Genomic DNA, 47,683 nt, shown 5'->3' on the forward strand with positions numbered 1-47,683 from the left:
CGACAAGCCCGTCCCGGGCCCCGGCCAGGTGCTGATCCGCACCGAGGCCGTCGGTGTCAACTTCGCCGAGTGCCAGCGCCGGCAGGGCATCCCGGTCGGCGGCCCCGCCACCCTTCCCGGCTCGCCGGGCGGCGACGTCGCCGGCATCGTGGAGCAGCTCGGTGAAGGCGTCGACGGGGTGAGCGTCGGCGACCGGGTGGTCACCGGCGTGGCCGCCGACGGGTACGCCGAGTACGTGGTCACCCACGCCGACTGGCTGTTCGCCGTCCCCGAGGGAATCGACGCCGGTCAGGCCACCTCGCTGCCCATCCCCGGCCAGACCGCCTACCACGTGGTCGTCACGGCGGCGAAGCTCCAGCCCGGTGAGTCCGTGCTGATCACCGCAGCGGCGGGCGGCATCGGCCATCTGCTGGTCCAGATGGCCAAGGCGCTCGGGGCGGGGCAGATCATCGCGGCCGCCCGCGGCGAGGAGAAGCTGGCCTTCGCCGCCTCGCTCGGCGCGGACGTCACCGTCGACTACAGCGTGGCCGGCTGGGAGGAGAAGGTCCGGGCCGCGACCGACGGCAAGGGCGTGAACGTCGCTCTGGAGACCGTGGGCGGCGATGTCCTCACCAAGTGCGTGAACCTCACCGCCCAGTTCGGGCGGACGGTCGTGTACGGCGCGGCGGGCGGCGAACTGCCCGCCATCGAGGTCGGCGACATCTTCGACAACCGCATCGTCATGGGCTTCAGCATGTGGGGCGTGATGGGCAACCGGCCGGACGTCATGGCCGAGGGCGCGCGGGAGCTGCTGGACATGGTCTCGTCCGGCAGGGTCCGTCCCGTCGTGCACGCCGAGCTGCCGCTCAAGGACGCCGCGGCCGCGCACGAGCTGATGGAGGCGCGCTCCCAGCTCGGCCGTGTGGTGCTCGTTCCCTGATCCGGCCCTGATGCGGGCCTCACCTGGCCCTCATCTGGCCGGAATCTGCACCCAGTCATCGATATGCACATTGACAAGCACGTGCATTTAAGCATGTAATTGTCCTCGGCAACACGATCAACCCGTAACCCGGATCCCTGGGCGGAGCCGCAGCGACCATCGCGGCTCGAACACACCTCCTAGTTGGGAGAACACCATGCGAATCGTCCGCCACTACGAGCACGGGGCCCCCTCGGTGCTGCGTGTCGAAGAGGCGGAGAAGCCGCAGCCCGGACCGGGCGAAGTGCTGATCCGCTCCGAGGCCGTCGGCGTCACGTTCGCCGAGGTCCAACGCCGCCAGGGCATCCCGATCGGCGGCCACGCCACCCTGCCCGGCGCCCCCGGCGGTGACGTCGCCGGCATCGTCGAGGCACTCGGCGAAGGCGTCACCAACCTCCGCGTCGGCGACCGCGTCGTCGTCGACGTCGACCACAGCGCCTACGCCGACTACGTGACCGCCGACGCCTCCTGGGCCATCGCCATCCCGGACACCATGGACGCCGCCGAGGCGACCCTGCTGCCCAGCCCGGCCCAGACCGCGTACCACGCCATCAAGGAGGCCGGCCAGCTCAAGCCCGGCGAGTCGATCCTGATCGACGCCGCCTCCGGAGGCGTCGGCCACCTCGCCGTGCAGATCGCCAAGGCGATGGGCGCCGGCAAGGTGATCGCCACCGCCAGTACGCAGGCCAAGCTGGACTTCGTCCGCGAACTCGGCGCCGACGTCACCGTCAACTACACCGACGACGACTGGGACGAGCAGGTCAAGGCCGCAACCGACGGCCGGGGCGCGGACGTCGTCCTGGAGACCGTCGGCGGGGACATCCTCACCAAGAGCGTCGCCCTCACCGCCCAGTTCGGCCGGCTGGTCTTCTACGGCTCGGCCAGCGGCGACATCCAGCCCATCCACCCGCTGATGCTCAGCCGGATGAAGACCGTGGCCGGATTCGCCCTGTACGCCATGCTCTACAACCGGCCCGAGGCCATCGCGGCCGGTCAGCGAGACCTGCTCGACATGATCGCCACCGGCAAGGTGCGTCCGGTCGTGCACGAGCGGCTGCGGCTCGAGGACGCCGTCAAGGCACACGAACTGATGGAGGCACGGGCCCAGCTCGGCAAGGTCGTGCTCGTCCCCTGACCGGGGGACCGCGAGCGGCCGCCTCCTGACCGAACGTGGCCGGTCACGATCATCCCCCGCTCGTGACCGGCCACCCGCCGTACGGCACGGGGCACTCGTGCCGTACGGCGCACTCCACACCAGTCCCTGAAGCAATCCCCTGACGGATCCCACACCGCAGACGACGCCGGCCACACCCTGGCCGGCGGGACGGGGATGGCACCCACTCCAGCCCGAAAGGCGAATTCCCGTGCCCTCCCGGACCACAGGGGCAGGCGGCCCGCTCACCGTCGCCGCTCCCGCAGCCCAGACCCGGATCCGACCCGTCATCACCGCCTGCCTGCTGGCCGTCTTCCTGGCCATGCTGGACTCACAGGTCGTGGCCACCGCGCTGCCCCGCATCGTCGGGGACCTCGGCGGTCTCGACGTGTTCGCGTGGGTGACGACCTCGTACATCATCGCCGCCAGTGTCACCACGCCCGTCTACGGCAAGCTCGGCGACCTGTTCGGCCGGAAGAAGATCTTCCTGATCGCCGTCGCGGTGTTCCTCGCCGGCTCCGCGCTGAGCGGCGCGGCCCAGTCCATGGACCAGCTCATCCTGTTCCGCACGCTGCAGGGCGTCGGCGCCGGCGGCCTCTTCGTCTCCGTACTCGCCATCATCGGGGAGCTGTTCAACCCGCGCGAAGCCGCCAAGTACTTCAACCTCTTCGGCATCGTCTTCGCCCTCGCCGCGCTCTCCGGTCCCGCCGTCGGCGGTGCGCTCACCGACCTGCTGAGCTGGCACTGGGTCTTCCTGATCAACCTGCCCGTGGGCGTCGTGATCCTGGTGCTGGTCTCCACCTGTCTGCACCTGCCCCGGACCGACCGGCCCGCGCACATCGACTACACCGGCTTCGTCCTGCTCAGCGCCGCGATCGTCGCGCTCACCCTGGCCGCCAGCTGGGGCGGGGTGAAGTACGAGTGGCTGGACTGGCGGATCCTCGGCCTCGGCGCGGGAGCGGTGCTGCTCGCCGTGCTGTTCGTCGCCGCCGAGCGCCGGGCCGCCGAACCCGTCATCCCGCTGCACCTCTTCCGCGACTCCACCTTCAGCGTCAGTGTGCTGGTGAGCGTCGCGGCGGGCATCGTCTTCCTCGGCTCCGTCAACTTCCTGGCGATCTACATCCAGGTGGTGACCGGCGCCAGCCCGACCATGTCCGGAGTCGTGCTGCTGCCCATGATGTTCGGCCTCGTCGCCGCCTCCGTCGTCAGCGGCGCGGCGATCGGCCGGACCGGCCGCTACAAGTGGTACCCGGTGCTCAGCATGGCCATCGGCATCGCCGGGGCGCTGCTGCTGGCCACCATGGACACCGGGACGTCCCGGCCCGTGGTCATCGCCTACATGCTGCTCTTCGGCATCGCGGCGGGCCTGAACATGCAGGTCCTCACGATGGCGGCGCAGAACACCGCACCCCGCGACGACATCGGCGCCGTGCACGCCACCGTGGCCTTCGCCCGGCAGCTCGGCACCACCGTGGGCATCTCCCTGTTCGCCTCGATCTTCTACAACCGGCTCACCGAGGAGATCGCCGACCGGACGTCCGCGGACGCGCTGCGCGGCATCGACCCCGACGCGCTGTCCTCGACCGAGACCCTGGACCGGCTCACCGAGCCCGTGCGCAACGCCGTCGAGCAGTCGTACGCCGCCGCGCTCACCCCCGTGTTCCTCACCGCCGTACCGGTCCTCGTCCTCGGCCTGCTGGCCGCGCTGGCGATGAAGAACCTGCCGCTGCGCAGCGAGGACCACCAGGGCCACGAAGCCGCCGAGGAGAGCTGACCACACCCCTTCTCGTCTCGCCCCAGAGCCGCCCTCCCCGCACGGGGAGGGCGGCTTGCGTACGTCCCCCAGCGCGCCCCGTCCCGCTTCAGCGCCCTTCGAGCCCGAATCGACGCCTCGCGGACATCGTCGGCACTGCACAGCCGTACGACGCAGGACGCAGGCCGAACAACAGGCAGAGGCAGACCAGGAGGCTCGTGTGACAACGACCGAAGACCCGCAGACGGCTCCGGCGGTCGATCCCGGACCGCTGATCCGGCTGACCATTGCCGACTGCGCCGCCAAGGTGCTGCACAGCGCCGTGACCCTCGGCGTGTTCGGTGCGCTCGCCGACGGCCGCCCCGCCGACTCGGCCGAGCTGGCCCGGCGTACCGGGACGCACCACCGGATGCTTCCGGACTTCCTGGACGCGCTGGTCGGTCTCGGGATGCTGGAGCGCACGGAGGACCGCTACCGCAACTCCCTGCTGGCGCAGACGTATCTGGTGCCGGACTCCTCCTCGTACCTCGGTGGCTTCGTCGAACTCACCAACGAGACGCTCTACGGCACCTGGGGCCGGCTCACCGAGGCGCTGCGCTCCGGTGAGCCCCAGCATCTCGACCCGGACAAGGGCGGATTCGTCGGGGACCGGCACAAGGACCCCGCGAAGATGAAGCGGTTCCTCGCCGGACTCGACGCCTACAGCGACCGGATGGGCGCGGAACTGGCCCGGCGCCTCGACTGGGGCCGCCACTCCTCGTTCCTCGACCTCGGCGGTGCGCGCGGCAACCTCGCGGCCGTGCTGGTGGAGGCGCATCCGCACCTGAAGGCGACCTGCTTCGACCTGGAGCGGACGCGGCCGCTGTTCACCGAGCACATCGGCGGTCTGGGCCTGGCCGACCGGGTCGCCTTCGCCGGCGGCGACTTCTTCGACGACCCGATCCCGCCGGCCGATGTCGTCGTCCTCGGCCACATCCTGCACGGCTTCCACACCGGGCGGCGGCGCGAGCTGCTCGGCCGGGTCTTCGAGGCCGTACGGCCCGGTGGCACGGTCCTCGTCTACGACCGGATGATCGACGACGACCGCAGCGACCCGGAACGGCTGCTCAGCAGCCTGCACATGCGGCTGGTCAGCCCCGACGGCTCCGAGTACCGGGTGGCGGACTGCCGGGCCTGGCTGCGCGAGGCGGGCTTCACCGACGGGACCGCGCAGCCCCTGCTCGGCACCCACACCCTGGTCACCGCCCACAAGGAGGCAGCATGAAGCCGGACCAGACCCCCGTCCTCGTCGTCGGCGGCGGGCTCACCGGACTGTCCGCGGTCGTCTTCCTCGCCCACCACGGCGTCCGCGCCACCCTGGTGGAACGCCACCCCGACACCTCCACCCATCCCAAGGCCCGTGCCATCAACCCCCGGACGATGGAGCTGTACCGCGTGGTCGGCATGGAGGAGCGGGTGCGGGCCGGGCGGTCCCCCATCTCCGGCAACACCGACCTGGTGCACGTGGAGAGCCTCGCGGGCAAGGAACGCGTGCGGATGCCCCACGCGTCCCCCGAGGACATCGGCCGGATCAGCCCCACCCAGTGGACGCTGATCGACCAGAACCAGCTGGAGCCGATCCTGCGGCAGCGGGCGGTGGAGGCCGGCGCCGACGTCCGTTTCTCGACCCGGGTCGACGCCCTGGAAGAGACGGCGGACGGGGTACTGGTCAGCACCACCGACCTGTCCACCGGCGTGAGTTCGCAGATCCGCGCCCAGTACGTGATCGCGGCGGACGGCAGCCGCAGCCCGCTGCGCGAGATGCTCGGCATCGGGGCACACGGCCGGGGCACCATCACCAACCTCGTCAGCTTCTTCTTCGAGGCCGACCTGACCGAGGCGCTGCGCGGCCGCCGGATCATCGCGGCGTACGTCAACAACCCCGAGGTGCGCGGCACGATCATCCCCCTCGACAACGACCGCCGCTGGGTCATCAACGTCTCCTTCTCCCCCGATCAGGGCGAGCGCGCCGAGGACTTCACCGAGGAGCGCTGCACCGCGCTGGTGCGGGCCGCGGTCGGGGTGCCCGAACTGCCGCTGAAGATCGAGTCGGTGGACATGCCGGCGTGGGACATCTCCGCGCGCGTGGCGGACACCTTCGCGACCCGTCGGGTGTTCGTCGCCGGGGACGCCGCCCATGTGATGCCGCCCACCGGGGCGTTCGGCGCCAGCACCGGCATCCAGGACGCGTACAACCTGGCCTGGAAGCTGGCCCTGGTGCTGTCCGGCACGGCCGGTCCCGGGCTGCTGGAGAGCTACGACGCCGAGCGGCGCCCGGTGGCCGAGGAGACCGTCCGCCAGGCGATGCTGCGGTTCGCGGTGCGGGAGGGCAAGCAGTACCAGGAGGTCGCCGCGGAGCTGCTGGACGAGACGACCATGACCTTCGGCTACTGCTACCGCTCGGGAGCGTTCGCCGCGGAGGAGGGCGCCCCCGACGCGATCGTCGAGGATCCCGAGCACCCCGGTGCCCGGCCCGGAGCACGGGCCCCGCATCTCGAACTCGACGGTCCCGAGGGCCCGGTGTCCGTCATCGACCTGTACGGCGACGGGTTCACCCTGCTCGTCGACGAGGTGGCGGGCCGCTGGAGCGGGGCGGTGGAACAGGAGGCCACGCGGCTGGGCATCGACCTGAAGGTGGTCCGCATCGGCCGCGGAACCAGGCTGTGGGACGCCGACGGCTCCTTCCGCCGCCGCTACGGCCTCCTGGCCGGCGGCGCCGTGCTGGTACGCCCCGACGGCTTCGTCGCCTGGCGCACGACCGCGGGCCGCACCGGTCCGGTGGACCGCGCCGCCATCACCGCCCTGCACACGCTCCTGGCCCGCACGTAGCGCTCCCGCGCGGGGGGAACGGAGACGGCCGCGGTGCCTCTGCCTGTTCGGGGGCGCCGCGGCCGTCGACGTGTGCGGCGGACCGGGGGTGAGGTGGGTGGCCCCCGGCGGGATCCAAACCGGACCGGCGCGCCGCGTCACCGTGTGCCGTGGTGCGCCGGGGCCGGTGCAGTGCCGTCCAGGTCCTGTCCGGCGGATCATGCCGCAGACGCGGGGCCTGGCACGCCATCTGCGGCGTTGTCGTCGGTTGCCGACTCCCCCACTCTCGACTTCGCTCGAGCGGGGGGACCCCCATCGCGTCGACGCCCTCCTCCGCCTTGCAGCTCGACGCACCAGGCCCCGCTCACCTGCGTCGACGAGGCGCCGCGGATGTCCTGCGACCTGATCCGCCGGCCAGGCCCTAGGCCGGGCTGCGTCGCAGCAGCGTGTCGAGTACTGCCCTCAGTGACTCGGTGGGGTCGGCCACCTCGCCGGGGGTGCGCCAGGCGATGAAGCCGTCGGGGCGCAGGAGTACGGCGCCGGTGGGTCCGATGCCGTAGCGGGTGAGGAAGTGGTCGACGACGGCGGGGGGTTCCTCCTTGCCCACGCGGTGGAAGGAGAGGCCCCGGGCTGCGGCGGCCGCCTGCCAGGCGTGGCCGTCGGGGCCGGTCAGGAGCCAGAAGTCGCGGTCCAGGAGGTCGTGCAGGGGGACTTCCTTGCCCTGGCGGACCAGGGGGATGTGCGGGGCGCGGGTGCCGGGGCGGCCGGTGGGGGCCGTCGGGTCCTCGACCACCGCGTCGTCCGCGTCGCCGGCCTCGCGCAGGACCGCGTCCGAGCGGTACACGTGCCCGAACAGCACCGTGGTCTCGGGCCGGTGCCGCGCCGCGGCCGCCTCGTCGAGGCCGCTGCGCTGGAGGTAGCGGATGACGCCCTGGTCGACGGTGAACTCGGCGACCGGTGCCCGCTCCTGCTCGTAGCTGTCCAGGAGTTCGGAGCCGGCCGCCCCGCGCAGCACCAGCGCCAGTTTCCACGCCAGGTTGTGCGCGTCCTGGATGCCCATGTTCCCGCCGAACCCCCCGGTGGGCGGCATGACGTGCGCGCAGTCGCCGGCCAGCAGCACCCGCCCGGACCGGAACCGGTCCGCCACCCACGCGGCGATCTCCCAGCTGGTCGAGGACTCCACCTCGACCGGCAGGTCGGGCACGCCCACGGCGGCCCGCACCAGCTCCACGCAGTCCTCCCTTCCGTACGCCCGGTGGTCGGCCCCCGGCGGCAGGCTCGGCGCGAGGACCCAGCGGTCGGAGTCCGCGCCGCCCAGCTTGCCGAGTACGCCCTTGACCTGGGGATTGCTGACGAAGCACAGGAAGAAGGTGCGCCCTGCCACGTACGGGTCGAGGTCGGCGTGGAAGATGATGTTCATCTGCCCGCCGAACACGCCCTGACCGTGATGGCCGATGCCCAGCGAGGTGCGGACCGGTGCCCGGGAGCCGTCGGCCGCGACCAGGTACCGGGCCCGTACGGTCCGCTCGGAGCCGTCGCCCGCATCGCGCAGTACGGCCGTGACGCCCTCCGCGTCCTGGCTGAACTCCGCCATCTCGGTGGCGAACCGGATGTCCGCGCCGAGCTCCTCGGCCCGCTCCCGCAGCACCGGCTCCAGCCGGTCCTGCCCGATCAGCGTCCAGCCGGTGGTGCCCACGTCGTTCGGGTCGTGGCGGAACGGGCCGTCGAAGCGCCCGAGTTCGGCCCCGGTGAGGGACTCCGCCTGGAGGATGTCGCCGTACTGGGCGTGCGGGTTCTCCCGGGCCCGTACCGCGTCCTCCAGGCCGAGCGCGCGCAGCAGCTCCATGGTGCGCGGACTCGCGGCCTGCGCCCGGGGGTGCGCCGAGATCTCCGCGTGCCGTTCCACCAGCAGTGACCGGATGCCCTGCCGGGCGAGGAACAGGGCCTGGGCCAGGCCCACCATGCTGCCGCCCACGATGAGTACCTCGGTCGTCTCGTCCGCCATACCGGCTCCTGAAGGTGTGGGAATGCGTTCGGATTTCGGCGGACCGATGCAACACCCGGGTGCTCGAACGGGGCTCGTGGCGCGGGCGAGCCGAGGCCGTGCGGAGCCGCGCGCTCCCAGAGGGATTCGAGTGCCGTCCCAGGGGCGGCTGACAGGTTCGAGCTGTTCCAGGCCCCAAGTGCGGCGCAAGGTTCGAAGGAGGGCGGAAGCGGTGGTGGAGGCTTTGAGTGTGCTGGTGCTGACGGGCACCGGCCTGGTGGCGGGGGTGCTCTTCGCGGTCGCGGTGAGCGTGATGCCCGCGCTGATCGCGATGACGCCGGAACGGTACGTGACCACGCACATCCTGCTCGGCAGGCGCTACGACCGGATCATGCCGTTCATCGTCACCGGCTCCACGGCTGTCGACGTGGGGCTCGCGGTCCAGGCCTCGGGCGGTCCCCGGGTGCTGTTCGCGGCCGCCGCCGTCTGCATGGCGGGGGTGGCTGTGGTCTCGCAGACCAGGAACGTGCCGATCAACCGGACGGTCAAGCGGACCCGGCCCGAGGACCTGGGCCCCGGCTGGCGGGATCCCCGTCCGGCCTGGCGCGGCTGGCATCTGGTGCGCACCTGCTTCGCGATCGCGGGCTGTGCGCTGACGGCCGCCGGGGTGGTGCTGTCATGAGCCCTCAGGTCGTACGCGATCTGCCGGAGGGGGAGGACCGCGCGGCGGCCGACGCCCGGATGCGGGAGCTGCTGGCCCGCCCGGAGCCCGGCCCGGTGGCCGAGCGGCTCGCGCTGCTGCACTTCACGGGGCGGCGCAGCGGACGGCCGTACACCGTGCCCGCCGGGGTGCACACCCTCGGCGACGCGCTGGTGGTCGCGACCGGCAGCGGCTGGCGGCACAACTTCGCGGGCGGCACGGAGGGCGGACTGACCTGGCGCGGGCAGCGGCGGCCGGTGCGGTTCGCCCTGGTCGACGACGCGGAGCGCACAGCGCGCGGCTATCTGGAGCTCTACCGCAGGTACGGGGAGGCGGCCCCGCGCCGGCTGGGCATCGCGGTGCGCGGCGAAGGGCCGCCGGGACTCGGCGAGTTCCGGGAGGCCGTCGCCCGCCACGGGCTCTGTCTGGTGGAGGTCGTCCACCTGCAGGAAGCGGACGGCGCCCGCACATCGGCCCCGGCCACATCGGCCCCGGCCACATCGGCCCCGGCCACATCGGCCCCGGCCACATCGGACGCAGTCACATCAGACACAGCCAACGAGAGGACACCACGATGAGCGGAATCGCCGGCTGGGTGGACTTCGAGCGGGATCTGACGCCCGAGGCCCCCACCGTACGGGCGATGGCGGCGGCACTGGCGCACCGCGGCCCCGACGGTTCGGGCGAGTGGATCGAGGGGCATGCGGCGCTGGCCCACCGGCGGCTCGCGCTGCTCGACCCGGAGCACGGCGCGCAGCCGGCCCTCGTGGAGTCCGAGTCCGGGTCGCCGGTGGCCGTGCTGACCCTGGACGGGGCCGTCACCAACCACCGGGAGCTGCGCCGTGAACTGGCTGCCAAGGGGCACCGGTTCACCGGACACGGCGACGCGGAGGTGGCGCTGCACGCCTATCTGGAGTGGGGCGGCGCGTTCCCGGAGCGGCTGGAGGGCCTGTTCGCCCTGGCCGTGTGGGACGTACGGCGGCAGGAACTGCTGCTGGTCCGCGACCGGTTGGGGGTGAAGCCGCTGTGCTACTTCCTGACCCCGTCCGGGGTCGTCTTCGGCTCCGAGCCCAAGGCGCTGCTGGCCCATCCGGCGGTGGCGCCGGTGGTCGACGCCGACGGGCTGCGGGAGCTGTTCGCGCACAGCCGCAAGCCGGGGACCGCGGTGTTCCGCGGGACGCGCGAGGTGTTGCCGGGCCACACGATGACCGTGCGGGCGCCGGGCACCGGGCACCGCCGGTACTGGTCGCTGCCCGCCCGGCCGCACACCGACAGCCTGGAGACCACCGTCGCCACCGTGCGCGGGCTGCTGTCCGAGGCGGTGGCCTCGCATCTGCGCGCGGACGTTCCGGTCGGCGCGATGCTCTCCGGGGGGATCGACTCCAGCGCGCTGACCGCGCTCGCGGCCGGCGAGGCACGGGCGGCGGGCGGCAGGCTGCGGTCGTTCTCGGTGAACTTCTCCGGATACGCGGAGAACTTCGAGCCGCACCCGACCATGCGCGCCACCCCCGACGCCCCCTACGCGGCCCTCGCGGCCGAGCACATCGGCACCGAGCACACCGAGATCCTGCTGGACACGGCGGCGCTCGCCGACCCGCGGACCCACGCCGCCGCGCTGCGCAGCCAGGACGCGCCCTCCCCGCTCGGCGACATGGACACCTCGCTGCTGCTGTTCTTCGAGGCCCTGCGCGGCGCCGGCATCACGGCCGTGCTCTCCGGAGAGACCGCCGACGAGGTGTTCAACGGCTACTTCTGGGCGTACGACGCGGGCCACAGCAACTCCACGACGTTCCCGTGGGTCTCCTTCGAGCGCGGGCACGACGCCGCCGCGGGCGGTCTCGGCTGCTCGCTGGTGGACCGTACCCTCCGCAAGGAGCTGGACTTCATGGAGTACGCCGACCAGCACTACCGCGACGCCCTCACCGAGGTACCGCACCTGGCGGGGGAGGGGGCCGCCGAGCGCAGGGCGCGCGAGGTCACCTATCTGGCGCTGACCCGCTGGGCACCGACGCACCTGGACCGGGCCGACCGGATGAGCATGGCGCACGGGGTGCAGCTGCGGCCGCCGTTCTGCGACCGGGCGCTGGTGGAGTACGTGTACAACGTGCCGGCCGAGCTGAAGCGGGTGAACGGCCAGGAGAAGAGCCTGCTGCGGGCCGCCGTCGCCGATCTGCTGCCGGAGCGGGTGCTCAACCGGCCCAAGAGCGCCTACCCGACCGTGCAGGAGGCCGCCTACGGGGAGTTCGTGCGGTACCGCTTCGGGGACGTGGCCGAGGACCGGACGGCTCCGGTCGCGCCGCTGCTGGACGCCGAGGCGACCCGGGCGGCGCTGGGCGCGGCGGCGGCTCCCAGGGGCGCCTTCGCCTGGGTGGAGCGGGCGAGCATGGAGATGGTGCTCCAGCTGAACACCTGGCTGGCGGACTACCGGGTCGAGCTGCGGCTGTAGGAAGTAGCGCATGCCACAGCCCGGCGAGAAATGTGCATCTTGTCATCCATGTGCGTGAAGAAATATGATGCGCCAGGGCGGGCCATGTAAATGCGATATTCGGTGCGGAGTCCTCTCTCCTGCCCCGGATGTGCGCAGGGTTTTGTTGAATTCCGCTCTTTTTTCGGCGAAACCGTTTTCCCAGGTAAAGGGAGGGCAATTTTTCCCGGCCGACCGCTCGAGGGATGTTTCGCCAAAAAGCGAGTGACGCAGGAAGGTGAATACCGACAGGCTTGTTGAATACCAGGCCCATCGATGGCCGCCACCCCACAATGGGCGGCGCACTCAGGGGGAATGCAGTGATAGAGATCGGTCTGCTGGGCTCCATGCGAGTACGCAGGAACGGGGAGGACGTCACGCCGTCCGCACCCAAACTGCGTCAGGTGCTTGCACTGCTGGTGCTCAATGCCAACTCACTGGTCAGCGTGGACCAGCTGTGCGAGGAGCTGTGGGAGGACCGCCTTCCGCTCAGCGCGCTGACCACCTTGCAAACCTACATTTATCAACTGCGCCGCAGGCTTCTGCTGGCCACCGGACTGCAAGGCGCGCCTTTTGGGTCCCGTCCGCCGCGCGGCTGCCCCGCACTCCTGACCAGGGTGGGTGGGTACGAACTGCGCCTGGACGACAAGCAGGCGGTGGATGCCTACAGGTTCGAGCAGCTCACCGAGCAGGGAATGGCACAGCACCGCGCCGGAGCCGGCGAGGAAGCCGCCCGCACGCTGAAGGAAGCCCTTTCCCTGTGGCACGGCGGAGCCCTGGTCGACGTCATCACCGGACGACGGCTGTCGGCCTGGTCGACACAGCTCGAGGAGCGCCGCAAGAGCGTTCAGGAGCAACGTTTCTCCTTGGAGCTCGAACTCGGCCGTCACCACGCCGTGCTGGACGAGCTGGCGGAGGCCTTCCGCGCCCATCCCACCCACGAGGCGTTCGCCGGACAGCTCATGCGGGCCCTGCAGCGCTGTGGCCGCCGCCCGGACGCCCTCAACACCTTCCGCACCCTGCGCAGCCATCTCGTCGAGGAACTCGGCCTGGAACCCTCGGCCCAGCTCCAGCGCGTCCACCAGGAGGTGCTCGCGGACCGCGGCCATCTCAGGGGAGTGGCCACGGCCAAGGCCGAGACCGCGCCCACCGGACGCCGGTCCGTGCCCGGACCGGCCCAACTTCCCGCCGACACAGGTGACTTCATCGGACGGGACCGGGAACTGGACCAGCTCGAGACCTTTCTCGGCTCGGAACGGTCCAGCACCGGCATGCGGGTGGTGGAGGTGCACGGCCCGCCCGGCGTCGGCAAGAGCGCCTTCGCCGTGCGCGCCGCGCACCGGCTGCGCCCGCGCTTCCCCGACGGACAGCTCTTCATCGACCTGTCCGCCGTGGGCGAAGGCTCCCAGCAGCTCGCCGAGGTACTGTCGGCCTGCCTCGGAGCCTGCGGCATCCAGCGTGAGAAACAGCCCACCGGGCTCGACGAGCTCAGCCGGCTCTTCCGCACCTGGACCGCCGACCGCAAGGTGCTGGTCGTGGTCGACGACGTGCTCACCGCCTCCCAGATCCGCGCCGTCCTGCCGGGCGGCTCCGGCTGCGCGGTGATCACCACCAACCGCTACCGGGCGCACAGCCTCTCCACCGGGCGCAAGATCGTGCTGCCCGCCCTGTCGGCCCAGGAGTCGCTCCAGCTGTACGACCGGGTCGCCGGCGAGCGGTCCCGGCAGGAGGACCCCGCCGCCGTGCACGAGCTGATGGGCCTGTGCGAGGGGCTGCCCCTGGCGGTCAGGGCGGTGGCCGGCCGGCTCGCCGCCCGGCCCGGCTGGTCGGCGGCCCGGCTGGCGGTGCGGCTGCGCGGCAACCACCGGATGCTGCTCGAACTCCCCGCCGGGACACAGTCGTTGATGACCACGGTGGCCGCAAGTCAGCGGCACCTTCCCGCCCCCTCCCAGGAGCTGCTGCGCCTGCTGCTGCAGCGCGAACGCCCCCGCTGGAGCCTCGACGAGGTGATCACACGGCTGCCCCCGGGCACCGGCGACGCCGAGACGCTCCTGGAGTACCTCGTCGACGTCCATCTCGTACGGGAACACCTGGCACCCGGCGCCGAGCCCCTGTACTCCGTGCCCCGGCTCACCCGCCAGGCCCTGATCCTCCTGCTGCGCGGCACGTCCCTGGGCGACGTACCGAACGGCCGGACGGCCAAGGCCGGCGTCGTCGGCCGCGCCGGTTCCCGCATCACCCTGATGAAGGCAGGGACCCACCGGTAGAAGTCCCTTTCGACGGCCCGTCGCACCCACTGGTGCGGCGGGCCGTCGTGCTGTGCCCGTCCGCCGCGACGGACGGCTGGATCCGAGCCGGGTGGCGCTCTCCCGCTGTGTCCGCACCTGTGTCCGCGCCTGTGTGCGGGCGGGCGATGCGCCGGGGGACGGGACGCCCCCTCTCACACGCCCGGGCCGTCGGCCGGAGGACCGCCGCACCGGGGCCGTCAGCGGATTTCCAGGAGCCTTCGAGAGCGCCTCGACCCCCGCCGACCAGGGTGAACACACGACCGACAAGCCGGGAGGACATCGTGCACCGAACGCTGATCGTGGCGAGGATGGACCTCGCCGACGCCGAGGGCGTCGCGCAGGTCTTCGCCGATTCGGACAGCACCGAGCTGCCACACCTGGTGGGTGTGTCGAGGCGGACGCTGTTCGCGTTCCACAACCTGTACTTCCACCTGGTGGAGGCCGACCAGGACATCGCGCCCAACCTGTACAAGGCGCGCAGTCACCCGCTCTACGAAGAGATCAACACCCGGCTGGGCCGGTTCATCTCGCCCTTCGACCCCGACTGGCGCGAGCCCAAGGACGCGATGGCCGTCCCGTTCTACTCCTGGACGCCTCAGCAGGGCCCCCAGGTCAGCACCCCGCGGTCCGCGAACCTCGGCGGTGCCCGATGAGCGCCCCCGCCACCACCAGGGTCTCCGCGGCCGAGGTCGCCGCCAACACCAAGCGCGGCGGCGACATCCGCGTCACCCTCAGCCCCAAGACCGTGGGCTGCACCTCGGGCTTCGGCGGGGTGCTGCGACTGGCCCCCGGCCACCACGTCACCGAGCACCTCCACCCGTACTCCGAGGAGTTCCTGCACGTCGTCCAGGGGCGGCTGGAGATGACGCTGGACGGCGGCGCCCCGGTCGAACTGGGCCCCGGCGACTCGCTGCTGGTGCCCATCGGGGTACGCCACCGCCTCGTCAACACCGGGTCCGTGCCGGCCGAGGCGGTCTTCCACCTCTCCCCGCTCGCCCCGCGCCCCGAGCTGGGCCACGTCGACACCGAGCAGCCGCTCGACGAGAGCGCGGGCAACCCCGACGTCGGAGCGGCCCGATGACACCACCCGACCGGCGCGCGGTGATCACCGGAGTGGGCGCCGTCGCTCCCGGCGGGCCAGGGCGGGACGCCTACTGGGACCTGCTCACCGCCGGCCGCACCGCCACCCGCCGCATCAGCCTGTTCGACCCGGCCGGGTTCCGCTCCCAGGTCGCCGCCGAGTGCGACTTCGACCCGCTCGCCGCCGGCCTCACCCCGCAGGAGGCCCGCCGTATGGACCGGGCCGGCCAGTTCGCGGTCGTCGCCGCCCGCGAGGCCATCGCCGACAGCGGCATCGAACTGCCCGGCGCCGACCCGGAGCGGCTCGCCGTCAGCATCGGCAGCGCCGTCGGCTGCACCACGGGTCTGGAGGAGGAGTACGCGGTCCTCTCCGACGGCGGCCGGAACTGGCTGGTCGACCACAGCTACGGCGTCCCCCACCTCTACGGCTACATGGTGCCCAGCACCCTCGCCGTCGAGGTGGCCCGGCAGGCCGGAGCCGAGGGGCCGGTGGCGCTGATCTCCACCGGCTGCACCTCGGGCCTGGACGCCATCGGACACGGCGTCCAGCTCATCGAGGAGGGCACCGCCGACATCGTGCTCGCCGGCGCGACCGACGCCCCGCTGTCACCGATCACCTCGGCCTGCTTCGACGCCATCAAGGCCACCACCGCCAACAACGACGACCCCGAACACGCCTCCCGGCCCTTCGACGGACGGCGTGACGGCTTCGTCCTGGGCGAGGGCTCCGCCGTCATGGTGATCGAGGAGCTGGAGTCCGCCAGGCGCCGCGGCGCCACCGTGTACGCCGAGATCCTCGGCTTCGCCGGCCGCAGCAACGCCTTCCACATGACCGGACTCAAGCCGGACGGCCGGGAGATGGCCGAGGCCATCAGGGTCGCCATGGACCGGGCCCGGCTCGACCCCGGCGACATCGACTACATCAACGCGCACGGCTCGGGCACCAAGCAGAACGACCGGCACGAGACCGCCGCGTTCAAGCGCAGCCTCGGCCGGCGGGCCCACGAGGTGCCCGTCAGCTCCATCAAGTCGATGATCGGGCACTCGCTCGGCGCCATCGGCTCCCTGGAGATCGCCGCCTGCGCCCTCGCCCTGCGCCACCAGGTCGTCCCGCCGACCGCCAACCTGTCCACCCCGGACCCCGAGTGCGATCTCGACTACGTACCGGTGACGGCCCGCGAGCACCGGATGGACCGGGTGCTCAGCGTGGGCAGCGGCTTCGGCGGCTTCCAGACGGCGATGGTGCTGGGCCGGCCCACGGCCGCGCACGGCACCCGGACTCCGGCGCGGCGAGGGGAGGCGGCATGAGCGCCTCCGGCATACGTCCCGGCCGCCGCGGCCGGTCCGTGGTCACCGGCCTCGGCGTGGTCGCGCCGACCGGGCTCGGCGCCGCCCGGCACTGGGAGTCGGTGCTCGCGGGCAAGAGCGGCCTCGGCCGGATCACCCGGTTCGACCCGACCGGCTACCCCGTCCGGGTCGCCGGAGAGGTCCCCGGCTTCCAGGCCGGCGAACAGGTACCGGGACGGCTCGTCCCGCAGACCGACCGCTTCACGCACTTCGCCCTGGCCGCCGCCGAGGACGCCCTCGCGGACGCGGCCGCCGATCCGGCGACCCTGCCGGAGTACGAGATGGCGGTGGTCACGGCCGCCTCCTCGGGCGGCACCGAGTTCGGCCAGCACGAGATGGAGAACCTCTACCAGAAGGGCTCCTCCTGGGTCGGCGCCTACCAGTCGATCGCCTGGTTCTACGCGGCCACCACCGGCCAGGTCTCCATCCGGCACGGCATGCGCGGCCCCTGCGGGGTCATCTGCGGCGAGCAGGCCGGCGGCCTGGACGCCCTCGGCCAGTCCCGCCGGCTGCTGGACACCGGCTCCCGGCTCGTCCTCAGCGGCGGCACCGACGCCTCCCTGTGCCCGTACGGGCTGGTGGCCCAGCTGTCCACCGGCGGGCTGTCCACCGAGGACGACCCCGCCCGCGCCTACCTGCCCTTCGACGCGGCCGCCTCCGGCTTCGTCCCGGGCGAGGGCGGTGCCATCCTCGTCGTCGAGAACGCCGAAGCGGCCCAGGCCCGCGACGTCCCGTCGTACGGCGAACTCCTCGGCTACGCGGCCGGGTTCGACCCCACCGCGGACCGCGTCGCCGGACGGCACTCCGTGCTGGTGTCCGTCGTGCGGCGCGCGCTCACCGACGCCGGGCTCACCCCGCAGGACATCGGCATGGTCTTCGCCGACGCCTCCGGCATCCCCGCCGAGGACCTGGCCGAGGCCCGTGCGATCACCGAGGTCTTCGGGCCCGGCGGGGTGCCGGTGACCGCGCCCAAGACGCTCACCGGGCGCCTGTACGCGGGCGGTGCCGCGCTGGACGTGGCGACCGCGCTGCTCGCCCTGAACGCCGGTGTCGTCCCGCACACCGCGGGGCTCGGCCGGCCCGCCCCCGGCTGCGAGATCGACCTCGTCCTCGACCGCCCGCGGCAGACCGACCCGCGCACGGCCCTGGTGCTGGCCCGCGGGCACGGCGGGTTCACCTCCGCGCTGGTGGTCGGCGCGGGCGACCGAGACACCCCCAAGAGGTGACCGCCCCACGCCAACCGACCACCCCCTGCGGACGCAGCCCCGGCTCCGCCGCGTGACCGCGCCCGGCCCCAACCCACCCGCGCCGACCGACACTCGCGGGCGCAGCCCGCTCAGGGGTGCGGGGAACTGCGCGCCCAGTCCCCACCCACCCGCAGCCGACCGACAACCGGCCTCATGGCCCACGACCGCCCCACCCGCAGCCGACCCACGACCGACCCTCAACCCAAGAAAGGCGGCTCCCATGGCGGAGTTCACCCTCGACGACCTCCGGCGGATCCTGCGTGCCAGTGCCGGAGTCGACGAGCAGACCGACCTGGACGGCGAGCACTTCGCCGGCACCACGTTCTCCGACCTCGGCTACGACTCCCTCGCGCTGCTGGAGCTCGTCAACCGCATCGAGCGCGAGTACGGCATCCAGATCCCCGATGGCGACCTGGCGCACACCCAGACCCCGCGCGAGGCCCTCGCCTACGTGCACGCCCGGCTCACGGAGGCCCGCGTCTGATGGCAGGACACACCGACAACGCGATCGTCGTCGAGGCACCGATGGACCTGGTGTGGACGATGACCAACGACGTGGCCTCCTGGCCGCGGCTGTTCAGCGAGTACTCCTCGGCCGAGATCCTCGGCCAGGACGGCGACACCGTCACCTTCCGGCTCGCCCTGCACCCCGACGAGACCGGCACGGTCTGGAGCTGGGTCTCCGAGCGCACCCCCGACCCGGTCACCCGCACCGTCGTCGCCCGCCGGGTGGAGACGGGCCCCTTCGCGTACATGAACATCCGCTGGGAGTACGAGGAGGTGCCCGGCGGCGTACGGATGCGCTGGATCCAGGACTTCGAGATGAAGCCCGAGGCCCCGATCGACGACGCCGGGATGACCGCCCGGCTCAACCGCAACACGGCCGTACAAATGCGGCTGATCAAGGCCAAGGTGGAGACCGCGGCCCGGGCCGGCCGGCAACTGGAGGGCACACGCATCCTGGTGACCGGTGGCAGCCGCGGCATCGGCCGGGGCATCGTGCTCGCCGCGGCCCGCGCCGGCGCCGACGTCGTCACCTGCTACCGCACCCCCGGCGAGGCCGTCGCCACCCTCGAGGAGGAACTCGCCGGCACCCCGGGCAAGCACCAGGTGCTGCGGGCCGACGCGGCCGACGAGGCCGACGTGGACCGGCTGGCCGCCGAGTGCGAGGCGAGCCTCGGCGGGCTGGACGCCGTCGTCAACAACGCCGGTACGTTCCGCCCCCAGCCGTACGCCGACCTCGGCTCCGCCGAGTGGGCCGCCACCCTCCAGGGCAACCTGACCGCCACCCACCTGGTCACCCGGCGCACCCTGCCCCTGCTCGGCACCGGCTCCTCGATCGTCAACCTCGGCTCCACGGTCGCCTTCATCGGCATGGCCGGCGGCGTCCACTACACCGCCGTGAAGGCCGCTCTGGTCGGCATGACCCGCTCCCTGGCCCGGGAACTCGGGCCGCGAGGCATCCGCGTCAACACGGTCTCACCGGGCCGTATCGCCACCGAGGCGCTCGACGAACTGCCCGCCGCGGAAGCCGAACAGCAGCGCGCCATGTTCGCCTCCTTCACCGCGCTCGGCCGGCTCGGCACCGTCGACGACATCGCCCGGGCCGTGCTGTTCCTCGTCAGCGACCACGCCACCTACGTCACCGGCCAGAACATCCACGTCGACGGCTGCGTGTGAGCCGCCGCCCAGCCATGGAGGGAATCCCAGTGGAACTCGCACTGCACGGCAGGAAACTGCTCATCACCGGCGGCACCCGGGGCATAGGGCGGGGCCTCGTCCTCGCCGCGGCCCGGTCCGGCGCCGACGTCGTCACCTGCTACCGGCAGGAGAGCGAGGCCGTCGACACCCTAACCGCCGCGCTGAAGGAGACCGCCGGCGACCACCACGTCCTGCGCGCGGACGTCGGCGACACCGCCGAGGTCGACCGGCTCGTCGGCGAGACCAAGGACCGCTTCGGGCGGCTCGACGGCATCGTCAACAACGCGGGTCTGATCAGCCACATCCCGTTCGCCGAGCTGCCCGCCGAGGAGTGGTCGCGGATCCTCGACACCAACCTGACGGCCGCCTACCGGATCATCCAGCAGGCGCTGCCCCTGCTCGGCGCCGGCTCCTCGGTCGTCAACATCGGCTCGCGCGGCGCCGCGGCGGGCATCCCGCTGCGCGCCCACTACACCGCGGCCAAGGCCGCCATGATCGGGCTGACCCGCTCGCTCGCCAAGGAACTCGGCCCGCAGGGCATCCGGGTCAACGTCGTCGCCCCCGGCGTGATCGAGACCGAGGCCTTCGCCACCATGCCCGCCGAGCGCGCCGACGCACTGCGGGCCACCTACTCCCGCAAGACGGCCCTCGCCCGCCTCGGCACCGTAGAGGAACTGGCCGGACCGGTGCTGTTCCTGCTCAGCGACGCCTCCGCCTACATCACCGGCGAGACCATCAACGTCGACGGGGGCATCTGACATGGCCGAGCTGTCCGACCAGGTGTTCCGGGTCATGCTGCGGATGCAGATCAAGCCGGAGATGGGACACGAGTTCGAGAAGGTGTGGCTGGAGGTGGGCGACTCGGTCACCACGCACCCCGCCAACCTGGGCCAGTGGCTGTCGCGCAGTGCCGAGGAGAACGGCATCTACTACATCGTCAGCGACTGGGTGAACGAGCCGCTGTTCCGCGAGTTCGAGACCAGCGACCGGCATCTGGAACACCGGCAGAAACTGCACCCGTACCGCAGCGGCGGCTCCATGACGACCATGCACGTCGTCGCCGCCCTCCCCGGCGCCGCGGGTGGCACCCCGTGACCTCCGAAGCGGTCTCCGGCGCGGTCGAGGTGGTGCTCCACCACCTGAGCGACGACCCGGACCGGGTGCTGGACGCGTACCACGAGGCCAGCCGCCGGATGGCGGGCACCGCCGGGCTGCTCGGCAACAAGCTGCTGCACGCCCTCGGTGACCCGCACGCCTACGTCGTGGTGAGCCGGTGGTCGGACTGGGAGGCGTTCACCGCCTGGGAGGGCGGCCCCGCCCACAAGGACCAGACCGCCCCGCTCAGGCCGTTCCGCGACACCGGCCGGGACCGCCCCTTCGAGATCTACCGGGAGCTCGCCCACTACGGGAGAGACCGCGCCGTGACCGGTGCGGCCGACGTCATGGAAGGAGCCTGAGAATGGCCGGCACCAACGCCCCGCCGACCGACCTGTTCACCCCCGCCTTCCACCAGAACCCGCACGAGGCACTGGCCGCACTGCGGCACACCGCGCCCGCGGTGCCCGTGATGACGCCGAACGGACTGCGCACCTGGCTGGTCACCGGGTACGAGCACGCCAGGGCGCTGCTCGCCGACCCCCGGCTGAGCAAGGACATGCGGGTCGGCAGGGACCTCATCCCGCGCAACTTCGCCGACCCCGACAAACAAAAGGAGTTCCTCGCGGAGTCGGGGGAGCGCAGCCAGTTCCCGCACGTCCTCAGCGTGCACATGCTCGACAGCGACCCGCCGGACCACACCCGGCTGCGCCGGCTCGTCGGCCGGGCCTTCACCGCCCGCCGGGTCGAGTCCCTGAGGCCGCGCATCACCGACCTCACCGACGAACTCCTGGACGCCGTGGCCCGGCACGGCAAGGTGGACCTGATGGAGGCCCTGGCCTTCCCGGTGCCGTTCACGGTCATCTGCTGGCTGCTCGGCGTCCCCGCGGACGACCGGGCCGTCTTCCGCCGCTGGTCCAACCTGCTCGTCTCCGGCGCGGGCACCGACGAGGTCCGCGAGGCCGGCGCGTCGATGATCGCCTACCTGACGGCGCTGATCGACTCCAAGCGGGCGAAACCGGCCGACGACATGCTCACCGACCTGGTCCACGCCCGGGACGCCGGCGACGAGCTGTCGTCCGACGAACTGATCTCCATGGCGTTCCTGCTGCTGGTGGCCGGCCACGAGACCACGGTGAACCTCATCGGCAACGGCGCCCTCGCCCTGCTCACCCACCCCGAGGTGCGCGAGCAGCTCGCGGCGGACGCCTCGCTGTGGCCCGCGGCCGTCGAGGAGTTCCTCCGGTACGACGGTCCGGTCACCAACGCCACCTGGCGGTTCACCACCGAACCCGTCGAGGTCGGTTCCGTGGTCATCCCCGAGGGCGAGTTCGTGACCATCTCGATCGGCGCCGCGGGCCGGGACCCGGCACGCTACGCCGAACCGGACCGGCTGGACATCACCCGGGCCCACAGCGCCTCGGTCGCCTTCGGCCACGGCATCCACCACTGCCTGGGCGCCCCGCTCGCCCGGCTCGAGGGACACGTCGTCATCAGCCGCCTCTTCGCGCGCTTCCCCGGACTGCGGCTCGCCGTGGACGCGGGCGAACTGCGCTGGCGCAGCAGCCTGATGATGCGCGGCCTCGAGGAACTTCCGGTGTTCACGGCCTGACAGCCCAGCCCCGCCCCGCATCGACTGGAGGAGACACGACGTGGAACGTCACGGCACCGAGCGCCCCGCCTGGGCACCGCCGGAAGTCGACATCGACACCCCGAGCATCGCCCGGGTGTACGACTACTGGATCGGCGGCACCCACAACTTCCCGGCGGACCGCGCACTCGCGCGCAAGGTCGCGGTCGGCAACCCGGACCTGCCCGCCACCCTGAAGGCCAACCGCGCCTTCCTGCGCCGAGCGGTACGGCAGCTGTCGGACCTCGGCATACGGCAGTTCCTGGACATCGGCTCCGGCATCCCGGCGGAGGGCAACGTGCACGACGTGGCCCTCGCCGCCCACCCGGACAGCAAGGTCGTCTACGTCGACATCGACCCGGTGGCCGTCGCACACGGCCGGGCACTGCTGGCCGGCCAACCCCGGGCGGCCGTCTTCCAGGGCGACCTGTACAAGTCCCGGGAGATCCTGGACGCCGTCGACACCCGTCGGCTGATCGACTTCGGGCAGCCGGTCGCGCTGATCCTCGCTGCCGTACTGCACTTCGTGCCGGACGGAGACGAACCGCTCGCGCTGGTGAGGCAGTACACCGAAGGACTCGTGCCCGGCAGCGCCCTGGTGATCTCGCACGCCGGCGCGGAGGAGGTCCCGCGGGCCGCGCCGGAGGCCGCCGAGCAGTACCGGGGCGCGGTGAGCGAGGTCATCTGGCGCGACAACCGGGAACTCGCCGCCCTGTTCGAGGACTTCGAGCTGCTGGACCCCGGAGTGGTCCGCGCCCCCCTGTGGCGCCCTGAACCGACGGACACCCCCGACCCGGACCTCGCGATGCTGTCCGGAGTGGCACTCAAACCGGCCCGGTGAGGGGAGGTGGACGCCTCCCTCACCACGCCGGAGTCCTCACCGGCCGCACCGGCAGGGGCAGCGGACGGCCGTAGGCCCGGGTTCGGCACTCTGCTCGCGGTCGACCTGTGGGAGCGGTTCAGCTTCTTCGGCATGGCGGCGATCCTGGTGCTCTACCTGACCGCCTCCGAGGCCCGCGGCGGCCTGGGCATGGCCCCACAGACGGCCACCGCGGTCTTCGCGGCGTACATGTCGCTCAGCTTCATGGCCGGGCTGCCCGGCGGCTGGCTCGCCGACCGGGTGCTGGGCGCCCGCCGGGCCGTCCTGCTCGGCGGGGTGCTCATCACCTGCGGCCACGTGGTCCTCGCGGTGCCGGTGCCGGGCACGCTCTACGCCGGGCTGCTGCTGGTCGTGGCGGGCACCGGCCTCGTCAAGCCGGCCATGGCGGCGATGGTCGCGGGGGTCAGCGGAGACGGGGAGGGCCGCCGCGAGGCGGCCTTCTCGCTCTTCTACATGTGCATCCAGGTCAGCGCGCTCGTCGCTCCCGTCGTCACCGGGCTGCTGGCGGAGCGCGTGGCCTGGCACCTGGGCTTCGCCGCGGCCGCCGTCGGCATGACGGCGGGGCTGGTCCAGTTCGCCCTCGGCCGGCGCCGGTACGGGGAGGTGGGCGCGCGTCCGTCCCGCCCGGTGCCGCCCGCCGAGGCCGCCGCGATGCTCAGACGTGCCGCGGTGGCCGCGGCGGCGGTGGGCGCGCTGCTGGTGGCACCGGCCTCCCTCGGCCTGCTGCCGCTGCCCGCGGTGCTCGCCGTCCTCGGCCTGACCACGGTCACCCTGCCGTTCTGGTACCTGCGCTCACTGCGCCGGACCAGCGCGCCGGGGCCGGGGCCGGGTGAGGGACGGGGGCAGCGCCGTCGGCTGGCCGGGTTCACCGCTCTGATGGCGGCCTCGGCCGCGTTCTGGATGATCTTCGCGCAGAGCGGTTCGGTGCTCAGTCTCTTCGCCGAGCGCCACACCGACCGGGACCTGCTCGGCTTCGAGATTCCCGCCAGCTGGTTCCAGTCCGTGCACCCGCTGTTCGTCCTGCTGGCCGCCCCGTTCGTCGCCCGGCTGTGGCTGCGCGCGGGGCCGCGTGTCGACGTGCCCGTCAAGTTCGCGGGGGCGCTGATCGCGGCCGGGCTGAGCTTCGTGCTGATGGCGGTCGCGGCCCGGCTCGCCGAACACGGCCCGGTCGGCCCGTACTGGCTGCTGCTGGTCTACCTGCTCTACTCCTGCGGCGAGATCGCGCTCGCACCGGCCGGCCTGGCGCTGGCCGCCGCGGTCGCCCCGCCGGGCAGTACCAGCCGACTGCTCGCGGTGAACGGGCTGTTCGGCGCCGTGGGTGTGGTGGTGGGAGGCCAGTTGTTCCGACTGACAGCGGTGCTGCCCCTCGCTGCGTACTTCCTGCTGCTCGGGTGCTTCGTCCTCGCAGTCGGTACGGCTGTCGCGCTCGGTACCGTGCGGTTGCGCCGACTGCTCGGCGCAATGCGGTGAAGTACCCCCAACGGGATTCGAACCCGTGCTACCGCCTTGAAAGGGCGGCGTCCTAGGCCGCTAGACGATGAGGGCTATCGGGCCGCCTGTGCGCCTCGCGGCGCGTCGGGGACGTGAGAAGCATATGGGATGGCGGGAGGGATCGCCAAAACGGATTACGGGGCGGTGGGCGTCGGGGCGGAGGAGGCGGGTGATGGGGACGGCGAGGGGGAAGGGGTCGCCCCCGGCTGGTTCTCCTCCACCAGATGGCGGCTGACCTCGGCCGTCGTCAGACCCAGGCCGCCCAGTTTGATCTCGTCCCAGGCCTGGAGGCGGCGGGTGTCGCGGTCCATGTAGAGGATCGACGCCTCGATGGGGTCGGGGTACTTGCCCTCGATCGCGCGCAGGCCGCTGCCGCCCGTCGAGCCTTCGATCCGCAGGCGGGTGCCGTTCTTCAGGACCTCCATCTCGTTGTGGTGGACGTGACCGGCCAGCACCAGCGGGACCGTGCCGTCCACCTCGCGGGCCGCCGACGGTTCATGGGCGACGGCGACGTCGACGGGCGTGCCGGCGGCGGTCTGGGCGCGCAGGGCGGCGGCCAGGCGGGCGCCCGCCTGCTCCTGGGACTCCTCGGCGCCGGGCTTCTCCGAGCGGTCGGGGGTGAACTGGGGGTCGCCGATGCCCGCGAAGCGCAGGCCGTCGATCGTCACGGCCCGGCCGTCGTCCAGGACGTGCACGTTCTTCAGGCCTTCCAGGTAGCGCTGGGTGGTCCGGGAGTCGTGGTTGCCGCGCACCCAGACGTACGGGGCGCCGAGGTCCTCGATCGGGTCCAGGAAGCCGTTCTCGGCGGCCGAGCCGTGGTCCATCGTGTCGCCGGAGTCGACGATCACGTCGACCTTGTACTGCTCCACCAGCGAGGAGATGATCGGCCAGCTCGCCGGGTTCAGGTGGATGTCCGAGACGTGCAGGACCCGGAGCGTGGTCGGGTCGGGCGCGTAGGCGGGGAGCGTGGAGGTGGCGTCGTACAGCTTGGTCACGTTCGTCACCAGGCGTGCCAGCTCCTTCTGGTAGACGTCGAACTCGGTGACGATGTTGCGCGCGTTGCCGACCAGGGACGGGGCCGAGGAGAGCAGTCCGGAGAACTTCGGTTCCAGGACGGATTCCGGGTTCCAGGTGGCGTAGGCGGTTCCTCCGGACGCGGCCAGGAGGGTGAGGGCGAGGCCGCCTGCCGCGAGGGCCCGGCGGGGGCGGCGGTAGACCGCGAGGCCGAGGGCGGTGGCGCCCGACACGACGGCCACGCAGGAGCGCAGGGCCAGGTCGCGGGTGCCGAGTTCGACGTCCTTGGTGACCTCGTCCTGGAGGCCGGAGAGACGTTCGGGGTGGTCGACCAGGGCCTGGGAGCGGACCGGGTCCAGCTGGTCGACGTTGACGTCCAGCCGGACGGGCGCGTGATGGCTGTCCAGTTCCAGGGCGCCGAGCGGCGAGACGTTGATCTTCGTGCCGCCGGTGAGCGACGGGCGCAGGGTCATCGTCGTGTTCATGGGCCCGACCGGGGTCCGTACGTTGCCGACGATCAGCAGCCCGAGCCAGGCGCCGAGGACCACCACGGCGACGAGGCCGAGGGCGCGGACCCAGGGGTGCGGCTGGCGGACGAGTTCGAAGGACGGGTGGGGACGGCGGGTGCGGTAGTGGCGGGCGAGGGCACGCGGGGTCCTGCGTAGAGGGTTCACGATGTTCCGGACGGCGACGGGGACGCGGGCCATTGGTCCCGTATGCCCACCTGATCACGTGGATATGCGATGTGCCCACGACTCTCATACGGCTGCCGCGTACCGGACAATGGGCCTGTGCTGGAGATGACGCGCGAGGAGTTCGAGGAACTGGTCGCCGAGGCGCTGGACCGGATTCCGCCGGAGTTGACGCGGCTGATGGACAACGTCGCGGTGTTCGTCGAGGACGAGCCGCCGAAGGACGATCCCGAACTGCTCGGGCTGTACGAGGGGACTCCGCTGACCGACCGGGGCGAGTGGTACGCGGGGGTGCTGCCGGACCGGATCACCATCTACCGGGGGCCGACGCTGCGGATGTGCGGGTCGCGGGAGGAGGTCGTCGAGGAGACCGAGGTGACCGTGGTGCATGAGATCGCTCACCACTTCGGGATCGACGACGCCCGGCTGCACGCGCTCGGGTACGGGTGAGGGCCGCCGACGCGGGTCGCGTGTCCTCTTGTGGGCGGCGGGAGTTGGGCAGGTTGACTCCTTCACCCTCCCCCGGAGGTGGCTGCCCGTGCGCCCCTTGTACGTACCCGTCCGTCTGGCCGCCACGGTCATGGCCGTCGCCGCTGCCGCCGGCTGCATGAGCGTCGGCGACGACGGCGGCGGGGGGAGCGCCAAGCCCTCGCACTCCGCCGGTCAGCGGGGTGGTGAGGAACCCGACGGCGGGGCGGCGGTGTCGGGCGGCGCCGCCGGGATCGGCGCGGCGGCCGAGGACGGCAAGCACGGGCGCGGCAAGGGGAAGAAGGGCAAGGGGGAGTCGGCTTCGCCGTCCGCGTCGGCGTCGGCGGAGGCGAGCGCCAAGGCCTCGGCGGGCGCCAAGCCGGGGAAGGGCAAGCCGGACAAGCCCGGCGCGCCGGAGCCGACTGTGGCCGAGCCGACACCCACGCGCACGGTCGAGCCGCAGCCGTCGCCGTCTCCGCCGCCCCCGTCTCCGCCGCCCGCCTCGCCGACGGTCGCCGAGCCGTCGTCCTCGGCGCACGAGCCCCCGGGACCGCAGCTGGGCGATCGGGAGCCGGCACCGGAAGCGGGTACTCCGGCTTAGGCCCGTCTGACCTGCGGTGATGGGCTCGGTTTGCCTTCAAGGGGGGTCGGTGCGTATGGTAATAGATCGTTTGACCCCATTGCCCGGCGCCGACGCAGAGCGCGCCGTGTGGCGCGTACTCTCTCCCTTGCCGTGGCGGACCGCATAGAGGCGGTCGTATAGCGAAACACGGAGTTGACGGGCGCGTGCCGACGAGACTCCGGAAGGTTTCGCATACGCATGTCCATTTCCAGTACTGATCACGTCGTCGTGCCCGAGAACGAGGGCACCGTCGTGCCCGAGACCGCGGTCACCGAGGACGCACCCGAGGTCACCTTCGCGAGCCTCGGTCTCCCCGAGGGCGTCGTGCGCAAGCTCGCCCAGAACGGCGTGACCTCCCCCTTCCCGATCCAGGCCGCGACCATCCCGGACGCCCTGGCCGGCAAGGACATCCTCGGCCGTGGCCGCACCGGCTCCGGCAAGACCCTCTCCTTCGGTCTGCCGATGCTCGCGACGCTGTCCGGCGGGCACACCGAGAAGAAGAAGCCCCGCGGCATCATCCTCACGCCGACCCGCGAGCTCGCGATGCAGGTCGCGGACGCGCTCCAGCCGTACGGCGACGTCCTCGGCCTGAAGATGAAGGTCGTCTGCGGCGGTACGTCGATGAGCAACCAGATCTACGCCCTGGAGCGCGGCGTCGACGTCCTCGTCGCCACCCCGGGCCGTCTGCGCGACATCATCAGCCGCGGCGCCTGCTCGCTGGAGAACGTCCAGGTCGCCGTCCTCGACGAGGCCGACCAGATGTCCGACCTGGGCTTCCTGCCCGAGGTCACCGAGCTGCTCGACCAGATCCCGGGCGGCGGCCAGCGCATGCTGTTCTCGGCCACGATGGAGAACGAGATCTCCACGCTGGTCAAGCGCTACCTGACCAACCCGGTGACGCACGAGGTCGACAGCGCCCAGGGCAACGTCACGACCATGTCGCACCACATCCTCATCGTGAAGCCCAAGGACAAGGCGCCGGTCACCGCCGCGATCGCCTCCCGCAAGGGCCGCACGATCATCTTCGTCCGCACCCAGCTGGGCGCCGACCGCATCGCCGAGCAGCTCTGCGACTCCGGCGTGAAGGCCGACGCGCTGCACGGCGGTATGACGCAGGGCGCCCGTACCCGGGTGCTCGAGGACTTCAAGAAGGGCTACGTCAACGCCCTCGTCGCCACCGACGTCGCCGCCCGCGGCATCCACGTCGACGGCATCGACCTGGTCCTGAACGTGGACCCGGCCGGCGACCACAAGGACTACCTGCACCGTGCCGGCCGCACGGCCCGCGCCGGCCGCACCGGCACCGTGGTCTCGCTGTCCCTGCCGCACCAGCGCCGCCAGATCTTCCGGCTGATGGAGGACGCGGGCGTCGACGCCGGACGTCACATCATCAACTCCGGTACGGCCTTCGAGCCCGAGGTCGCCGAGATCACCGGCGCCCGTTCGATGACCGAGGTCCAGGCCGAGTCGGCGGGCAACGCCGCGCAGCAGGCCGAGCGTGAGGTCGCACAGCTCACCAAGGAGCTGGAGCGGGCGCAGCGCCGCGCGACCGAGCTGCGCGAGGAGGCCGACCGCCTGGTGGCCCGGGTCGCCCGCGAGCAGGGCGAGGACCCCGAGGCGGCGGTTGCCCAGGCGCAGGCCGCGGCGGCCGAGGTCTCCGTTCCCGAGCAGCCCGCGGCGCAGGACGTCGACAAGGCGGACCGGGACGACCGTGGCGGCCGCTCGTACGAGCGCCGCGACAACGACCGTGGCGGGTTCCGTCGCGATGACAACCGTGGTGGCGGTCGTTCCTTCGAGCGTCGTGACGACAACCGTGGTGGTGGCCGTTCCTTCGAGCGTCGTGACGACAACCGTGGTGGCGGTCGTTCCTTCGAGCGTCGTGACGACAACCGTGGTGGCGGTCGTTCCTTCGAGCGTCGTGACGACAACCGTGGTGGTGGCCGTTCCTTCGAGCGTCGTGACGACAACCGTGGTGGTGGCCGTTCCTTCGAGCGTCGCGATGACAACCGTGGTGGTGGCCGTTCCTTCGAGCGTCGCGATGACAACCGTGGTGGCGGCGGTTCCTTCGAGCGCCGTGACAACGACCGTGGCGGCTTCCGCCGCGACGACCGTCCGGCCCGTCCCTTCGAGCGTCGGGACGAGCGCGGTGGGCACCGGGGCAGCGACCGTCCGTTCAACCGTGACCGCCAGGGTGACCGCCCCGGCTTTCGCTCCTCCGGCCACGACCGCCCCTCCGGCCGTCGTGACGACCACCGCGGCAGCGGACCCGGCACCACCGGCACCGGCACGGGAACCGGCACCTTCGGTCGCCGTGACGACAAGCCGCGCTGGAAGCGCAACGGCTGACAGCGCAGCGGCTGACGCCGGCTGAGTACCTGAGAAGGGCCCGTACGACTTGGTCGTGCGGGCCCTTCCGGCATTCCCAGGGGCCATGGTGGCGGCCGTAGAAAAGGCTTTCCCCCGTGACGCCAATTCACTACCGGAACCTGTGTGGCGGTTGTTAACATCCCCTGGTTTGCATGACGAGCCGTGGCCATGGGGGATCTTCGACGCGGCCGGCCGTCGTGCCTTTCACTTTTTCCCTGGGGAGGGACCTTGACCCGGCGCGCCCGGATCACTCTCACTTCGCCGAGCCAGGACGCCCTTGGCGCTGGCTCGCTGACCACCGCAGGCCTCGCGGCCGCGGACACCGCACCGAGAGGCCACTACTTCGTCCTCAACCGCCTCGTTCGCCGCGCGCGTGGAGATCGCGACCGGCCGACAGGGCTACAAGGGGGGCTTCTGATGGGGAACGTTCCGGTGAGAGGGCGGCGTACGGCTGCCGCCCTGGCCGTCCTGGCCCTGGCTGTCGGGCTCGCCCCCGTCGTCACCGCACCGGCCGCTGCCGCGGAGGGCGCGGCGGCCGTCCCGCTGGACATCACGCCCAACTGGCGTGGCGTACCCCGGGAGGAGTCGCTGGGTTCCTTCGGCGCGAGCGGGTTCGTGCACTCGGCCGAGGACGCGGTCGAGGGGTTCGGGGAGGAGTTCGCGTGGACCCGGCTCGACACGGGGGAGACCACGAACCTCGGTTACGGCAACAACGAGGACGCCGCCTTCGCCGAGTTCGGCGCCGAGTCGGACTACGTGGCCCACCACCACCTGGGCTGGATCGACATCCGGAACATGGCGGACGGCTCCTCGCGCCGCTTCTCCGTGCCGTCCGGTGACCTCTTCCAGGGGCTGGTCGGCTCCACGGCCCTGGTGAAGGACTACACGGACGACGACCTGCAGACCGTCGACAGCTGGTACCTGCTGCCCGCCGAAAACCCGGTGGCCGACGCCAAGGTGACCGTCACCGGCTGGCCCGAGGGCACGGACCTGATGGGCGTACGGCTGATCGCGGGTGACAGGGACGAGGCGGTCGTACGGTTCTCCACCGACCCGGAGACGCCCGAGGCCCGCCGCTGGCTCGGCCTGGTCGACCTGAAGACCGGGCAGGTACGTTCCTTCACCGCGAGCGCCGGGAGCGTCGCCGTCGCCGGCGACGACCTGCTCTGGATCGACGGCGACCGCACCGCACACGTCCGCTCGCGCACCGATCTGGACGCACCCGAGCGGGTCTTCCCGGTCCCGGCCGACCTCGACCTCGGCAAGGTCGGTCTGCTCGAGGGCTGGCTGCTCGCCTTCACCCAGGCCGACGGCACGGACGCGGCGCTGAAGCGGAACCTGGTCGCCGTGTCGTTCGGACAGCAGCGGCGGACGCTGCTGGACAAGGCCGACAAGGAGGCCGTGCAGATCGCGGGCGGCGGGGTCGCGGTGATCGGCGGGACCTCCTCGGCGGACTGGTACCTGCAGAAGGCGACGGTGGGCGCGGACGGCCTGCCCCAGCTGCAGAAGCTGCGGCGCGTGGCCCCGGTCGCGACCGGCATCGACGCGATCGCGCTGAGCGCGGGCACGCTGTCGACGGTGGAGAAGGACGGCCCGCAGGGCGCCGGCTTCTACAACCGCACCCTCAGCCCCGCCCAGGCGCCCACCTCCGCGTCCGGCCCGGCATGGGTGGGACGCGAGAGCGGAAGGTCGTACGACTACACGGTCTGCGGGCAGAACCCCTGCACCCAGCTCTTCAACAGCGGTGACGGGCGCAGTGTCTACCAGGTCCGCAACTACCAGAGCGGCCCGCAGGTCGAGATCGTCGGCCGGCGTGGGCCCGAGCAGGCGGACCGGGCGCTGACCGGCGACTTCGACGGGCGGCTCACCGACTCCTTCGGACGGTACGCCGTCTACCAGAGCGGCCGTCCGACCGTGCCCGGGGCGCCCGTCACGGACGGGAAGACCATCGTCGTCGACCTCGACACCGGAACGGTGGTCGACCAGCGGGCGCAGACGGGCGCGACCGTGTGGGGCGGCACGCTCTACGCGGCCACGGCGACGGCGGGGACCGTCGCCCGCAAGGACCTCGCGACCGGCAAGGACGCCGGGACCCTCGACACCGGTGCGCCCTGTGTGCCGGTGGAGCTGCAGAGCGCCGGGCCGTGGCTGTACTGGACGTGCGAGCAGTTCCGCCAGCACGGGGTCGTCAACGTGAAGACCGGCGCGAAGGTCGCGCTGCCCGCCGGGCGGGGCGGCCTGCTCGGCGACGGTTACTTCGTCAACCAGCGCTACACGAGCTCCGACCTGCGCCTGACGGAGTTCCAGAGCGGCTCCGCCGTCACCCGGGACCTCGGCATCCCCATGTCCGGCGACGGCAGCGACAGCCGGCGCCGTACCTGGGCGGTGGACCGTTTCGGCGGGGGCATCGCCTACGTCGACCAGGAGAAGGTGGTCCACGTCGTGGCGAGCGGGGTGCCCGCCTCGCCGCTGACGGCGGTAACGGCGAGCACGACCGGCACCCTCAAGGCGCCTGCCACCTGGAAGCCGTCCTGGAGGCTGTCCAAGCCGGCCGCCTCCTGGAAGCTGACGGTGAGGTCGGCGACCGGCGCGACGGTCCGCACGCTGAGCGGCGGCGAGACCCGCGGGGCCGTCGACGCGGCGTGGGACGGGAAGACGGCGGCGGGCGCGTACGCGCCGAACGGGTCGTACACCTGGACCCTCACCGCCCCGCCCGCCGACGGTGTCGGCGCTCCGCTGGAGGTGAAGGGCTCGCTCGCGCTGCGCGGCGCCGGCGCGGTGCGGCACGACCACCTCGGCGGCGACGGGGTGGGCGACCTGCTCACTCTCAACTCCTCCGGCGGACTGACCTTTCAGCAGGGCACCGGCGCGGGCACGTTCTCCGGAAAGGTGACCGGGACGGGCTGGGCCACCTCGGTCCGGGCGGTCCCTTTCGGGGACCTGAGCGGGGACCGCTGCAACGACGTGCTCGTACGGCTGAGCAGTGGCGCCCTGCGGCTGTACAAGCCGGGCTGCGGTGCCGCGCTGACGCCGTCGACGTCGTACACGACTCTCTCGGCCGGCGGCTGGAACCAGTACGACCTGCTCACCGCGCCCGGTGACGTGAGCGGCGACGGCCGTCCGGACCTGGTCGCGCGCAACGCGTCGACCGGCACGGTGTACCTGTACAAGGGCACGAGCGCGGGCAAGCTGTCGGCGCGGGTGAAGCTCTACGACAACTGGAAGACGTACAAGAAGGTCGTCGGGGCGGGTGACCTGAACGGTGACGGGGTGGGTGACCTGCTCGCCCAGGACACGTCGAACAACCTGTACCGCTACTACGGCAAGGGCAACGGCGCCTTCGGCGCCCGCGTGAAGGTGTTCTCCAACTGGGGTGGCACCTACAACGCGATCGTCGGCGTCGGGGACATCACCGGGGACGGCAGGAGCGACCTGGTGGTGCGGGACTCGGCGGGCAACCTGTACCGCAACCCGGGTGACGGCAAGGGGTCGTTCGGGGCCCGGGTGAAGATCACGAGCGGCTGGCAGGGCTACAAGGGCCTTTTCTAGCCAAGTTGTGACGTGTGTCACGCCCCTGGCAGGGGAATTGCTGGGGGCATGACAGATGACGCCAGAGCGAGCGGGCATACGGATCTCACGGACGAGGAACGGCTGGCCCAGCTCGGTTACACGCAGGTTCTCGCCCGCCGCATGTCGGCGTTCTCCAACTACGCGGTCTCCTTCACCATCATCTCGGTCCTCTCGGGCTGCCTGACGCTGTATCTGTTCGGCATGAACACGGGCGGCCCGGCCGTGATCATGTGGGGCTGGGTGGCAGTAGGCCTGATGACCCTCTTCGTCGGCCTGTCGATGGCCGAGATCTGTTCGGCGTACCCCACGTCGGCGGGCCTCTACTTCTGGGCGCACCGCCTGGCCCCGTCCCGCACCGCGGCCGCGTGGGCCTGGTTCACGGGCTGGTTCAACGTGCTCGGCCAGGTCGCGGTCACCGCGGGCATCGACTTCGGGGCGGCGTCCTTCCTCGGCGCCTACCTGAACCTCCAGTTCGACTTCGAGGTGACACCGGGCCGCACGGTCCTGCTCTTCGCGGGCATCCTGGTGCTGCACGGCCTGCTGAACACCTTCGGCGTCCGGATCGTCGGTCTGCTGAACAGCGTCAGCGTCTGGTGGCACGTGCTGGGCGTGGCGGTGATCGTCGGCGCGCTGACCTTCGTGCCCGACCAGCACCAGTCCGCGTCCTTCGTGTTCGGCGAGTTCGTCAACAACACGGGCTGGGGCAGCGGGGTGTACGTCGTCCTCCTGGGCCTGCTGATGGCCCAGTACACCTTCACCGGCTACGACGCCTCGGCCCACATGACGGAGGAGACCCGGGACGCGTCGACGGCGGGCCCCAAGGGGATCGTCCGCTCGATCTGGACGTCGTGGATAGCGGGTTTCGTCCTGCTGCTCGGCTTCACCTTCGCGATCCAGTCGTACGACGCTGCCCTCGGGTCCGCGACGGGCGCGCCGCCGGCCCAGATCCTGCTGGACGCGCTGGGCGCGACGGCGGGCAAGATGCTCCTGCTGGTCGTGATCGGGGCGCAGTTGTTCTGCGGGATGGCGTCGGTCACGGCCAACAGCCGCATGATCTACGCCTTTTCGCGCGACGGCGCCCTGCCTTACTCGCGCGTGTGGCACACGGTCAACCCGCGCACACGCACGCCCGTGGCGGCGGTCTGGCTGGCGGCGGGCAGCGCGCTGGTCCTGGGCCTTCCGTACCTGATCAACGTGACCGCGTACGCGGCGGTGACGTCGATCGCCGTGATCGGCCTGTACATCGCGTACGTCATCCCGACCCTGCTGCGGCTGCGGAAGGGGGAGGCCTTCGAACGCGGGCCGTGGCACCTGGGCCGCTGGTCGCGGATCGTGGGCGTCGTGTCGGTGGTGTGGGTCGGCGTGATCACGGTCCTGTTCATGCTGCCCCAGGTCTCCCCCGTCACCTGGGAGACCTTCAACTACGCCCCCCTCGCCGTCCTGGCCGTCCTCGGCTTCGCCTCGACGTGGTGGCTGGCCTCGGCCCGGCACTGGTTCCTCAACCCCGACCACGAGCGGACCCGCGCCCGGGAGGCGGCTCGCGCGAACGCCCCCGAACCGGTCGATCCCTAACACTTTGGACCCGCCCCGGACCCACACCGGCCCATCCTTTTCATCCGGCACGGCCGTGTCCCCGATACCCGATCGGCGACACGGCCTGCTCCGGCTATGCTCGGGGTGGCAACATCGCCTGGGCCCTTAGCTCAATTGGCAGAGCAGTGGACTTTTAATCCATTGGTTGTGGGTTCGAGTCCCACAGGGCCTACGGCTTGCGGGTGGGCTACGTGCCCTCTGACCCGTAGTGCAGCGCTCGGGCTGGCTTCGGCCGGCTCGGGCGCTGTCTCGTTGAGACCTCAGCTGACTTGAACATGCCTCGCGATGTCGAGCAGCCGCTTGTGCCCGACATCGGTCCGGACCGGACGAACGGCAAAGACTAGGATGCCGTCAGACCGAGCAGGGTGTGGGGCGGCTGTCGGTGCCAGGGCGCCTTGCTTATGGCCGCAGGAGCACCACGTCGTCGTGTCCGAGTGCGGCTTGCATCGGTTCCTGACTGCCCACGTCAACACCCGATCGCACCAGGAGGCCCTCGGTGACGCCAACTGCGCGGCAGCCCGTTCCGAAGCCCGGGCCTCCTCCGGCCCGTGAGCGTTGGTTCCAGCCGCGGCGCTCCGGTTACGCGTGGGAGCAGGAGGGGCTTGATCACGTACGGCAGCTGATGCCGCAGGCCGAGCCGTACCGAGCGTGGGCCACCTTCCAGTTCACCGGGTCCTCCGGCCGCGTCAACGAGTGCGATCTGCTGATCGCCGTGCCCGGTGGGGTGTACCTGCTGGAGCTGAAGGGCCACCCCGGCAGGCTGGTGAACCACGGCGACACCTGGCAGTTCCACGCCGAGCGGGTGCGCACGCTGAAGAACCCGCTGCACCTGACCGACCTCAAGGCCAAGGAGCTCAAGGACCAGCTGACGCGGGCCGCGCGCGCCCTGGGTGAGGACCCGAGGCGGATCCCCTTCATCAAGCCTGCTGTCTTCCTGCACAACCCTGACCTGCGGAGCGAGCTCGACGAATTCCAGCAGGCCGCGGTGTACGGCCGCAACGGGGGCGGCAGCGACCTGCCGGGCGTCTGGGACGGCCTGTTGAGCATGCCGCCCGAGCGCGAGAGCTGGCGTATCACCCCGCAGACCGGCCAGCTCCTCGAACGTCTGATGAAGCACATCGGGGTCAGTCACTCCACGGCGCACCTTCGCTTCGGGGACGACTGGCGGCTGGAGCCGCGCGCGCTGGACGCGGGCCCTGGCTGGGAGGACCGGCTCGCAGTGCGCGACGACGGTCTGGTCCAAGAGAGTGGCCGGGTGCGGATATACCTGGCCGGGCAGGCGTCGTCGCCGCAGCAGCGCCAGGCGGTGGATCGGGCGGCCCTCCGCGAGTACCAGGTGCTGCAGGGCATCAACCACCGCGGCATCGTGCAGGCCGTGCAGATCCGCGAGCACGTCGGCGGCCCGGCGATCCTGTTCCGGCACCGTGCCTCGGACCTGCGGCTGGACGCCTACCTTGACGCATACGGCGGTCGGCTCACCCCTGAGGTCCGCCTGGATCTGGTGCGTCAGCTCGCCGAGGCGGTGCGCTACGCCCACAACCGGTCCCTCTACCATCGTGCCCTGTCCGCGCGCTCGGTCTACGTGTCGGCCCAGGACGACGGCGGTGATCCGGTCTTGAGGATCGCGGACTGGCAGACCGCCGCGCGCGACTTCGAGACGACCCTGCACCGGACGTTGGGGGACACCCCACTGGACGCCGGTCTGATCGCGGACGTCGCACAGGTGTATCTCGCGCCCGAGACCGACCAGGAGTTCGCCGACCCCGTCGACCTCGACGTGTTCGGGCTGGGCAGCCTTGCCTATCTGCTGCTTACCGGCCGCCCGCCGGCCGACCGGCGCAGCGCCCTGGTGGACCGGCTGGCGGCCGAGGGCGGTCTGCATCCGTACGCGGTCGCCGACGGCATCTCCGCCGCCCTTGACTCCCTGGTGTTCCAGGCCACCGCGGCCGACGTACGCGACCGGCCGGCGTCGGCGGACGAGTTCCTGAGGTTGCTGGACGCGGCGGAGGCCGATGCCGCGGTGCCCGAGCCATCGGGTGCGGCGGCCGTGGACCCGCTGACCGTCCAGCCGGGCCAGACGCTGGACGACACCTGGACGGTCACCCGCATCCTCGGCACGGGCGCCACCGCCCGCGCCCTGCTCGTGCGTCCCACGGCCGACGACCCGGACGACGCCGGAGCGGACTCGCCGCGTGTCTTCAAGGTCGCCCTGGACCACGAGAAGGACGCCCGCCTGTACGCGGAGGCCGAGGCGTTGAAGGAGGTCGGCGGCGGCCACATCGTGAAACTGCTCTCCGAGCCTCGCCAGCTCGGTGGGCGCACGGTGCTGGAGATCGAATACGCGGGCGGTTTCCGCTCGCCGGCCGACCGGGATCCGGTCAGCCTCGGTTCCCGATTGCGGGGCGAGGGGGCGCTCGGCTACGACCAGCTGGAGCGGTTCGGCAACGACCTCTTCGGATCTCTCGACAGCCTGGCTGCCCGCGGGGTACGTCACCGCGACATCAAGCCCGACAACCTGGGCCTGTTCAAGCGCAGCGACGGCTCCTGGCAGCTGATGCTGTTCGACTTCTCCCTGGCCGACGTACCGGACCAGGACCTGCACGCGGGGACCCGCGGTTATCTGGACCCGTTCCTCGGCGGCAGCCGCCGGGCGCGCTACGACGACCACGCCGAGCGGTACGCCGCCGCGGTCACCCTGCACGAGATGGCCTCCGGTGAGCGCCCGGTGTGGGGCGACGGCCAGACCAATCCGCTGGCCGTCCCGGACGCCAAGCTTTATGTGGCCGAAGAACTGTTCGACCAGGCGCTGAGCGCGGGTCTGACCGAGTTCTTCGAACGTGCCTTGCACCGCGATGTCGAGCAGCGCTACGACAGTCTGCGCGACATGCAGGAGGCATGGCGCCGGATCTTCCGCCGAGCCGACTCGTCACCCCCCGCGACCACTCCCGCCACGGTCGGCATGACCGCCGACGACATCGAGGACGCCCGCGAGCAGGCCGCGGCGGCGGCCGGCCTGAAGACCCCGCTGGAGGCGGCGGGACTGTCCCCGCGTGCGGTGTCCGTGGCGGCTGCTCTGGGCGCGTCGAGCGTCGGGGCCCTGCTCGACGTCCCTCCGCACGCGATCTCCCGCGCGCGGGGCGCGGGCAACGTGATCCGCAAGGAGCTCAACCGCCGCCACCGCCAGTGGACGCACGCCCTGCGCAAGCGCCCCGCCGCGCGAGGCCCCGTGGCCGTCCCGGCGGACGCCCAGCCGGAGGCGCTGGAGTCGGTGGAGACGCTGGCGGCCAGGCTCACGCCCCCGGAGGGCAAGCGCCGGACCAAGCCGCGCCCGGACGTCGTACGGACCACGCTCCAGCTGCCCGGTGGCGAGCCCCTGGAGCCGTGGCCCGCTCAGCCGGCCATCGCCAAGGCCCTCGGCATCAGCCAGCCCACGGTCTCCCAGCATCAGCAGGCGGCGGTCGAGCAGTGGGCCGCACTGCCGTGGCTGCGCGGGATCCGCGACGAGCTGGTCGTCATCCTGGCCGAACAGGGCCGGGTGCTGACGGCGGAGGAGCTGGCCGGTGAACTGCGCGCCCGGCACGGGGCGGCGGGCGACGGCGACCCCGCCGACACGCTCGCGATGGCTCTCGCCGTGGTCCGCGCGGCCGCGGACACGGAGGCCCGTAAGCGGATCGAGGGGGGGGAGACGGGGCCCGACGCCGAACCGTCGCCCCGGCTCGCGATGCTGCGGCGCGGCGGACGCGTGCTGCTGGCGCTGGAGGACCAGCCGGGAGCCGACGATCCGACCCCAGCCGAACTCGCCGACTACGCGGCGGAACTCGGCGTGGCCGCCGCCAGGGTGGCCCACCGCGACCCGCTGCCCGGCCGGGCGACGGTGCTGCGCGAACTGCGCGCGGTCGGCGCCCCCGAGGGCATGGCGTCCCTGGCCGACACCCGGCTCGTCGAGCTGGCTGCGGCCATGGCGGGCAGGGTCGGCGTCAGTCCGCGCCTGGAGCTCTTCCCGCTGGACCTGGACCTCGTCCGCGCCCTGCGCATCTCGCAGTCAGCCGCGGGCGTACGGGCGGACACCGGCATCGCCACAGATGACCTGCTGGCCCGGGTCCGCTCCCGCTTCCCAGGCCTGGCGGTGCTGGCCGACACCACGTACGTGGAGCTGGAGGAGGCCCTCCAAGAGGCCGACTTCCCGCTCGTCTACGACCACCAGCGCAGACGTTTCATGCCGCGCACCCCGGAGGTGACGGGCAGCCGTATCGAGCCGTCGGTGTCGATCCTGACCAGCACGGGTTCCCTGATCGACGCTGCTCAGAGCGATCTGGCGCTGGGCCGCGACCCGCGCCGCGTCCTGGCCGCCCGGCTGGAGACGGCACGCCGGCGGGGTGGTTTCGTCGCGCTCACTCTCAAGGGAACCGCACTGCCCTGTGTGGCGGAGCGGTTGGCAGACCGCTTCGGCGTCGTGCCCGTCGCCCTCGACGAGTTGTTCCTGACCACACTGCGGGAACTGGCCGAGGAGCAGGGGGTCTCGTGGCAGGCGCTGCTGAAGGCGGACGCGAAGTTCTCCGTCTCGGGCACGATCGGTGCGGGTCTCGCCTCCTACACGCGACTGGCGTGTGAGCGGCTCGCGGCGCGGGTGGTCGCGCTGGCGGAGCGTTCGGGGCCGCGTACGGTCCTTCTCCTCCACCAGGCCGGCCTGGTGGCCCGCTACTGGTCGGCCGGGGGGCGCGAGCTGCTGGTGGTGTTGCAGGAGGCGGCTCGGCGGCCGGCCGATCCTCCGCACGGCCTGTGGCTCCTCGTCCCCATGGAGGACCCGGAGGCTTCGGCCGCTCTGGACGGGTGCACGGTGGACGTCGTGGACCGGAGCGAGAAGGCGGAGCTGGTGGGGCTGTTCCTGAAGGAGTTGGAGGAGCAGCAGGACGGCGTACGGGTGCCGTAGGCAGGGAAGTTGAGAGCGGGGGGCTGGCAAGTTCCGCGCTCGACGTTCTTGTTGGGTTCGCAATCCACCTGCCTCATGCCGATGATCGGCTTAGGATCCGGTGGTGCCGGAAAAGCCTCAAGAGGACCAGTTCGCCGCCGCCGCGACGCGGCACTTCCGCGACGCCGACTACCTGCACAAGGGCTCTCGACTGCCCTCCGCCGACCACCTCTACGGGTTCGCGGCCGAGTGCGCGGTGAAGAGTCTGTTGCTGCGGTTCACGGAAGTGACCATGGGCTCGCCCAAACCCGAGGCCCCGCACCCCGACGACCCGGACCGCACCATCGAGTTCGGTCATGTCAACGAACTGGTCAGGGAGGTCAAAGTGCTGGCACGCGGTCGGTCCGGGCCGGCACTCAGCACCGCGCTCGACGGCGACCTGCGTGCCTTCAGAAGGTGGCGTGTGCATCACCGCTACTCGGACGGCACCTACGCACAGACGGAAGTGGTGGACAAGCGCCGGGACGCGGCCCACCGCATACTCGCCCTGCACGAACAGGCCGTGCTCAACGGAAGGCTCGCGTGACCACCTCTCCCTTCGTCGTCCGCTTCGACGAGGCCCGGCAGCGAGCGTTCGAGATCGCGCGTGCCGTGGCCGCACAGGGTTTCTCCGTGGTGCTCGTCCGGGACGTGTCCGGCCGTTTCTCCCTGGTTGTCGACGACACGGGTGAGGACGGCACGGACCGGCTGCGGGACGCCTGGACGGCGGAGCTCACCGAGCGCCTGGGCCGGTACCGGTCCGACCAGCCCGTGCTGCTCACCTCCGAGATGTTCTCTGCGGACGCGGTACTGAACTCCCCCCGCACCGTGTCAGACCCCGCCGGATCGTCCGACGGGGGCTCGGTCCGTTTCCTGGACAACACGGTCGTCGGCGAGGACTGGGCCAAGGTGTCCACTCCCGAGTTCGCTCCCGGCAGGCCCCGCCCGTATCGCATCGCCCTCTACGGGTTCAAGGGCGGCGTCGGCAGAACGACGGCGATGTCCATGCTCGCGCGCCGACTGTCCGACCGGGGACATTCCGTCCTGGTGGTCGACCTGGACCTGGAGTCGCCGGGTGCGGGTCCGTTGCTCGTGGGTAAGGAGCTGCCGCAGTACGGGCTGGTGGACCAGCTCGTGGAGGCGGCGGTGGGCAACGCCGAGGACCTGGAGATCGTGACGCGTTCCTCGTACACGCCCAAGGTCCGCGTCGGTGAACTGTGGGTGGCTCCGGCACGGGGCCAGGGCGCCGAGGGTGTCCCGTACTCGTACGTGGACAAGCTGAACCGCATCTACGCCGAAACCCCCGCCGCGTCCTTCGCGGACCGGCTGGAGCAGGCGTTGTGCGCTTGCGAGGACGCCGTGGAACGGTACAGCGACAGCGGCCGGCACCCCGACGTCGTCCTGCTGGACAGCCGGGCCGGCATCCACGACGTGGCGGCCGTCACCATCTCCCGGCTGTCCGACCTGGCGCTGCTGTTCGGCGCGAACAACGACCAGACCTGGGAGGGCTACGGCGACCTGTTCACGGCCTGGCAGGTCTCCGGTCAGGCCCCGCGCATCGAGGAGAAGCTGCGCATGGTGGCCTCGATGGTCCCCGACTCGGTGCACTATCCGATGGAGAAGTACCTGGAGGCGTTCCGCGAGCGGGCGTTCGAGTGCTTCAGCGTGCTGTACGGCGAGGTCGCACCGGACGAGACGTCGCGCAGGAACGACGACTCGGCCCCCCACTGGGCCATCCCCATCCTGTTCGAGCCGGGACTGGTCGGCATGGACGCGGGCAACGCGCCGGGTTGGCAGGACCGCGCGTTCGTCCAGGCCGCGTACGGTGAATTCCTGGCCACCATCAGCGAGATGGTCAGGCTTGCCCTGGCCGCGCGCGGGGACCAGGAAGGACCGTGATGACCGACGCCCCTCTCACCGCGGGCGAGTACCGCGACCTGCTGTCGGCCGCGCTGGAGGAGGCCGCGTACGCCGACACCCGGCCGCCCACCGCGCACACCCTGTTCATGCCGGACTCGCACCGCACGGCCCTCTACGTCGACAACACGGTGGTGCCGGGCGGGCGGGGCGTCGGCAAGACCTTCTGGTACCGCTCACTGTTGGACGACGGCCTGCGTGAGTTGGCGGCCACCGAGTACCGCATTCGGCGGCTGAACCGGCTCAGGGTCGCCCGGGGCTACGGTCTTGACTGGATCTCCGAGTGCTATCCGGGTCCCGGTGACCTGAACGGCATGATCGCGTCCGGTGAGCAGCCGTACGACATCTGGTACACGGTCCTCCTGGTGGCCCTCGGCCAGGAGGAGCTGCGCACACTGACCGAATGGCCCGACAAGGTCGCCTGGGTACGGGCCCACCCCGGACCGGCCCAGCGCACGGTGGAGCACGCGGACCGGCAGGCGTATGAGGAGAACATCGTCCACCTGCTGCTCTTCGACGCCCTGGAGCACCTGCACCACGACCGCCTGCATGCCGACCGGCTCGTGGGCGGCATCCTGCGCCTCGCCCTGCAGATGCGGTTCGGCACGCGCAACATCCGCCTGAAGGTGTTCATCCGCCCGGACATGTTCGACGCGGCGAAGCTCCACTTCGCGGACGCCTCCAAACTGTCGGGCTACGCGGCCCGCCTGGAGTGGACCCGCGCCGACCTGTACGGGCTGCTGTTCCACTTCCTCGGCAACGAGGACGGGGAGCTGGCCGAGCTGGCGCACCGCTTCCGTCGCGTTACGGGTGGATGGGAACCGCTCGCCTGGGGCGCGCGGCACGTTCCCCCGGCCCTTCTGCGCAACGACGAGGAGATCCAGAGCGAGCTGTTCGAGCAGATCGCGGACCCGTTCATGGGCGCCAACTACCGCAAGGGCAGGCCCTACACGTGGCTGCCCAACCATCTGATGGACGGCCAGGGCAGGATCAGTCCCCGCAGTTTCCTCAAGGCCCTGTGGACGGCGGCCGAGGCCACACGCTCGGGCTGGCCGGGCCATGACCGTGCCCTGCACCAGGAGGCGATCCGCAAGGGCGTGCAGGACGCGTCGCAGGGCCGGGTGGACGAGGTCAGCGAGGACACGCCGTGGGTGAAGCTGGCCATAGAGGCGCTTGAGGGCTGCCAGGTGCCGATCGAGGAGGAAACCGTGCTCCGCATCTGGCAGGACGGGAACCTGCCGGCGCAGCTCGCGAAGGACTCCGCGCGTTACGCCCAGGCCGACATCCCCGAGCGCGTCCGCACGGGCCCCCGGCACCCCGACGACCTGCCACGGCTGATCACCGAATTGAGGGAGCTCGGCGTGATGACGGGGCCCCGCAGTGACGGGCGGCTCGACCTGCCCGACGTGTACCGGATCGCCTTCGGGCTGGGGCGCAAGGGCGGGGTTTCGAAGCCGACGCCGTAGCCGGGTGGCAGGGCTTCGCTGCTCCCGGCCGCTCACGGTTCGTATGTCCGGGCTGGCAGGATGGGCGGACGGCCGTGGTAATGCGGCGGTTGTGATGGGGATGGAGAGGTTCCGCCGGTGTCGTCTGAGGAAGCCCGCACTACGACGGGCGCGTCGCTGGACCGCGAGAGGCAGCAGGCGCTGCTCAAGGATCTGCAGAAGCAGGTCGCGCTGCTGGAGGAGGACCTCAGGGGGCGGGCGGGGCTGGAGGAGTTCGACCCTCCGTTGCTGGCCGAGTACGCCCACGCCGTGGAGTCGGAGCGCACTGTCGCTGACCACTACGAGACCTGGCTCGACGGGCGGCTGGTGCAGATCGCCGCCGCGTGGGTCCTGGCGTGCGTCTTCGTCCGCTTCAGCGAGGACAACGGGCTCATCCCGGACGCCTGGCTTTCCGGTCCCGGTGACCGCCTGGCCGAGGCGCAGGACCGGCACGACGACCACTTCCGGCTCCACCCCGACCAGAACGACCGGGACTGGCTGAAGGCGGCCTTCAAGGCGCTCGCCGAGGCCCACCCGACTGCGGCCGACCTCTTCGACGAAGAGCACAACCCGATGTGGGAGGTCACGCCGTCGTACGAGGCCGCCACCCGCCTGCTCGCCTTCTGGCGCGAGCGGGGCCCGGACGGCGAGATCCGCTACGACTTCACCGACCCGGAGCTGAGCACGCGCTTCCTCGGCGACCTGTACCAGGACCTCTCGGAGTACGCCCGCAAGACGTACGCCCTGCTGCAGACCCCGGTGTTCGTCGAGGAGTTCATCCTCGACCTGACCTTGGAGCCGGCGGTGGAGGAGTTCGGCCTCGACCCCGTGTGGAAGTACCGGCCGGAGGGGTGGCGGGGGGATGTGGATGACGACGGTCAGGTTCATGGCCTGCGTTGCATCGACCCTGCGTGTGGGTCGGGGCACTTCCTGCTGGGGTTGTTCGGGCGGTTGCTGGAGAAGTGGCGGGAGTTGGAGCCCGGGACTGACCCGTGGGTGCTGATTCGGCGGGCGCTGGAGTCGGTGCATGGGGCGGACAAGAACCCGTTCGCGGTGTCGATTGCTCGATTCCGGCTGCTGGTGGCTGCGCTGAAGGCGGGCGAGGTGCGGGAGCTGCGGCGGGCGCCGGGGCTGCCGATTCGGGTGGCTGTGGCGGATTCGTTGTTGCATGGGCGTGAGGCGGGGCAGGAGGCCGGGCCGACGCTGGATGACGCGGAGCGGGGGGAGGTCTTCACGTACCGGACGGAGGACGTCAAGGGGTACGTGAAGGAGGTGGATCTGCTGGGGCGGGGCTCTTATCACGTGGTGGTGGGGAACCCGCCGTATATCACGGTTAAGGACAAGCAGGAGAACCAGAATTACCGGGATGTGTACTGGGCTTGTTCACGCCAGTACTCGTTGTCGGTGCCGTTCGCGCAGCGGATCTTCGAGCTTGCCTTGCGTGCAGGTGGTGACAACCGAGACGGTGGTTTCACCGGGCAGATCACGGCGAACTCTTTCATGAAACGCGAGTTCGGCAAGGTTCTTATTGAGTCGTTCTTCCATGGCGGACCCTACAAGGATCCAGTAAGCGGACGTAAGCGTCAATTCGCCGGTGTGGAACTGACGCATGTCATTGATACCTCAGGTGCTTACATTCCGGGGCATGGCACCCCAACGGTGATCCTGGCTGGGCGTAATCAGGTGGCGCGCCAGGCTCAGCCGATTCGAGCTGTACTGGGGGTGCGAGGTGAAGCCAGTGTTCCTGAGGGTGACACGCTCGGGCCTGTGTGGATCGCGATTACCGAGCAGGTGAGGAATCCGGGGAGCGAGTCGGAATGGGTAAGCGTCGAGGACGCGAAGCGGGCGCGGTTCGCGTCCTTTCCCTGGTCCCTTTCCGGAGGTGGTGCTCAACCTCTCATGCACCTGCTTGAGCAAGCGCCCGGGCGACTCAAGGACTCGATCTCGGAGATTGGGCGCACTACGCACACTGGGCTTGATGAGGCTTATTACATGCCTCCGGCTTCTTCGGTTACCCGGGGATTGACCTTTGGAACGGTGCCAGTAATTCTTGGGGACGAAGTTCGGGACTACCATATTTCGTCTTCTACGCGTACCTTCTTCCCTTACGCCACGATCGCTCCGGAGAGTGTGCGCGGCAGTGCCCGGGCGCTACTTGCCACGGAAAAACAATTCCTCTGGGGGAACCGCACAGTACTTCGCGAGCGGTTGGACTTCGGGGAGACCCCGGAGCAGCGAGGGCTCAGCTGGTTCGAGCACAGTATGTTCTTTCCTAAGCGGTACCGTAGCCATCTTTCTGTTGCTTTCTCCTTTGTTTCCACGCATAACCACTTCGTGTTGGACCGGGGCGGGAAGGTGTTCAAGCAGTCCGCTCCCGTGATCAAGCTGCCAGCAGGAGCCAACGAGGAGCGGCACTTGGAGCTGTTGGGGGTGTTGAACTCCTCGGCAGCTTGCTTCTGGCTGAAGCAGGTCAGCCATGACAAGGGGATTCGCGGGGAAGGAGGCGGATTCACTAGCGACGACTGGGAACGCTTCTACGAGTTCACTGGCACCAAGCTTCAGGAGTTCCCGCTCCCGAAGACCCTTCCGCTGTCTCTCGCCCGCGAGCTCGACACACTTGCCCAGAAGCTGGTCGAGTGTGAGCCTTCCGCTCTAACTCCCTCCGCCACCCCCACCCGCGCTGCCCTCGATGAAGCTTGTGCTGCCCAGGACCGCATCCGGGCGCGGATGATCCTGCTTCAGGAAGAGCTGGACTGGAACGTGTACGGCGCTTACGGGCTGCTCATGCCCAAGGAGGTCTCGCTCACCACGCTGCCAAGCGACCTCGTCGAGCTGAGCGACGCCGACATGCCTCAACTTCAGCTTGGACAGCGAGCCTTCGAGATCGCGCTGAAGAAGCGGGTTGATGACGAGGAGATTGAGACCGTCTGGTTCGACCGGCACGGGTCGACCGAGACCGCGACCGCAAAGATCCCGGCCGACTGGCCCGATGCGTACAAGAAGGTCGTCCAGGCCCGGCTCGACCTCATCGAGTCCAACAAGGACATCCGGCTGATCGAGCGCCCCGAGTACAAGCGGCGCTGGTCCACCGAGCCGTGGAAGAAGCGGGAGGCCGCCGCCCTGCGAGCCTGGCTGCTCGATGCCGCCGAGCGTGAGGAGCTGTGGTTTGAGGAGCGGGGGGACTACAACTCACCCCGCACACTCACCGTCTTCCAGCTCGCCGACGCTCTGCGTCATGACGAGGACGTCCAGGCCGTCGCTGCGCTCTACGCCACCGACCACCTCGGTAACCGCGAAGCCTCTCTCGCGACCGTGCTTGCCGCCGTCATCGAGCCCGAGCACGTGCCCTACCTCGCCGCCCTCCGGTACAAGGAGACCGGTCTGCGCAAGCGCGCGCAGTGGGAGCGGGTCTGGGAGCAGCAGCGCGAAGAGGACCGCGACGGGGTGCGGCTCGACATCAAGGTGCCGCCGAAGTACTCCGGCGCCGACTTCCTCAAGCACTCCTACTGGTCCAACCGCGGCAAGCTGGACGTGCCCAAGGAGAGGTTCGTGTCCTACCCGGGCGCCTCCCCGGACAGTGACCCCTCGCTTCTGCTCGGCTGGGCCGGCTGGAACCACCGCGACCAGGCCGAAGCCCTCGTCAACCTCATCAACGACCGTTCCTCGGTGGACGGTTGGGACAAGGATGACCCGCGCTTCGTTCCGCTGCTCGCCGGGCTTCAGGAGATCATGCCCTGGGTGCACCAGTGGTACGACGAGGACGACCAGGAGTGGGGCGGCAATCCGGCCGAGGAGTTCCAGACCGGACTCAATCGAGGCCGCACCGACCGGCACCTCTCCGAGTCCGACCTCCGCGACTGGCGCCCCGAGAAAAAGCGGGGCGGTCGGCGGTCGTCCGCCGAGTAGCCGACGGGACGGGATGACTCACGCTGAAGGGGCCGCACTGCGCGGCCCCTTCAGGCGTCTGGCTCGCCCTCTTCGGGCGCGTCGCTGGCTGGCTCCGGCATTCCGATGACGTACGTCCCCTTCGCGGGCAGAGTGGCGACGAGCCCTCGTTTTCGGAGTTCGACGATGGCGCGACGCACCGTACCGATGCTCACACGGTGCAGCTCCGTCATGGCTCGCTCGCCCGGTAGCGCGGCGCCCTGCGGCAATTTGCCGGACGCGATCTCCGCTGCGATGGCGTCGGCGAGTTTCACGTACTCGTAGCGCGGAAGCTCACTCATGCTCCCACGGTGACGCACCCCAACGCTTAACGCAGGGTTAGAACGCGTTCCACCGCACTGGAACCCAGTAGAACGCAGAGGGGTGCAGGGGGACGCAGTTCCCGGTATGGTCGAAATGACAAGACCCCGGCGAGGTGTGGAAGACCTCCCGGGGCACGGCCCAC

34 protein-coding genes, 2 tRNA genes and 1 pseudogene (1 of these 37 only partly in view) are annotated in these 47,683 nt (G+C 71.2%); 33 read left to right on the forward strand and 4 right to left on the reverse strand.

Translation table 11 applies throughout. From position 1 onward, the window contains the following. From KUM49_RS07820 to KUM49_RS07840, 5 genes are all read left to right on the forward strand, one after another. On the forward strand, positions 1-919 hold the 3' portion of the coding sequence (locus KUM49_RS07820; protein ID WP_217235978.1) for a zinc-binding dehydrogenase. 59 nt of this gene lie to the left of the window's left edge; the window shows 919 of its 978 coding nt (coding positions 60-978); its start codon lies beyond the left edge, outside the window; its stop codon occupies positions 917-919. A gap of 196 nt (positions 920-1,115) precedes the next feature. Continuing rightward, a complete protein-coding gene (locus KUM49_RS07825) occupies positions 1,116-2,093 on the forward strand; it encodes a zinc-binding dehydrogenase (RefSeq protein ID WP_217235979.1) in 978 nt (325 codons plus the stop codon). Positions 2,094-2,322: 229 nt separating this feature from the next. Further along, positions 2,323-3,885 carry an MDR family MFS transporter gene (locus KUM49_RS07830; RefSeq protein WP_217235980.1) on the forward strand — a complete coding sequence of 521 codons (1,563 nt, stop codon included), beginning with the start codon at positions 2,323-2,325 and terminating at the stop codon, positions 3,883-3,885. A 199-nt stretch (positions 3,886-4,084) separates the two neighbouring features. Continuing rightward, positions 4,085-5,128, forward strand: coding sequence for a methyltransferase (locus KUM49_RS07835; RefSeq protein ID WP_217235981.1), 1,044 nt, complete (start codon positions 4,085-4,087; stop codon positions 5,126-5,128). After that, on the forward strand, positions 5,125-6,732 hold the full coding sequence (locus KUM49_RS07840) for an FAD-dependent monooxygenase (protein ID WP_217235982.1): 1,608 nt from the start codon (positions 5,125-5,127) through the stop codon (positions 6,730-6,732). The genes KUM49_RS07835 and KUM49_RS07840 overlap by 4 nt, the downstream gene beginning before the upstream one ends. Positions 6,733-7,132: 400 nt before the next feature. Here the strand turns inward: KUM49_RS07840 and KUM49_RS07845 are convergent, their stop codons facing one another. After that, positions 7,133-8,716 carry an FAD-dependent monooxygenase gene (locus tag KUM49_RS07845; protein WP_217235983.1) on the reverse strand — a complete coding sequence of 528 codons (1,584 nt, stop codon included), beginning with the start codon at positions 8,714-8,716 and terminating at the stop codon, positions 7,133-7,135. 211 nt (positions 8,717-8,927) lie between these two features. Here KUM49_RS07845 and KUM49_RS07850 point away from each other — a divergent pair, with 211 nt between their 5' ends. The 17 genes and pseudogenes from KUM49_RS07850 to KUM49_RS07925 all read left to right on the forward strand — a co-directional run bounded on the left by KUM49_RS07850 (position 8,928) and on the right by KUM49_RS07925 (position 24,597). Further along, on the forward strand, positions 8,928-9,377 hold the full coding sequence (locus KUM49_RS07850; protein ID WP_217235984.1) for a DUF1772 domain-containing protein: 450 nt from the start codon (positions 8,928-8,930) through the stop codon (positions 9,375-9,377). Next, a complete protein-coding gene (locus tag KUM49_RS07855) occupies positions 9,374-9,973 on the forward strand; it encodes a hypothetical protein (RefSeq protein WP_217235985.1) in 600 nt (199 codons plus the stop codon). Before KUM49_RS07850 ends, KUM49_RS07855 begins: the two co-directional genes overlap by 4 nt. Next, positions 9,970-11,841, forward strand: a complete 1,872-nt coding sequence (gene asnB, locus KUM49_RS07860) for an asparagine synthase (glutamine-hydrolyzing) (RefSeq protein ID WP_217235986.1) — start codon at positions 9,970-9,972, stop codon at positions 11,839-11,841. The genes KUM49_RS07855 and asnB overlap by 4 nt, the downstream gene beginning before the upstream one ends. A 365-nt stretch (positions 11,842-12,206) precedes the next feature. Further along, positions 12,207-14,126 carry an AfsR/SARP family transcriptional regulator gene (locus KUM49_RS07865; RefSeq protein ID WP_217235987.1) on the forward strand — a complete coding sequence of 640 codons (1,920 nt, stop codon included), beginning with the start codon at positions 12,207-12,209 and terminating at the stop codon, positions 14,124-14,126. A gap of 302 nt (positions 14,127-14,428) precedes the next feature. Next, a complete protein-coding gene (locus KUM49_RS07870) occupies positions 14,429-14,800 on the forward strand; it encodes a TcmI family type II polyketide cyclase (RefSeq protein ID WP_217235988.1) in 372 nt (123 codons plus the stop codon). Then, entirely contained in the window at positions 14,797-15,228 is a 432-nt protein-coding gene (locus KUM49_RS07875; RefSeq protein ID WP_217235989.1) for a cupin domain-containing protein, read from the forward strand. The genes KUM49_RS07870 and KUM49_RS07875 overlap by 4 nt, the downstream gene beginning before the upstream one ends. Continuing rightward, positions 15,225-16,535, forward strand: a complete 1,311-nt coding sequence (locus tag KUM49_RS07880) for a beta-ketoacyl synthase (RefSeq protein WP_217235990.1) — start codon at positions 15,225-15,227, stop codon at positions 16,533-16,535. The genes KUM49_RS07875 and KUM49_RS07880 overlap by 4 nt, the downstream gene beginning before the upstream one ends. Further along, positions 16,532-17,800, forward strand: a complete 1,269-nt coding sequence (locus KUM49_RS07885) for a ketosynthase chain-length factor (RefSeq protein WP_217235991.1) — start codon at positions 16,532-16,534, stop codon at positions 17,798-17,800. The genes KUM49_RS07880 and KUM49_RS07885 overlap by 4 nt, the downstream gene beginning before the upstream one ends. A gap of 241 nt (positions 17,801-18,041) precedes the next feature. Continuing rightward, on the forward strand, positions 18,042-18,305 hold the full coding sequence (locus KUM49_RS07890; RefSeq protein WP_217235992.1) for an acyl carrier protein: 264 nt from the start codon (positions 18,042-18,044) through the stop codon (positions 18,303-18,305). Beyond that, a pseudogene (locus tag KUM49_RS48100) lies at positions 18,305-18,754 on the forward strand (SRPBCC family protein); the annotation flags it as partial. The gene KUM49_RS07890 and the pseudogene KUM49_RS48100, both read left to right, overlap by 1 nt. After that, positions 18,734-19,501: an SDR family NAD(P)-dependent oxidoreductase gene (locus KUM49_RS07895; protein ID WP_374200139.1), complete on the forward strand. Its 768-nt coding sequence runs from the start codon at positions 18,734-18,736 to the stop codon at positions 19,499-19,501. The pseudogene KUM49_RS48100 and the gene KUM49_RS07895, both read left to right, overlap by 21 nt. Before the next feature lie 29 nt (positions 19,502-19,530). Next, a complete protein-coding gene (locus tag KUM49_RS07900) occupies positions 19,531-20,280 on the forward strand; it encodes an SDR family NAD(P)-dependent oxidoreductase (RefSeq protein WP_217235993.1) in 750 nt (249 codons plus the stop codon). A gap of 1 nt (position 20,281) precedes the next feature. After that, positions 20,282-20,617 carry an antibiotic biosynthesis monooxygenase gene (locus KUM49_RS07905; protein ID WP_217235994.1) on the forward strand — a complete coding sequence of 112 codons (336 nt, stop codon included), beginning with the start codon at positions 20,282-20,284 and terminating at the stop codon, positions 20,615-20,617. Continuing rightward, positions 20,614-20,979: an antibiotic biosynthesis monooxygenase family protein gene (locus tag KUM49_RS07910; protein WP_308406564.1), complete on the forward strand. Its 366-nt coding sequence runs from the start codon at positions 20,614-20,616 to the stop codon at positions 20,977-20,979. The genes KUM49_RS07905 and KUM49_RS07910 overlap by 4 nt, the downstream gene beginning before the upstream one ends. Positions 20,980-20,981: 2 nt before the next feature. After that, positions 20,982-22,229: a cytochrome P450 gene (locus tag KUM49_RS07915; RefSeq protein WP_217235995.1), complete on the forward strand. Its 1,248-nt coding sequence runs from the start codon at positions 20,982-20,984 to the stop codon at positions 22,227-22,229. A gap of 40 nt (positions 22,230-22,269) precedes the next feature. Next, complete coding sequence (locus KUM49_RS07920) at positions 22,270-23,088, forward strand: SAM-dependent methyltransferase (RefSeq protein ID WP_217235996.1); 819 nt, start codon at positions 22,270-22,272, stop codon at positions 23,086-23,088. A gap of 6 nt (positions 23,089-23,094) precedes the next feature. After that, positions 23,095-24,597 carry a peptide MFS transporter gene (locus KUM49_RS07925; protein ID WP_217235997.1) on the forward strand — a complete coding sequence of 501 codons (1,503 nt, stop codon included), beginning with the start codon at positions 23,095-23,097 and terminating at the stop codon, positions 24,595-24,597. Between the two features lie 2 nt (positions 24,598-24,599). Here the strand turns inward: KUM49_RS07925 and KUM49_RS07930 are convergent. Then, positions 24,600-24,672, reverse strand: a tRNA-Glu gene (locus KUM49_RS07930). An 80-nt stretch (positions 24,673-24,752) separates the two neighbouring features. After that, entirely contained in the window at positions 24,753-26,339 is a 1,587-nt protein-coding gene (locus KUM49_RS07935) for a metallophosphoesterase (RefSeq protein WP_217235998.1), read from the reverse strand. Positions 26,340-26,423: 84 nt separating this feature from the next. On the opposite strand from KUM49_RS07935, the gene KUM49_RS07940 reads away from it, so the two are divergent. The 11 genes from KUM49_RS07940 (at position 26,424) to pglX (ending at position 47,199) form a co-directional block, all read left to right on the forward strand. After that, the gene (locus KUM49_RS07940) at positions 26,424-26,774 is read left to right on the forward strand and encodes a metallopeptidase family protein (protein WP_217235999.1); all 351 of its coding nucleotides are present in this window, start codon (positions 26,424-26,426) and stop codon (positions 26,772-26,774) included. 88 nt (positions 26,775-26,862) lie between these two features. After that, a complete protein-coding gene (locus tag KUM49_RS07945; RefSeq protein WP_217236000.1) occupies positions 26,863-27,393 on the forward strand; it encodes a hypothetical protein in 531 nt (176 codons plus the stop codon). Positions 27,394-27,612: 219 nt separating this feature from the next. Further along, the gene (locus tag KUM49_RS07950) at positions 27,613-29,760 is read left to right on the forward strand and encodes a DEAD/DEAH box helicase (RefSeq protein WP_217236001.1); all 2,148 of its coding nucleotides are present in this window, start codon (positions 27,613-27,615) and stop codon (positions 29,758-29,760) included. 438 nt (positions 29,761-30,198) lie between these two features. Further along, positions 30,199-33,330: an FG-GAP-like repeat-containing protein gene (locus KUM49_RS07955; RefSeq protein WP_217236002.1), complete on the forward strand. Its 3,132-nt coding sequence runs from the start codon at positions 30,199-30,201 to the stop codon at positions 33,328-33,330. A gap of 48 nt (positions 33,331-33,378) precedes the next feature. Then, on the forward strand, positions 33,379-34,923 hold the full coding sequence (locus tag KUM49_RS07960) for an amino acid permease (protein ID WP_217236003.1): 1,545 nt from the start codon (positions 33,379-33,381) through the stop codon (positions 34,921-34,923). A gap of 120 nt (positions 34,924-35,043) precedes the next feature. Then, a tRNA-Lys gene (locus KUM49_RS07965) sits at positions 35,044-35,116 on the forward strand. 324 nt (positions 35,117-35,440) lie between these two features. Then, positions 35,441-39,874 (forward strand): BREX system serine/threonine kinase PglW, encoded by a 4,434-nt coding sequence (gene pglW / locus KUM49_RS07970; protein WP_217236004.1) that lies wholly within the window; start codon positions 35,441-35,443, stop codon positions 39,872-39,874. Positions 39,875-39,977: 103 nt separating this feature from the next. Further along, positions 39,978-40,439: a hypothetical protein gene (locus KUM49_RS07975; protein ID WP_217236005.1), complete on the forward strand. Its 462-nt coding sequence runs from the start codon at positions 39,978-39,980 to the stop codon at positions 40,437-40,439. Then, complete coding sequence (locus tag KUM49_RS07980; protein ID WP_217236006.1) at positions 40,436-41,791, forward strand: KGGVGR-motif variant AAA ATPase; 1,356 nt, start codon at positions 40,436-40,438, stop codon at positions 41,789-41,791. The genes KUM49_RS07975 and KUM49_RS07980 overlap by 4 nt, the downstream gene beginning before the upstream one ends. After that, a complete protein-coding gene (locus KUM49_RS07985) occupies positions 41,791-43,275 on the forward strand; it encodes a hypothetical protein (protein ID WP_254400882.1) in 1,485 nt (494 codons plus the stop codon). The genes KUM49_RS07980 and KUM49_RS07985 overlap by 1 nt, the downstream gene beginning before the upstream one ends. A gap of 117 nt (positions 43,276-43,392) precedes the next feature. Further along, entirely contained in the window at positions 43,393-47,199 is a 3,807-nt protein-coding gene (pglX, locus tag KUM49_RS07990; protein WP_217236008.1) for a BREX-2 system adenine-specific DNA-methyltransferase PglX, read from the forward strand. Positions 47,200-47,249: 50 nt separating this feature from the next. Here the strand turns inward: pglX and KUM49_RS07995 are convergent, their stop codons facing one another. Next, complete coding sequence (locus KUM49_RS07995) at positions 47,250-47,519, reverse strand: winged helix-turn-helix domain-containing protein (protein WP_217236009.1); 270 nt, start codon at positions 47,517-47,519, stop codon at positions 47,250-47,252. Positions 47,520-47,683: the final 164 nt, after the last annotated feature.

Source organism: Streptomyces sp. AC555_RSS877 (genome assembly GCF_019049245.1).
Taxonomy (GTDB): Bacteria; Actinomycetota; Actinomycetes; order Streptomycetales; family Streptomycetaceae; genus Streptomyces.

Excerpts from the sequence above, each read along its gene's own strand:
- KUM49_RS07825 (WP_217235979.1), top strand. The coding sequence starts at position 1,116 with ATGCGAATCGTCCGCCACTACGAGCACGGGGCCCCCTCGGTGCTGCGT.
- KUM49_RS07840 (WP_217235982.1), top strand. The coding sequence starts at position 5,125 with ATGAAGCCGGACCAGACCCCCGTCCTCGTCGTCGGCGGCGGGCTCACC.
- KUM49_RS07845 (WP_217235983.1), bottom strand. The coding sequence starts at position 8,716 with ATGGCGGACGAGACGACCGAGGTACTCATCGTGGGCGGCAGCATGGTG.
- KUM49_RS07855 (WP_217235985.1), top strand. The coding sequence starts at position 9,374 with ATGAGCCCTCAGGTCGTACGCGATCTGCCGGAGGGGGAGGACCGCGCG.
- asnB (WP_217235986.1), top strand. The coding sequence starts at position 9,970 with ATGAGCGGAATCGCCGGCTGGGTGGACTTCGAGCGGGATCTGACGCCC.
- KUM49_RS07865 (WP_217235987.1), top strand. The coding sequence starts at position 12,207 with ATGCGAGTACGCAGGAACGGGGAGGACGTCACGCCGTCCGCACCCAAA.
- KUM49_RS07875 (WP_217235989.1), top strand. The coding sequence starts at position 14,797 with ATGAGCGCCCCCGCCACCACCAGGGTCTCCGCGGCCGAGGTCGCCGCC.
- KUM49_RS07880 (WP_217235990.1), top strand. The coding sequence starts at position 15,225 with ATGACACCACCCGACCGGCGCGCGGTGATCACCGGAGTGGGCGCCGTC.
- KUM49_RS07885 (WP_217235991.1), top strand. The coding sequence starts at position 16,532 with ATGAGCGCCTCCGGCATACGTCCCGGCCGCCGCGGCCGGTCCGTGGTC.
- KUM49_RS07890 (WP_217235992.1), top strand. The coding sequence starts at position 18,042 with ATGGCGGAGTTCACCCTCGACGACCTCCGGCGGATCCTGCGTGCCAGT.
- KUM49_RS07905 (WP_217235994.1), top strand. The coding sequence starts at position 20,282 with ATGGCCGAGCTGTCCGACCAGGTGTTCCGGGTCATGCTGCGGATGCAG.
- KUM49_RS07915 (WP_217235995.1), top strand. The coding sequence starts at position 20,982 with ATGGCCGGCACCAACGCCCCGCCGACCGACCTGTTCACCCCCGCCTTC.
- KUM49_RS07935 (WP_217235998.1), bottom strand. The coding sequence starts at position 26,339 with ATGGCCCGCGTCCCCGTCGCCGTCCGGAACATCGTGAACCCTCTACGC.
- KUM49_RS07950 (WP_217236001.1), top strand. The coding sequence starts at position 27,613 with ATGTCCATTTCCAGTACTGATCACGTCGTCGTGCCCGAGAACGAGGGC.
- KUM49_RS07955 (WP_217236002.1), top strand. The coding sequence starts at position 30,199 with ATGGGGAACGTTCCGGTGAGAGGGCGGCGTACGGCTGCCGCCCTGGCC.
- KUM49_RS07960 (WP_217236003.1), top strand. The coding sequence starts at position 33,379 with ATGACAGATGACGCCAGAGCGAGCGGGCATACGGATCTCACGGACGAG.
- KUM49_RS07985 (WP_254400882.1), top strand. The coding sequence starts at position 41,791 with ATGACCGACGCCCCTCTCACCGCGGGCGAGTACCGCGACCTGCTGTCG.
- KUM49_RS07995 (WP_217236009.1), bottom strand. The coding sequence starts at position 47,519 with ATGAGTGAGCTTCCGCGCTACGAGTACGTGAAACTCGCCGACGCCATC.